Source organism: Pseudacidovorax sp. (genome assembly GCF_017991995.1).
GTDB lineage: Bacteria > Pseudomonadota > Gammaproteobacteria > Burkholderiales > Burkholderiaceae_C > Xenophilus.
Map to the genome: position 1 here is coordinate 54,590 of NZ_JAGOPN010000004.1, position 55,511 is coordinate 110,100.

51 protein-coding genes and 1 pseudogene (2 of these 52 running past the window's edge) are annotated in these 55,511 nt (G+C 71.4%); 26 read left to right on the top strand and 26 right to left on the bottom strand.

Annotation, left to right across the window (positions count from 1 at the left end; genetic code table 11):
- Both KBC94_RS06755 and KBC94_RS06760 read right to left on the bottom strand, forming a co-directional pair.
- A protein-coding gene (locus KBC94_RS06755; RefSeq protein ID WP_294367731.1) for a glycosyltransferase crosses the window boundary here: on the bottom strand, positions 1–602 show its 5' portion. The gene continues 547 nt to the left of window position 1, outside the view; only the first 602 of its 1,149 coding nucleotides appear in the window; the start codon lies at positions 600–602; its stop codon lies beyond the left edge, outside the window.
- Complete coding sequence (locus KBC94_RS06760; protein ID WP_294367733.1) at positions 599–1,378, bottom strand: Crp/Fnr family transcriptional regulator; 780 nt, start codon at positions 1,376–1,378, stop codon at positions 599–601. The genes KBC94_RS06755 and KBC94_RS06760 overlap by 4 nt, the downstream gene beginning before the upstream one ends.
- Before the next feature lie 118 nt (positions 1,379–1,496).
- Here KBC94_RS06760 and KBC94_RS06765 point away from each other — a divergent pair, with 118 nt between their 5' ends.
- The 7 genes from KBC94_RS06765 to KBC94_RS06795 all read left to right on the top strand — a co-directional run bounded on the left by KBC94_RS06765 (position 1,497) and on the right by KBC94_RS06795 (position 9,933).
- Positions 1,497–3,425, top strand: a complete 1,929-nt coding sequence (locus KBC94_RS06765; RefSeq protein WP_294368391.1) for an AMP-binding protein — start codon at positions 1,497–1,499, stop codon at positions 3,423–3,425.
- Between the two features lie 26 nt (positions 3,426–3,451).
- Complete coding sequence (locus KBC94_RS06770) at positions 3,452–4,255, top strand: ABC transporter ATP-binding protein (RefSeq protein ID WP_043118336.1); 804 nt, start codon at positions 3,452–3,454, stop codon at positions 4,253–4,255.
- 1 nt (position 4,256) lies between these two features.
- Positions 4,257–5,186, top strand: a complete 930-nt coding sequence (locus tag KBC94_RS06775; RefSeq protein WP_294367735.1) for a branched-chain amino acid ABC transporter permease — start codon at positions 4,257–4,259, stop codon at positions 5,184–5,186.
- Between the two features lie 9 nt (positions 5,187–5,195).
- On the top strand, positions 5,196–6,260 hold the full coding sequence (locus KBC94_RS06780) for a branched-chain amino acid ABC transporter permease (protein WP_294367736.1): 1,065 nt from the start codon (positions 5,196–5,198) through the stop codon (positions 6,258–6,260).
- 37 nt (positions 6,261–6,297) lie between these two features.
- Positions 6,298–7,620 carry an ABC transporter substrate-binding protein gene (locus KBC94_RS06785; protein ID WP_294367737.1) on the top strand — a complete coding sequence of 441 codons (1,323 nt, stop codon included), beginning with the start codon at positions 6,298–6,300 and terminating at the stop codon, positions 7,618–7,620.
- A 154-nt stretch (positions 7,621–7,774) separates the two neighbouring features.
- Positions 7,775–8,587, top strand: coding sequence for an ABC transporter ATP-binding protein (locus tag KBC94_RS06790; protein ID WP_114801495.1), 813 nt, complete (start codon positions 7,775–7,777; stop codon positions 8,585–8,587).
- Between the two features lie 98 nt (positions 8,588–8,685).
- A complete protein-coding gene (locus tag KBC94_RS06795) occupies positions 8,686–9,933 on the top strand; it encodes an AMP-binding protein (protein WP_294367757.1) in 1,248 nt (415 codons plus the stop codon).
- 89 nt (positions 9,934–10,022) lie between these two features.
- Here KBC94_RS06795 and KBC94_RS06800 read toward each other — a convergent pair whose 3' ends face one another.
- Together KBC94_RS06800 and KBC94_RS06805 are read right to left on the bottom strand one after the other, a co-directional pair.
- Positions 10,023–10,577 (bottom strand): type 1 glutamine amidotransferase domain-containing protein, encoded by a 555-nt coding sequence (locus KBC94_RS06800; protein WP_294367760.1) that lies wholly within the window; start codon positions 10,575–10,577, stop codon positions 10,023–10,025.
- Between the two features lie 125 nt (positions 10,578–10,702).
- Positions 10,703–11,134 carry a MarR family transcriptional regulator gene (locus KBC94_RS06805; RefSeq protein ID WP_294367762.1) on the bottom strand — a complete coding sequence of 144 codons (432 nt, stop codon included), beginning with the start codon at positions 11,132–11,134 and terminating at the stop codon, positions 10,703–10,705.
- Between the two features lie 239 nt (positions 11,135–11,373).
- On the opposite strand from KBC94_RS06805, the gene KBC94_RS06810 reads away from it, so the two are divergent.
- The 3 genes from KBC94_RS06810 to KBC94_RS06820 all read left to right on the top strand — a co-directional run bounded on the left by KBC94_RS06810 (position 11,374) and on the right by KBC94_RS06820 (position 15,382).
- A complete protein-coding gene (locus KBC94_RS06810) occupies positions 11,374–12,795 on the top strand; it encodes an FAD-binding oxidoreductase (RefSeq protein ID WP_294367767.1) in 1,422 nt (473 codons plus the stop codon).
- A 46-nt stretch (positions 12,796–12,841) separates the two neighbouring features.
- Complete coding sequence (locus tag KBC94_RS06815) at positions 12,842–13,861, top strand: ABC transporter substrate-binding protein (protein ID WP_294367768.1); 1,020 nt, start codon at positions 12,842–12,844, stop codon at positions 13,859–13,861.
- A gap of 165 nt (positions 13,862–14,026) precedes the next feature.
- Positions 14,027–15,382, top strand: coding sequence for a cytosine deaminase (locus KBC94_RS06820; protein WP_294367770.1), 1,356 nt, complete (start codon positions 14,027–14,029; stop codon positions 15,380–15,382).
- Here the strand turns inward: KBC94_RS06820 and KBC94_RS06825 are convergent.
- On the bottom strand, positions 15,369–16,310 hold the full coding sequence (locus tag KBC94_RS06825) for a LysR family transcriptional regulator (RefSeq protein WP_294367772.1): 942 nt from the start codon (positions 16,308–16,310) through the stop codon (positions 15,369–15,371). The two genes, KBC94_RS06820 and KBC94_RS06825, sit on opposite strands and share 14 nt — an antisense overlap.
- Before the next feature lie 123 nt (positions 16,311–16,433).
- Between KBC94_RS06825 and KBC94_RS06830 the strand changes: the two genes are divergently transcribed.
- Positions 16,434–17,090, top strand: a complete 657-nt coding sequence (locus KBC94_RS06830; protein ID WP_294367774.1) for an NAD(P)-dependent oxidoreductase — start codon at positions 16,434–16,436, stop codon at positions 17,088–17,090.
- Positions 17,091–17,112: 22 nt separating this feature from the next.
- Here the strand turns inward: KBC94_RS06830 and KBC94_RS06835 are convergent, their stop codons facing one another.
- Positions 17,113–17,742 (bottom strand): heme-binding beta-barrel domain-containing protein, encoded by a 630-nt coding sequence (locus tag KBC94_RS06835; RefSeq protein ID WP_294367783.1) that lies wholly within the window; start codon positions 17,740–17,742, stop codon positions 17,113–17,115.
- A gap of 207 nt (positions 17,743–17,949) precedes the next feature.
- The gene (locus KBC94_RS06840) at positions 17,950–18,387 is read right to left on the bottom strand and encodes a rhodanese-like domain-containing protein (RefSeq protein ID WP_294367785.1); all 438 of its coding nucleotides are present in this window, start codon (positions 18,385–18,387) and stop codon (positions 17,950–17,952) included.
- Between the two features lie 140 nt (positions 18,388–18,527).
- Between KBC94_RS06840 and KBC94_RS06845 the strand changes: the two genes are divergently transcribed.
- The 3 genes from KBC94_RS06845 to KBC94_RS06855 all read left to right on the top strand — a co-directional run bounded on the left by KBC94_RS06845 (position 18,528) and on the right by KBC94_RS06855 (position 21,909).
- Complete coding sequence (locus tag KBC94_RS06845) at positions 18,528–18,875, top strand: hypothetical protein (protein ID WP_294367788.1); 348 nt, start codon at positions 18,528–18,530, stop codon at positions 18,873–18,875.
- A 54-nt stretch (positions 18,876–18,929) separates the two neighbouring features.
- Positions 18,930–20,303 (top strand): glutathione-disulfide reductase, encoded by a 1,374-nt coding sequence (gorA, locus tag KBC94_RS06850; RefSeq protein WP_294367791.1) that lies wholly within the window; start codon positions 18,930–18,932, stop codon positions 20,301–20,303.
- 88 nt (positions 20,304–20,391) lie between these two features.
- Complete coding sequence (locus tag KBC94_RS06855; protein ID WP_294367795.1) at positions 20,392–21,909, top strand: AMP nucleosidase; 1,518 nt, start codon at positions 20,392–20,394, stop codon at positions 21,907–21,909.
- Between the two features lie 12 nt (positions 21,910–21,921).
- Here KBC94_RS06855 and KBC94_RS06860 read toward each other — a convergent pair whose 3' ends face one another.
- On the bottom strand, positions 21,922–22,872 hold the full coding sequence (locus KBC94_RS06860; protein WP_294367798.1) for a pyridoxamine 5'-phosphate oxidase family protein: 951 nt from the start codon (positions 22,870–22,872) through the stop codon (positions 21,922–21,924).
- 18 nt (positions 22,873–22,890) lie between these two features.
- A pseudogene (locus tag KBC94_RS06865) lies at positions 22,891–23,552 on the bottom strand (glutathione S-transferase).
- Between the two features lie 82 nt (positions 23,553–23,634).
- On the opposite strand from KBC94_RS06865, the gene KBC94_RS06870 reads away from it, so the two are divergent.
- On the top strand, positions 23,635–24,531 hold the full coding sequence (locus KBC94_RS06870; RefSeq protein ID WP_294367801.1) for a LysR family transcriptional regulator: 897 nt from the start codon (positions 23,635–23,637) through the stop codon (positions 24,529–24,531).
- A 39-nt stretch (positions 24,532–24,570) separates the two neighbouring features.
- On the opposite strand, the gene KBC94_RS06875 is transcribed toward KBC94_RS06870, so the two are convergent.
- A complete protein-coding gene (locus tag KBC94_RS06875) occupies positions 24,571–24,876 on the bottom strand; it encodes a hypothetical protein (protein WP_294367805.1) in 306 nt (101 codons plus the stop codon).
- Positions 24,873–26,201, bottom strand: coding sequence for a DEAD/DEAH box helicase (locus KBC94_RS06880; RefSeq protein ID WP_294367808.1), 1,329 nt, complete (start codon positions 26,199–26,201; stop codon positions 24,873–24,875). Before KBC94_RS06880 ends, KBC94_RS06875 begins: the two co-directional genes overlap by 4 nt.
- A gap of 129 nt (positions 26,202–26,330) precedes the next feature.
- Between KBC94_RS06880 and KBC94_RS06885 the strand changes: the two genes are divergently transcribed.
- Entirely contained in the window at positions 26,331–27,305 is a 975-nt protein-coding gene (locus tag KBC94_RS06885; protein ID WP_294367812.1) for an ATP-binding cassette domain-containing protein, read from the top strand.
- Positions 27,306–27,309: 4 nt separating this feature from the next.
- Entirely contained in the window at positions 27,310–28,122 is an 813-nt protein-coding gene (locus KBC94_RS06890) for an ABC transporter permease (protein ID WP_294367815.1), read from the top strand.
- Between the two features lie 22 nt (positions 28,123–28,144).
- On the opposite strand, the gene KBC94_RS06895 is transcribed toward KBC94_RS06890, so the two are convergent.
- The 3 genes from KBC94_RS06895 to KBC94_RS06905 all read right to left on the bottom strand — a co-directional run bounded on the left by KBC94_RS06895 (position 28,145) and on the right by KBC94_RS06905 (position 31,901).
- Complete coding sequence (locus KBC94_RS06895; RefSeq protein ID WP_294367817.1) at positions 28,145–28,657, bottom strand: hypothetical protein; 513 nt, start codon at positions 28,655–28,657, stop codon at positions 28,145–28,147.
- A 225-nt stretch (positions 28,658–28,882) separates the two neighbouring features.
- Entirely contained in the window at positions 28,883–31,084 is a 2,202-nt protein-coding gene (locus KBC94_RS06900) for a malate synthase G (RefSeq protein ID WP_294367820.1), read from the bottom strand.
- A gap of 232 nt (positions 31,085–31,316) precedes the next feature.
- Positions 31,317–31,901, bottom strand: a complete 585-nt coding sequence (locus KBC94_RS06905; RefSeq protein ID WP_294367821.1) for a TetR/AcrR family transcriptional regulator — start codon at positions 31,899–31,901, stop codon at positions 31,317–31,319.
- 91 nt (positions 31,902–31,992) lie between these two features.
- On the opposite strand from KBC94_RS06905, the gene KBC94_RS06910 reads away from it, so the two are divergent.
- The 3 genes from KBC94_RS06910 (at position 31,993) to KBC94_RS06920 (ending at position 35,568) form a co-directional block, all read left to right on the top strand.
- A complete protein-coding gene (locus tag KBC94_RS06910) occupies positions 31,993–33,192 on the top strand; it encodes an MFS transporter (RefSeq protein ID WP_294367823.1) in 1,200 nt (399 codons plus the stop codon).
- A gap of 217 nt (positions 33,193–33,409) precedes the next feature.
- Positions 33,410–34,612 (top strand): CaiB/BaiF CoA-transferase family protein, encoded by a 1,203-nt coding sequence (locus KBC94_RS06915; RefSeq protein ID WP_294367826.1) that lies wholly within the window; start codon positions 33,410–33,412, stop codon positions 34,610–34,612.
- 26 nt (positions 34,613–34,638) lie between these two features.
- Entirely contained in the window at positions 34,639–35,568 is a 930-nt protein-coding gene (locus KBC94_RS06920; RefSeq protein WP_234193204.1) for a substrate binding domain-containing protein, read from the top strand.
- 72 nt (positions 35,569–35,640) lie between these two features.
- Here the strand turns inward: KBC94_RS06920 and KBC94_RS06925 are convergent, their stop codons facing one another.
- From KBC94_RS06925 to phnD, 3 genes are all read right to left on the bottom strand, one after another.
- Positions 35,641–35,880, bottom strand: a complete 240-nt coding sequence (locus KBC94_RS06925; RefSeq protein WP_294367829.1) for a hypothetical protein — start codon at positions 35,878–35,880, stop codon at positions 35,641–35,643.
- A 110-nt stretch (positions 35,881–35,990) separates the two neighbouring features.
- The gene (locus KBC94_RS06930; RefSeq protein WP_294367831.1) at positions 35,991–37,037 is read right to left on the bottom strand and encodes a phosphate/phosphite/phosphonate ABC transporter substrate-binding protein; all 1,047 of its coding nucleotides are present in this window, start codon (positions 37,035–37,037) and stop codon (positions 35,991–35,993) included.
- Positions 37,024–38,130 (bottom strand): phosphate/phosphite/phosphonate ABC transporter substrate-binding protein, encoded by a 1,107-nt coding sequence (gene phnD, locus KBC94_RS06935; RefSeq protein ID WP_294367834.1) that lies wholly within the window; start codon positions 38,128–38,130, stop codon positions 37,024–37,026. The genes KBC94_RS06930 and phnD overlap by 14 nt, the downstream gene beginning before the upstream one ends.
- Before the next feature lie 99 nt (positions 38,131–38,229).
- Between phnD and KBC94_RS06940 the strand changes: the two genes are divergently transcribed.
- The 4 genes from KBC94_RS06940 to KBC94_RS06955 all read left to right on the top strand — a co-directional run bounded on the left by KBC94_RS06940 (position 38,230) and on the right by KBC94_RS06955 (position 44,369).
- The gene (locus KBC94_RS06940) at positions 38,230–40,287 is read left to right on the top strand and encodes a hybrid sensor histidine kinase/response regulator (RefSeq protein WP_294367837.1); all 2,058 of its coding nucleotides are present in this window, start codon (positions 38,230–38,232) and stop codon (positions 40,285–40,287) included.
- A 121-nt stretch (positions 40,288–40,408) separates the two neighbouring features.
- Entirely contained in the window at positions 40,409–41,407 is a 999-nt protein-coding gene (locus KBC94_RS06945) for an ABC transporter substrate binding protein (RefSeq protein WP_294367839.1), read from the top strand.
- Positions 41,408–41,581: 174 nt separating this feature from the next.
- Entirely contained in the window at positions 41,582–43,534 is a 1,953-nt protein-coding gene (locus KBC94_RS06950; RefSeq protein ID WP_294367842.1) for a hybrid sensor histidine kinase/response regulator, read from the top strand.
- Positions 43,535–43,562: 28 nt separating this feature from the next.
- Positions 43,563–44,369, top strand: a complete 807-nt coding sequence (locus KBC94_RS06955) for a hypothetical protein (RefSeq protein WP_294367844.1) — start codon at positions 43,563–43,565, stop codon at positions 44,367–44,369.
- Between the two features lie 16 nt (positions 44,370–44,385).
- Here KBC94_RS06955 and KBC94_RS06960 read toward each other — a convergent pair whose 3' ends face one another.
- From KBC94_RS06960 to iaaH, 5 genes are read right to left on the bottom strand one after another with little or no spacing between them, the layout of a single operon-like run.
- Positions 44,386–45,084 carry an ATP-binding cassette domain-containing protein gene (locus KBC94_RS06960; RefSeq protein ID WP_294367846.1) on the bottom strand — a complete coding sequence of 233 codons (699 nt, stop codon included), beginning with the start codon at positions 45,082–45,084 and terminating at the stop codon, positions 44,386–44,388.
- Positions 45,081–46,883, bottom strand: a complete 1,803-nt coding sequence (locus KBC94_RS06965) for an ATP-binding cassette domain-containing protein (protein WP_294367847.1) — start codon at positions 46,881–46,883, stop codon at positions 45,081–45,083. Before KBC94_RS06965 ends, KBC94_RS06960 begins: the two co-directional genes overlap by 4 nt.
- A complete protein-coding gene (locus tag KBC94_RS06970) occupies positions 46,861–47,715 on the bottom strand; it encodes a branched-chain amino acid ABC transporter permease (RefSeq protein ID WP_294367849.1) in 855 nt (284 codons plus the stop codon). Before KBC94_RS06970 ends, KBC94_RS06965 begins: the two co-directional genes overlap by 23 nt.
- 2 nt (positions 47,716–47,717) lie before the next feature.
- Entirely contained in the window at positions 47,718–48,869 is a 1,152-nt protein-coding gene (locus KBC94_RS06975; protein WP_294367851.1) for a substrate-binding domain-containing protein, read from the bottom strand.
- 49 nt (positions 48,870–48,918) lie between these two features.
- Complete coding sequence (iaaH, locus tag KBC94_RS06980) at positions 48,919–50,334, bottom strand: indoleacetamide hydrolase (RefSeq protein ID WP_294367854.1); 1,416 nt, start codon at positions 50,332–50,334, stop codon at positions 48,919–48,921.
- 226 nt (positions 50,335–50,560) lie between these two features.
- On the opposite strand from iaaH, the gene KBC94_RS06985 reads away from it, so the two are divergent.
- Together KBC94_RS06985 and KBC94_RS06990 are read left to right on the top strand one after the other, a co-directional pair.
- Complete coding sequence (locus KBC94_RS06985; protein ID WP_294367862.1) at positions 50,561–51,355, top strand: helix-turn-helix transcriptional regulator; 795 nt, start codon at positions 50,561–50,563, stop codon at positions 51,353–51,355.
- 103 nt (positions 51,356–51,458) lie between these two features.
- The gene (locus KBC94_RS06990) at positions 51,459–52,430 is read left to right on the top strand and encodes a succinylglutamate desuccinylase/aspartoacylase family protein (RefSeq protein ID WP_294367864.1); all 972 of its coding nucleotides are present in this window, start codon (positions 51,459–51,461) and stop codon (positions 52,428–52,430) included.
- Between the two features lie 76 nt (positions 52,431–52,506).
- On the opposite strand, the gene KBC94_RS06995 is transcribed toward KBC94_RS06990, so the two are convergent.
- The 4 genes from KBC94_RS06995 to KBC94_RS07010 all read right to left on the bottom strand — a co-directional run.
- Entirely contained in the window at positions 52,507–53,031 is a 525-nt protein-coding gene (locus KBC94_RS06995; RefSeq protein ID WP_294367867.1) for a CinA family protein, read from the bottom strand.
- A 40-nt stretch (positions 53,032–53,071) separates the two neighbouring features.
- Positions 53,072–53,662 carry a phosphatidylglycerophosphatase A gene (locus tag KBC94_RS07000; protein ID WP_294367869.1) on the bottom strand — a complete coding sequence of 197 codons (591 nt, stop codon included), beginning with the start codon at positions 53,660–53,662 and terminating at the stop codon, positions 53,072–53,074.
- A 136-nt stretch (positions 53,663–53,798) separates the two neighbouring features.
- Entirely contained in the window at positions 53,799–55,487 is a 1,689-nt protein-coding gene (locus KBC94_RS07005) for an FAD-dependent oxidoreductase (RefSeq protein WP_294367872.1), read from the bottom strand.
- Between the two features lie 13 nt (positions 55,488–55,500).
- Positions 55,501–55,511, bottom strand: partial view of a tripartite tricarboxylate transporter substrate binding protein gene (locus tag KBC94_RS07010; protein ID WP_294367875.1) — the 3' portion only. The gene runs 985 nt beyond the window's last position; 11 of the gene's 996 nt are visible here — the last part of the coding sequence; the start codon falls outside the window, past its right edge; its stop codon occupies positions 55,501–55,503.

A 55,511-nucleotide genomic window follows, 5' to 3' on the forward strand; every position in this document is an offset into this window, starting at 1 on the left:
GCCTCGCGCTCGGCGGTGGCCACGTCGAAGGCCGGCATCACCGGGATGCCCGTGACATGGATGCGTGCCGCCGGAAGGCCGCGGGCGCGCATGCGGAAAGCCACCTCTTCATTGGCCGCGAAGTAGCCGGCCAAGCCCGGCACGATCCACATGTTGTGCAAGTCGTAGTCGGTCACCTGCAGCCACAGCGAGGCGGAAAGTCGCGCACGCTGCTGCTCGCGCGCCAGCAGCTCCGCCGGCAGGAAGTGGGTGCAGACGATGGCATCGGGCCGCTCTCGGGCGATCTGGCGCAGCAGGTCGCGGGCGCTCAGCCGCTCGATGCCGCGGCGCAGGCGCTGCGAGGCGGCGCTGTGCGGCGTGGCGTCGGCCTTGCCGTGCAGGTACGACCACACGTCGGGCGCGCGGTTGACGAGCCTGATGTACCAGTCGGTGTAGACCTTGCGGAAGCCCGCGGCCACATGCGCCATCGCGTCGATGTGCACGCATTGCCAGCCGGGCCAGTGCAGCTGCGCCGTGGCCGCGAGGGCCTGCGCGGCACGGACATGGCCGTTGCCTGCGCTGACGCTGAGCATGAGAAGCTTGCCGGGTTGCTGAGGTGTCATGGTTCGGTGTTCTGGCGGCGCGCCGCGCGCCGTCCCTGTGGGGCGCGTCCTCCCTGCCGCAGCGCGGGCAGGTCGAGCACCCGCAGTCCACCGTACTCTACGTGTATGACACCTTGTGAGGAGAGCGCCATCAGCGACTCGTTGACCCGCTGGCGTGACAAACCCACGAGATAGGCGAGTTCCTGCTGGGTGATGCGCAGCATCTCGCCCACGCGCGGGAACAGCACCGGGTTGAACAGGGCCGCCAGGTTGCGCGCCACGCGGGCGTCGGTGTTGTTGAGGCGGTCGATCTCCACTGCCGCGATGAACTGGCCCAGCCGCTCGTTGAGCTGGTTCATGACGAAGCGGTTGAAGCCGATGGAATGGTCGAGCAGCCAGTGGAAGCTGTCCAGCGGCAGGCCGGCCACCACGCTGCGCCGCAGCGCGCTCACGTTGTAGCGGTAGGGTTCGCGCTTGATGGCCGTGCCCTCGCCGAACCAGCCGCCCGGCGACAGGCCGCTGTAGGTGACCTGGCTGCCATCGGCGCGGTCGTTGCTCATCTTGAGCAGGCCCTCGATCACCCCGAACCAGTAGGTGGGCGCGCGACCCACGCGGCAGACCTGCTCGCCCACCTCGGCCTCGCCCACCACCAGTGCGGACTCGGCCCGGCGGCGTTCCGCGGGCGCCAGCGCATCGAGCCAGGGAATCGCCTGCAGTTCGGCCTCGGTGGCAGGGCGCACCCGGTCGCGGATCCCACGGACAGTGGCCTTGACGCTGCGTTGGCTTCGTTCGCCCATGGGGAAAGTCCCGAGAGTGGAGTCCCTAGGATTGTCGTCACAACGACACCACGACGTCAAAGTGGCGCCTAAATTGCGCGGCGTGGAACCTCAAGCCAACACCTTCCCTCGCCTCTTGATGGCGCATGCGCGCCAGCGTCCGGATGCGCCCGCCGTGCGCGAGAAGGACCTGGGCATCTGGCAGACCTGGAACTGGTCGCAGGCCGCGACCGAAGTGCGCGAGCTGGCCTGCGGCCTGGCCAGCCTGGGCTTTGCGGCCGGCGCCAACCTGGCCATCGTGGGCGCCAACCGGCCGCACCTGTACTTCGCGGTGGTGGCGGCCCAGAGCGTGGGCGGCGTGCCGGTGCCGCTCTACCAGGACGCGGCCGCCGCAGAGATGGTGTTCATGCTCGACGACGCCGGCATCGAGTTCGTCTTCGCCGAGGACCAGGAGCAGGTGGACAAGCTGCTCGAATGCCGCGAGCTGCAGCAGGCCGCCAAGCCGGGCAGCGCCGGCCTGCGCACCATCGTCTACGACGATCCGCGCGGCCTGCGCCACTACGACCAGCCCGGCCTGATGAGCTACGAGCAGCTGCGTGCGCTGGGCCGGGCCTTCGATGCCGCCACGCCCGGTTTCTTCGACCGCGCGGTGGCGGCCGGCCAGCCCGACGACGTGGCCGTGATCCTCTACACCTCGGGCACCACCGGCCGGCCCAAGGGCGTGTGCCAGACGCATGCCAGCTTCATGTCCGCGGGCCGCGGCGGCGTCGAGACCGACCGCCTGGGCCCCGGCGACGACATCATGAGCTACCTGCCCATGGCCTGGGTGGGCGACCACCTGTTCTCGGTGGCGCAATGGCTGGTGGGCGGCTTCACGCTCAACTGCCCCGAGTCCGCCGCCACCGTGATGAACGACATGCGCGAGATCGGGCCCAGCTACTACTTCGGCCCGCCACGCACCTTCGAGGGCCTGCTCACGGCCGTGTCGATCCGCATGGAAGATGCCGCCGCGCCCAAGCGCTGGATGTATGCGAAGTTCATGGCCCTGGCCCGCCGCGTGGGCGCCGACATCCTGGCCGGCCGGCCGGTGGGCTTGGCCGACCGGCTGATGTATGGGCTGGGCAACCTGATGGTCTACGGCCCGTTGCGCAACGTGCTGGGCATGAGCCGCATCCGCGTGGCCTACACCGCCGGCGCGGCCATCGGGCCCGACCTGTTTCGCTTCTACCGCTCCATCGGCGTCAACCTCAAGCAGTTCTACGGCCAGACCGAGACCTGTGCCTATGTGTGCCTGCAGCGCGACGGCGACGTCAAGCTCACCAGCGTGGGCACGGCCGCGCCGGGCATGGAGCTCAAGATCGCCGACAGCGGCGAGGTGCTGGTGCGTGGCGTCTCCGTGCTCAAGGAGTACTACAAGCGCCCCGATGCCACGGCCGAGGTGCTCGATGCCGAGGGTTACTTCCACACCGGCGATGCCGGCGTGATCGACCACGAGGGCCACCTGCGCATCATCGACCGCGCCAAGGACGTGGGCCGCCTGGCGGGCGGCGCGATGTTTGCGCCGAACTACATCGAGAACAAGCTCAAGTTCTTCCCGCAGATCAAGGAGGCCGTGTGCTTCGGCCATGCGCGCGAGGAGGTCTGCGCCTTCATCAACATCGACTACGAGGCCGTGGGCAACTGGGCCGAGCGTCGCGCGCTGCCCTACGGGGGCTATGTGGACCTGGCGGGCAAGGCCGAGGTGCTGCAGCTGGTGCGCGAATGTATCGAGCAGGTCAATGCCGATCTGGCCGCGGAGGAGGGCATGGAAGCCACGCAGATCGCGCGCTTCCTGGTGCTGCACAAGGAGCTGGACCCGGACGACGACGAGCTCACCCGCACCCGCAAAGTCCGCCGCGGCTTCATCGCCGACAAGTACGCCGTGCTGGTCGAGGCGCTCTATGCCGGCAAGACCGAGCAGTTCATCGAGACCCAGGTCAAGTTCGAGGACGGTCGCACCGGCAGCGTGAGCGCCACGCTCAAGATCGTGGAAGCGCGCTGCTTCCCCTCCATGAAGGCTGCTGCATGAACGCGACGACCGCCCAGGAGCTGGCCATGGCCGCCAGCGCACCCGCCCAGGGACGCCGCATCGGGGACGTGATCCTCGACGTGCAGAACATCACCCTGCGCTTCGGCGGCGTCAAGGCGCTCACGGACATCAGCTTCGATGTGCGCGAGCACGAGGTGCGCTCCATCATCGGGCCCAACGGTGCCGGCAAGAGCTCGATGCTCAACTGCATCAACGGCGTCTACCAGCCGCAGGAGGGGCAGATCACCTTCCGCGGCCAGACCTTCCGCCACATGAACTCGCGCCAGGTGGCCGAGATGGGCGTGGCCCGGACCTTCCAGAACCTGGCCCTGTTCAAGGGCATGAGCGTGCTGGACAACATCATGACCGGCCGCAACCTCAAGATGAAGTGCGGCCTGCTCGCCCAGGCCTTCCGCCTGGGCCCGGCCGAGCGCGAGGAGATCCGCCACCGCGAGTTCGTCGAACGCATCATCGACTTCCTGGAGATCCAGGCCTGGCGCAAGACGCCGGTGGGCCGCCTGCCCTACGGTCTGCAGAAGCGCGTGGATCTGGGGCGCGCCCTGGCCATGGAGCCGCAGGTGCTGCTGCTGGACGAGCCCATGGCCGGCATGAACGTCGAGGAGAAGCAGGACATGAGCCGCTTCATCCTGGACGTGAACGACGAGTTCGGCACCACCATCGTGCTGATCGAGCACGACATGGGCGTGGTGATGGACATCAGCGACCGCGTCGTGGTGCTGGACTACGGCAAGAAGATCGGGGACGGCACGCCCGACGAGGTGCGCAACAACCCCGAAGTGATTCGGGCCTACCTCGGAGCGGAGCATTGAGATGGGGTTCTTCCTAGAGACTCTTTTCGGCGGCCTGATGGTGGGCATGCTGTATTCGCTGATCGCCCTGGGCTTCGTGCTCATCTACAAGGCCAGCGGCGTCTTCAACTTCGCGCAGGGCGCCATGGTGCTGTTCGCGGCGCTGGCCATGGCGCGCTTCGCGGAGTGGTTTCCCAAGCTGCTGGGCTTCGACAGCCTGCTGCTGGCCAACCTGCTGGCCTTCGTCGCGGCCATGGGCGTGATGGTGATCGTGGCCTGGCTGATCGAGCGGCTGGCGCTGTCGAAGCTGGTCAACCAGGAGCACATCACGCTGCTCATGGCCACGCTGGGCATCACTTACTTCCTCGACGGCCTGGGCCAGACGCTGTTCGGCAACGACATCTACAAGATCGACGTCGGCATGCCCAAGGACCCGATGATGCTGTTCGAAGGCACCTTCGAAGGTGGCCTGCTGGTCAGCAAGGAAGACCTCATCGCCGCGGGGGTGGCCGCCGCGCTGGTGCTCGCGCTGAGCCTGTTCTTCCAGAAGACCTCCACCGGCCGCGCGTTGCGCGCCGTGGCCGACGACCACCAAGCCGCGCAGTCCATCGGTATTCCGCTCAACCGCATCTGGGTGATCGTGTGGTCGGTGGCCGGCTTCGCGGCGCTGGTGGCCGGGATCATCTGGGGCTCCAAGCTGGGCGTGCAGTTCTCGCTGTCGCTGGTGGCGCTCAAGGCGCTGCCGGTGGTGATCCTGGGTGGCCTCACCTCGGTGCCTGGCGCCATCATCGGCGGGCTGCTGATCGGCGTGGGCGAGAAGCTGTCCGAGATCTACCTCGGCCCGATGCTGGGCGGCGGCATCGAGATCTGGTTCGCGTATGTGCTCGCGCTTGTCTTCCTGCTCGTGCGGCCCCAGGGCCTGTTCGGCGAAAAGATCATTGATCGCGTCTGAAGGACCGTCATGCTGTACAGAGAGAACGGACAGTTCAAGTCAAGCTATAGGGCCGACCAGCAGATCTTTCCGATCCTGCAGGACCGCGTCGCCATCCTCGCGCTGCTGGTGGTGGCCTTCGCCGCGGTGCCGGCGCTGGCGTCAGAATACTGGCTGCGCGCCATCCTCACGCCCTTCCTCATCCTCTCGCTGGCCGCGCTGGGGCTGAACATCCTGGTGGGCTACTGCGGGCAGATCTCGCTGGGCACCGGGGCCTTCATGGCGGTCGGCGCCTATGCGGCCTACAACTTTCATGTGCGCATCGAAGGCATGCCGCTGATCGCCTCGCTGCTGCTGGGCGGGCTGTGCGCCACCGGCGTGGGCGTGCTCTTCGGCATACCCAGCTTGCGCATCAAGGGCCTGTACCTCGCGGTGGCTACGCTGGCCGCGCAGTTCTTCACCGACTGGGCCTTCCTGCGCATCCAGTGGTTCACCAACAACTCGGCCTCGGGCTCGGTGAGCGTGGCAGGACTCAACGTGTTCGGCCTGCCGGTGGAGACGCCGGCCCAGAAGTACCTGCTGTGCCTGGCCTTCGTCAGCGTGTTCGCGCTGCTGGCCAAGAACCTCACGCGCAGCAGCATCGGCCGCGAGTGGATGGCCATGCGCGACATGGACGTGGCCGCCGCCGTCATCGGCATCCGGCCGGTCTACGCCAAGCTCACCGCCTTCGCGGTCAGCAGCTTCATCGTGGGTGTGGCGGGCGCGCTGTGGGGCTTCGTGCACCTGGGCGCGTGGGAGCCGGCGGCCTTCAGCATCGACCGCTCTTTCCAGCTGCTGTTCATGGTGATCATCGGCGGCCTGGGCTCGATCATGGGCAGCTTCTTCGGCGCGGCCTTCATCGTGCTGCTGCCCATCTTCCTGAACCAGTTGCCGGGGTGGTTCGGCCTGTCGATGTCGACGGCGCTCGCCTCGCACCTCGAATTCATGATCTTCGGCGCGCTGATCGTGTTCTTCCTGATCGTGGAGCCGCATGGCCTGGCTCGGCTGTGGTCCACGTTCAAAGAGAAATTGCGCCTGTGGCCCTTCCCGCATTGAGTTCCCGTCGTTCATGCCCAACCAGAAGGAGACAACCATGAAGCTGAAATCCCTCGTCCTGGCCGCAGCGGCCTTCGCTGCCCTGGCGGGCACGGCCGGCCAGGCCCTGGCGCAGGCCAAGGAGCAGTTCTTTCCGCTGCTGGTCTATCGCACGGGGCCCTACGCGCCCAACGGCACGCCGTGGGCCAATGGCAAGCAGGACTACATCAAGCTGGTCAATGCCCAGGGCGGCATCAACGGCGTGAAGATCGCGTACGAAGAGTGCGAGACGGGTTACGCCACCGACAAGGGCGTGGAATGCTATGAGCGCCTCAAGGGCCGTCCGGGTGTGGCGGTGTTCGATCCGCAGGCCACCGGCATCACCTTCGCGCTGACCGACAAGGTGCCGCAGGACAAGATCCCGCTCATCACGCTGGGCTACGGCCTGGGCGCGTCGCAGGACGGCAATGTCTTCAAGTGGAACTTCCCGCTCATGGGCAGCTACTGGACCGCGGCCGACATCCTGATCCAGCACCTGGGCAAGAAGGAAGGCGGGCTCGACAAGCTCAAGGGCAAGAAGATCGCGCTGGTCTACCACGACTCGCCTTTCGGCAAGGAGCCGATCCCGTTGCTGCAGGAGCGCGCCAGGCTGCATGGCTTCGACCTGTCGCTGATCCCGGTGACGGCACCGGGCGTGGAGCAGAAGTCGGCCTGGCTGCAGGTGCGCCAGCAGCGGCCCGACTTCGTGCTGCTGTGGGGCTGGGGCGTGATGAACTCCACCGCCCTGAAGGAGGCCGTGGCCACCGGCTACCCGCGCGAGAAGATGTACGGCGTGTGGTGGGCCGGCGCCGAGCCCGATGTGCGCGACGTGGGTGCCAACGCCAAGGGCTACAACGCGCTGGCGCTCAACACCTCGGGCACCGAGCCCAAGGTGATCCAGGACATCCTCAAGACCGTGCACGACAAGGGCCAGGGCACCGGCCCGCGCGACGAGGTGGGCTCGGTGCTCTACACCCGCGGCGTGATCATCCAGATGCTGACCGTCGAGGCCGTCAAGCGCGCGCAGGAGCGCTTCGGCAAGGGCAAGGTCATGACCGGCGAGCAGGTGCGCTGGGGCCTGGAGAACCTGGCGCTCGACCAGAAGAAGCTGGACGCGCTGGGCTTTGCGGGCGTGATGCGACCCATCAGCACCAGCTGCCAGGACCACATGGGCTCCAGCTGGGCCCGCGTGCACACCTGGGACGGCGCCAAGTGGGGCGGCATGTCCGACTGGTACCAGGCGGACGAGGCCATCCTGAAGCCTCTGGTCAAGACGACGGCGGACAAGTACGCGGCGGAGAAGAAGCTGACGCGGCGGGACGCCGCTGATTGTGGCGCCTGAACGGCGCCACAAACTGCGGTGCTCGGCGCACGCGCCGGCACTGAGGCACCCTCCCCTGCCCCTCCCGCCGGGCGGGAGGGGTGGCCTGCCAACCGGCTAGACGACGCGGGCGCTTTTGGTCGCCGTCCGCATCCCTGATGCCCGAAGGAACTTCATGAGCCAAGGCAATCCTCTCCTCGACGTCAACGGCATCGAGGTCATCTACAACCACGTGATCCTGGTGCTCAAGGGCGTCTCGCTGCAGGTGCCCGAGGGCGGGATCGTGGCGCTGCTGGGCGGCAACGGCGCCGGCAAGACGACCACGCTGCGCGCCGTCTCCAACCTGCTGGCCGGCGAGCGCGGGGCGGTGACCAAGGGCAGCATCACGCTGCGCGGCGAGCGCATCGAGGCGCTGTCGCCGGCGGCGCTGGTCAAGCGCGGGCTGGTGCAGGTGATGGAAGGGCGCCACTGCTTCGCGCACCTGAGCATCGAGGACAACCTGATGACCGGCGCCTACACCCGCACCGACGGCAAGGCCGCGGTGGCCGAGACGCTGGAGAAGGTCTATGCCTACTTCCCGCGGCTCAAGACGCGCCGCACCAGCCAGGCGGCCTACACCTCGGGCGGCGAGCAGCAGATGTGCGCCATCGGTCGCGCGCTGATGGCCAACCCCAGCATGGTGCTGCTGGACGAACCCTCGATGGGCCTGGCGCCGCAGATCGTCGAAGAGGTCTTCGCCATCGTGAAGGACCTCAACGAGAAGGAGCGCGTCACCTTCCTGCTGGCGGAGCAGAACACGCGCATGGCGCTGCGCTTCGCCAACTACGGCTACATCATGGAAAGCGGCCGCATCGTGATGGATGGCCCCGCCGACAGCTTGCGCGAGAACGAGGACGTGAAGGAGTTTTACCTCGGCATGGGCGGCGCCGACCGCAAGAGCTTCCGCGACGTCAAGAGCTACAAGCGCCGCAAGCGCTGGCTGGCCTGAGAAGGTGTGAACGGACCCGTCATGCCCGCTCGGCCATGCCGGATCCATTCACACCTTCTGAGACCCGACGCCACCCCCGACCTTGCCGCCAGCCTGTCATGACCGACTTCTACGACGACCTCGAAACCCGTGCGCCTGAAGTGCGCGAAGCCGCCCTGCTGGCCGCGTTGCCGGCACAGATCCGCCACGCGCAGCAGAAGGCGCCCGCCTTCGGCCGCATCCTGCAAGCGGTGGATGCGGCCGCGGTCGACAGCCGCGCCGCCCTGGCCCGCTTGCCCGTGACGCGCAAGAGTGAGCTGCTCGCGCTGCAGCAGGCAGGGCGGGCGGAAGACGCCTTCGGCGGCTTTTCCGCCGTGGCGCGTGGCCCGGCCATGCCGCGCGTCTTTGCCAGCCCCGGGCCCATCTACGAACCGCAGGGGGCCCATGGCGACCATTGGCGCGTGGGGCGGGCACTCTTCGCGGCCGGCTTCCGTTCGGGCGAGCTGGTGCACAACAGCTTCAGCTACCACATGACCCCGGCAGGCGCCATGATGGAGAGCGGCGCCCAAGCGCTGGGTTGCAGCGTCTTCCCCGGTGGCACCGGCCAGACCGAGCAGCAGCTGGAGGCGATGGCCGACCTGCGCCCCGATGGCTATGCGGGCACGCCCAGCTTCCTCAAGATCCTGCTGGAGAAGGCGGCCGAAAAGGGCCTGCGGCTGCCATCGCTGACCAAGGCACTCGTGTCGGGCGAGGCCTTTCCACCGAGTCTGCGCGCACATCTCGCAGGCCTGGGGGTGCAGGGCCTGCAGTGCTACGCCACGGCCGACCTGGGCCTGATCGCCTACGAGACGCAGGCCCGCGAAGGGCTCGTGGTGGACGAGGGCGTTCTGGTCGAGATCGTGCGGCCGGGTACCGGCGACCCGGTGCCCGACGGCGAGGTGGGTGAGGTGGTCGTGACCACCTTCAATGCCGACTATCCGTTGGTGCGCTTTGGCACTGGCGATCTGTCGGCGGTCATGGCCGGACCCTGCCCGACGGGTCGTACCAACCAACGCATCAAGGGCTGGATGGGCCGCGCCGACCAGACCACCAAGATCCGTGGCATGTTCGTGCACCCGGGGCAGGTGGCCGACATCGCGCGGCGCTTTCCTGAGATCGGACGCGCACGGCTGGTGGTCGAGGGCGCCACGGGCGACGACCGCATGACGCTCAAGGTCGAATGCAGCCATGCACCCGAAGGGTTGCAGGAGCGGGTGGCCGCTGCCATCCGCGACGTGACCAAGCTGCGTGGCGATGTGCTCCTCCAACCGCCCGGCAGCCTGCCCAACGACGGCAAGGTCATCGAGGACGCGCGCAACTACGAATGAACGCACAAAGGCCGCCTGGTGTTTGCCAGGCGGCCTTGCTGAGGGTGGATGTGCCGTCGAGCAGGAACCCGTCTTTCTACGCGCGGGCGTCAGGCGTCTGCCAAGGCGGCGGCGAACAGCTTCACCATCTCCCGGTTGAAGGCTGGAATGTCCTTGGGATTGCGGCTCGTGAGCAGCTGGCCGTCGACGACGGCCTCCTGGTCGACCCAGCGCGCGCCGGCGTTGGACAGATCGTTCTTCAGCGACGGCCAGGACGTCATCTGCTTGCCCTTGACGGCGCCGGCATCGATCAGCGTCCAGGGGCCGTGGCAGATGGCGGCGATGGGCTTGCCGGCGTCGGCGAAGGCCTTGATCAGCGCGATGGCCTTCGGCTCCAGCCGCAGGGCGTCGGGATTCACCACGCCGCCGGGCAGCAGCAGCGCGTCGAAGTCATCGGCCTTGGCGCCATCGAGCGCCACATCGACCGGGAACTTGTCGGCCTTGTCGTGGTGATTCCATCCCTGCACTTGGCCCTTCATCGGCGAGACGATCTGCGTCTTCGCGCCCGCCTGGTCCAGCGCCTTGCGAGGCTCGGTCATCTCGACCTGTTCGAAGCCATCAGCGACGAGGATGGCGACCTTGAGGTCCTTGAGGGAATCGGTCATGGGGTGTTCCTTTCGTGTGTGGGTGGGAGTACGAAGGGTTCACCCTAGGTGCCTGCGCGCCGAGCCCCATCGGCCGGAGGCCGCAACCCATGTCGGACAGGTCGACGGGCGTGGGGGCCCGCAGATCAGTAACGCATCTCGATCAGCCGCTCGCGCATGGCCTGCAGCGCCGCGCGCATCCGATCCACCTCGGCTGGCGCGCAGACCGAGAGGATCTCGTCGGTGAGGGCGCTCACCGCCTTTTCCGCCCGTGCGTAGAGGCGCCTTCCCTTGGCTGAGATGGCCACCATCACCGCCCGGCCGTCGTGCTCGGCACCTCCCCGCGTCACCAGGCTGCGCTCCTCCAGCCCGTGCAGCATGCGCGTCAGCCGGGTGCGCTCGTAGGCTGTCCACTGGGCCAGTTCCTGCATGGCCATGGGCCCGCGGCTGTGCAGCGTGCCCAGCGTGCGCCATTCGGTGGTCAGCAGGCCGTAGGGGCGCAGCACATCCTGCAGGGCGCGGTCTCGCCGGTACACCACCTGGGTGCAGAGAAAGAAGATGTGGTCTTCGAGTTCCATGGGGCCGTGCCTCCGGTCGCGGCCCCGCCAATGTAGCCGCGACGGTGGCGCCCGCCATCCTCTTTGTGTGCATATGCACGCAGTGGCACGCTCTTTGCTCGATTTGACCTGACGACGTGTCCAGCCCAGGGTCCGTGCGCCAGATCCGTGCATCCGCACGCAGATGGCGCCCGGCGACTTGAACCGCCCCGCAGCGACGGCGCCACAACCTCAACCGACTGTTTGTGGAGAAGCCACGCATGCATGACACCGCCGCCTTCCTGGCCGCGCTGGGCGATGTGCCCGCCATTTCCGATCCCGACGTCGTCCGGCGCAAGAGCCGCGACATGACGGCCAACTTCAGCCCCGTGATGAAGGACGACGCCCTGCGCCACGTCGCCGACGTGCTGGTGCAGCCGCGCGACCGCGCGGACGTGCTGCGCGTGGCCTCGGCCGCGGCGCGCACCCGCATGCCGCTGGTGATGCGCGGGGCCGGCACCTGCAACTTCGGCCAGGGCATTCCGCTCGCCGGTGGCGCCATGGTCGACATGACGGCGCTCGACCGCGTGCTGGGCACCGACGGTCCGCGCGTGCGGGCCGAGCCCGGCGCGCGCATGGCGGCCATCGACGAGGCCACGCGGCCCGGCGGCTGGGAGCTGCGCATCCATCCTTCCACCAAGCGCGTGGCCACGCTGGGCGGCTTCGTCGGCGGCGGTCATGCCGGCGTGGGCAGCTGCGCCTGGGGCATCCTGCGCGACTGCGGCAACATCCTCGGTCTCGAAGTGGTGAGCGTGGAGGACGAGCCGCGCACCGTGCAGCTGCGCGGCGATGCGGTCAACCGCGTGCACCATGCCTACGGCAGCAACGGCATCATCACCGCCATCGAGATGCCGCTGGCGCCCGCCTGGGCCTGGCGCGAGGCGGTGGTGGTGTTCCCCGAATTCATGACGGCGGTGGAGTTCGCGCATGCGCTCTCCACCTCCGACGGCATCGTCAAGAAGCTGGTCAGCGTTCTGGGCGGCCCCATCTGGCGCATGATGCGCATGCTCAAGGACCTGGGCGGCGCGGACAACGACGGCATGGTGCTGGCCATGGTGGCCGAGCCCTTCATGGAAGCCTTCGAGGCGTTGGTGGCCGAATTCGGCGGCCAGCTCGCCAGCGTGGCGGCCGAGGGCCAGGGGCCGTACCGCGTGCCCATCTACGAGCTGGCCTGGGGCCACACCCGCCTGCATGTGAATCGCGACCATCCCGAGGTGGTGAGCAACGTGGGCCTGTACCTCGACCCGGACCTGGTGGGCGCCATCCGCCGCAGCCACCGCCGCTTCGGCCATCTGCTGGGCATGCATTTCGAAGCCAAGCGCTTCGACGGCAAGCTGAGCTTCCAGGGCTCGCCTTTCTTCCGCTACGAGGGCGACGAACACCTGGCCGAGGTCATGCGCGGCATGGCCGAGGACGGCGCCATGGTGGCCAACAACCACACCTTCCTGGTCAAGGAAGGCGGCATGAAGTCGGTCGACGCCGAGGACCGCGCCTTCAAGCAGGCCATGGACCCGCACGGGCTGATGAACCCCGGCAAGCTGCGCTTCGACGAGGCCGCCGCGCGCGAGAGCACCGGAGGCGATCTGCCCAGCGCCGGCTGGCGTTTCCGTGGCGCCCAGGCCGCCGAGCCCGCCGACGCCTGATGCGCGCGCCCCTCCCATCCATCATCCCCGTCCGAGGACTTCTGCCATGAACGCCCCCCACACCCTCACCCGCCGCAAGACTCTGGCCGCCCTCGGCGGCGCGGCGCTCGTCTCCGGCATGCCCGCCTTCCTGCCGCGCGCCAATGCGCAGGGCCTGACCAAGGTGAGCTTCCAGACCGGCTGGCTGGCCCAGGCCGAGCACGGCGGCATGTACCAGGCCGCCGCCACCGGCATCTACAAGGAGCATGGCCTGGAGGTGGAGATCCGCCCCGGCGGTCCGCAGGTCAACACGGTGCAGCTGTTCATGGCCGGCAGCTCCGACTTCGCCGAGGCCGACGGTTTCCGCGCCTTCGCCTATGCCAAGGACAAGCTGCCGGCCGTGGCCATCGCCGCCTTCTTCCAGAAGGACCCGCGGGTGCTGATGTCGCACCCGGGCACCGGCAGCGACACGCTGGCCAGCCTGAAGGGCAAGCCGCTGTTCGTCGCCACCACCGGCCGCCAGACCTACTGGCTGTGGCTCAAGGCCAAATACGGCCTGACCGACGACCAGCTCAAGCCCTATGCCTTCAGCCTCGCGCCCTGGCTGGTCGACAAGCAATCGACCGTGCAGGGCTACCTGACCAGCGAGCCCTTCAACGCCCGCAAGTCCGGCGTGGAGCCCGTGGTGCACCTGCTGGCCGACCAGGGCTTCGACAACTACGCCAGCGTGGCGATGGCCACGCCCAAGATGGTCAAGGAGCAGCCGGAGTTGGTGCAGCGCTTCGTCGATGCCACGGCCAAGGGCTGGAAGAGTTACCTCAATGGCGACCCGGCGCCGGGCAACGCCCTGATCAAGAAGCACAACCCGCAGATGGGCGACGACGTCATCGCCTATGCCATCGGCGCCATGCGCCAGTACGGCATCGTCGAGACGGCCGAGGCGCAGGCCGGCGGGGGCATCGGCGCCATGAATGCGGCGCGCTGGCAACGCTTCTACGATGCGATGGTCGCCGCCGGCGCGCTGGCGCCGGGGCTGGACGTCAAGACCGCCTACACGATGCAGTTCGTGAGCGGCAAGCGGGCGTGAAACACCCCCATGCCGCTTCGCGGCTCCCCCTCTCTTGCGCCTTCGGCTTGGAGGGGGCGCACCCCGCGGCCTGGCATAGCCAGTTCCGCGGGTGCACGGGCATGGCCTGCTCCGCGGCCCTTCGATCCTTGCGGCCATGCTGACAGCAACGGAGACTCGATCGACATGACCCACGCCTTCTTCACGCCGCCCGAGGGCGGCACCTACGCCCTGCGCCACGTGCGCGCCCCGCGTTGCCTGATCGACGACCCGTCAGCCGACCGCCTTGCGCCGGCCGGCGATGGCGATCTCGTCGCGCTGGACCTGGCCATCGAGGCCGGCCGCATCGCCGCCATCGCGCCCGCCGGCAGCCTGGCGCCCGAACGCGGGCCGCACCTGGACGACTCGCTGGCGCTGCCCTGCTTCGTCGACCTGCACACCCACCTGGACAAGGGCCACATCTGGCCGCGCAAGGCCAACCCGACCGGCGACGGCGCGGGCGCCTCACGCGCGACGATGGAGGACCGCACGAAGAACTGGCATGCCGAGGATGTGCGCCGGCGCATGGACTTCGCGCTGCGCACGGCCTATGCCAAGGGCGTGTCGGCCATCCGCACGCACCTCGATTCGCTGGCGCCGCAGGCAGACATCTCCTTCCCGGTGTTCCGCGAGATGCGCGAGCGCTGGGCGGGCCGCATCGCGCTGCAGGTGTCGTCCATCGCGCCGGTGGACATCTTCCTGGGCGACGAAGGCGTCCACCTGGCCAACATCGTTGCCGAAAGCGGCGGCAACCTCGGTTGCGTGACCAAGTCGCAGCGCCACCCGGCCGAGGCCACGCCGCCCGAGATCGACGAGGGCATCGCGCGCCTTCTGACGCTGGCCACCGAGCGCGGCCTGGACGTGGACCTGCACGTGGACGAATCCACTGACCCGCGCGCCCGCTCGCTGATCCGCATCGCCAGGGTGGCCATCGCGCAGGGCTTCAAGGGCCGCATCCTGTGCGGGCACTGCACCGCGCTGGCGCTGCAGACGGACGCGTTCATCGCCGAGACCATCGCCGCGTGCCGCGAGGCCGGCATCGCCATCGTGAGCCTGCCGACGGTCAACATGTACCTGCAGGACCGCAGCGTGGAGGCCACGCGCACGCCGCGCTGGCGGGGTGTGACGGTCATGCACGAGCTCAAGGCGGCCGGCGTGCCGGTAGCCGTGGCCGGCGACAACTGCCGCGACCCGTTCTACGCCTACGGCGACCACGACATGCTGGACACCTACACCCAGGCGGTGAAGATCCTGCACCTGGACCATCCCTTCGCGGACTGGATCCGCGCCGCCAGCGCCACGCCGGCGCAGATCATGGGCCTCGACGGCTTCGGAATGCTGCGCGTGGGCAACCCGGCCGACCTGACGGTGCTGCGTGCGCGCAGCTATTCGGAGCTGCTGGCCCGCGCGCCCTTCGACCGCGCCGTCATCCGCGCGGGCCGTGCCATCGACACCACGCTGCCCGACTACCGCGAACTGGACGACCTCGTCATGCCGCGCTGAGCGGCGCGACCGCTGTCGCCGCACCGGCGTCGCGCACGCCTGGCAGGGCGCGCAGGTGGGTGGCGATGGCCTCGATGGCATGGCGCACCTTGGCCGGCTGGCCGTCGCGCTGCGGCGTCACGGCCCACACGGGCAGGGCGGGCGGCTGCCACTGCGGCAGCACGGGCACCAGGCGGCCGGCCTGCAGGTCGTCTTCCACGTCCGCCCGAACCGCCAGCACCAGACCCAGACCGCTGGTGGCCATCTGGTGCAGGCTGAGCTGGTTGTTGCTGGTCACGCGCACGGGCAGGGTGTGCTCGGCCAGAGCCCCGGCCGGGCCGGTGAGCGAAAGCGCCAGCGTGCGGCCGTCGCGCGGGGCGCCCACCCATTGATGAGCGGGCAGGTCCGCCGGCGTGTGCGGCACGCCGGCCGCGGCCAGGTAGCCCGGCGCGGCGCAGATCAGGCTCTGGAAGTCGCACAGCCGCCGTGCCGCCCAGCCCGAATCGGGCAGCCGGCCGGCGCGCAGGGCCAGGTCGATGCGCGCGTCCACCAGGTCGATCATGGCGTCGTCGACCTGCAGCCGCAGCTGCAGCGCGGCATGGGCCGCCAGGAGGGGCGCCAGCGCGGGCGCCAGATGCCGGGCAAAGCCCACGGGCGCCGAGACGCGCAGTTCGCCTTCCGGCGCCTCGCGCGCCAGCGCGAGCTGGGCGCGGGCCAGTTCGGCCGCCTCGACCATGCGCTGGCAGTGGGTGGCAAAGCGCGCGCCGGCATCGGTGAGTGTCAGCTTGCGCGTGGTGCGGTGGAGCAGGGTGACGCCGTGGGCCTGCTCCAGCGCGCGCAGCTGCTGGCTCACGGCCGAGGTGCTCACGCCCAGGCGGCGGGCGGCGGCGCTGAAGGAGCCGCTGCGCACCACCTCGGCGAAGAGCGCGAGCCGCTTGAGGTCGTCCATTGTGAAGCTGGGCTGAATGAAGTTGTCTGGATTCTCAGACTTCTGGCTGGATCGTGAAGTCCATAAGCTTCAGGACATCGTCATCCACACGGTGCCTCTCGCGCGCCATGAAAGGAAAGAACCATGAACGTCGCCCTGATCGGCGCCACCGGCTTCGTCGGTGCCGCCCTGCTCGAAGAACTGCTCGCCCGCGGACATCAGGTCCGCGCGCTGGCGCGCACGCCGTCCAAGCTGGCCGCGCGTGCTGGCCTGACGGTCGTCCAGGCCGATGTGCTGGATGCCGCCCAGGTCGCCAAGGCCGTGGCTGGCAGCGACGCCGTCGTCAGCGCCTTCAACCCGGGCTGGGAGCACCCCGACCTGTACAACCAGTTCCTCGCCGGCAGCAAGGCCATCGCCGAGGGTGCGAAGCAGGCCGGCGTGAAGCGCCTGATCGCCGTCGGCGGCGCGGGCAGCCTGTTCGTGGCGCCCGGCGTGCAACTGGTTGACACACCCGAGTTCAAGAACCATGTGCCGGCCAACGTGGTGCCGGGCGCCCAGGCCGCGCGCGACGAACTCACGCGGCTGCAGAAGGAAGAGGGCGCGCTCGACTGGACCTTCGTCTCGCCCGCGCCGATGCTGGCGCCCGGCGAGCGCACGGGCCGCTACCAGTTCGGCGGCGACGCCGTGCCGATGAAGGACGGCCAACTGGCCGGTATCACTTCGGCCGACCTGGCTGCGGCCATCGTTGACGTGCTGGAGCAGGGCCGCTACGTGCGCGAACGCTTCGTCGCGTACTCCTGACCCGGCTGCGGCCGCGGCGCCCTCAGCGCACCAGCGGATTGGGCGTGGGCGCCTCCACCCGGCGCAGCAGGTTGCGGTCGGTGTGGTGGAACGGCTCGGCCTGGCCCGCGATCTGCAGCACCGTGTCCTCTTCGTAACCCCAGGTGCCGTCGTCGTTGATCGTCACCTTGATGCGGAATTCGGTGGTGCGGAAGGCCTCCTGCAGGAAGGGCGCGGAGCAGATGCCCCAGGTCTCCAGCCCCTGCGTCGCGACCAGCTCGAAGCTGCGCGCATCGGCGGCCACGGTGCCGGCCGCCATCGCCACCTGGCCGCGCGGGATGGTCAGGGTGTGCATCACGCAGCCGGTGGCGGGCTCCCACAGCCAGTAGCCCACCTGCTCGTGGTAGGTCTTGACCTGGTCGGGCTTGGTGATGTGCGTGTGGTAGCGCAGGCCATAGAGCAGCTGGGGCCCGTTGGTCACCGGGTCGATGGGCTGCAGGCTGATGCGCTCGACGAAGGCCTGCTTCTTCGGCCCTTCGGCCTTGGGCTTGACGTCGAGCCCGCGGGTGCCCTCCCACACGCCGGCCATGGGCCCGAGCGGGCCCAGGTTGGCCAGGGTGTGCAGGTCGACGTCGCGGGGTTCGGTGTAGATGTCGCGGGCGGGAGCGTTCATGGCGTTTGTCGTGTTGCGGACGGAAAAGCGGCCGGGACTGTAGCGCGAGCACGCCCCGTGCCCGCCGCGACCTGCCCATGTCCTGTGATCGAACGGCCGCGGAGCAGGCCATGCGCGAACATCCGCGGAACCGGCTCCGCCGGGCCGCAGGTTGTGCCCCCTCGAAGGGAGGAGGCGGAGCGCGAAGCGCGCAGCCTGGGGGTGAGCTCAACCTTGTTTCCAGGGCAGGCCGCGCTTGCGCCAGCCGCCCTTGTTGCCCCTGTGGCCGTCGGCGTCCGGGTCGCCCTCGAAGCCTTCGAGGATGTTGTAGGCTTCGATGCCCAGCTCGGTGGCGCGCCGGGCCGCGGCCACGGAGCGCACGCCGCTGCGGCACAGCAGCACCACCTTGCCGCCCGGCGGCACGGCCGCGCGCAGGGCCTCGTCGAAGCCGGCGTTCATCGCCATGCCGGGCCACTGCTTCCAGGCTACAGCCACGGCGCCGGGGACGAAGCCCACCCATTCGCGCTCGGCGTCGGTGCGCACGTCCACCAGCACGGCCTGGCCGGTGGTCATCCAGCGGGCGGCGAGTTCGGGCGTCACGTCGCCCGCATAGCCCTCGGCGGGGCGGGGCTGGTTGTCATCGTGGGAGGCAGGGGCTTGGGTCATGGTCGGCAGTCCGGAAAAAGGGCGGCTGCTATTGTTCCTCCAAGCCCGCGGACCGCGCCGCCGCGGTCCTTTCCCGCCAACGCCTTGCGCCTGCCGCGCGTTGAAAGCCCACCATGCCGAACCGCCCCTGCCGACCTCTCATGCCTGCGCTGCTGGCCGTCTTCATGGCCGGAGGCGCCACGCTCGCCACGGCGCAGAGCACCGACACCCGCAAGCCCGGACCCTTCGAGCGCGCCCAGCAGCAGCGTTACGCCAACACGCCGTCGATGCGGGCGATCCAGCAGGGGGCGGACTTCAACACCCAGCAGCCGCCACCGCCGGTGGTGCCGTCTCCGCCGCCGCGCTGGCACCCGCACCGGCCGCCCGTGGTGATCTACGAGGACAGCCGCTACGCCCCCTGGGGCAATGCGCCCGAGGCTGCACCGCAGCGCCCCGCCAGCCGGCAGGACACGCCGCAGATCTGGTACGGCGGGCCGCTGCAGCAATAGCCAACGCCCGCCTTGGCTACAGTGGCGCCTCCTGCAACCCTGGAGACGCGCCGCATGGCCTCGTCCACCCCTTCCTTCGACTTCGACCTCTTCGTCATCGGCGGCGGCAGCGCCGGCGTGCGCGCAGCCCGCATGGCCGGCCAGCGGGGCGCCCGTGTGGCCCTGGCCGAATGTGCCGAGCTGGGCGGCACCTGCGTCAACGTCGGCTGCATTCCCAAGAAGCTCTACAGCTACGCGGCCGGCTATGCCGAGGCCTTCGAGGAGGCGCCGGGCTATGGCTGGCACATCGACAGCGCGCCGCGCTTCGACTGGGGCCGGCTCAAGACCGCGCGTGCCAAGGAGATCCACCGGCTCAACGGCGTCTACCAGGGCCTGCTCGACGGCGCCCGGGTCACGCTGCTGCGCGGCTGGGCGCAGCTGGTGGACGGCCACACGGTGCAGATCGAGGGTCAGCGCCACACCGCGCGCCATGTGCTGATCGCCACCGGCGGCGCGCCCTTCCTGCCCGACGTGCCTGGCAAGGAACTGGTGAAGATCTCCGACGCCATGTTCGACCTGCCGGCCTTTCCACGCCGGCTGATGGTGATCGGCGGCGGCTACATCGGCTGCGAGTTCGCCTCCATCTTCCGCGGCCTGGGCGCGGAGGTGACGCTGCTGCACCGCGGCGCCCACATCCTCAACGGCTTCGACCATGACGTGCGCGAGTTCCTGGCCCGCGAGATGGGCCGCGCCGGCATCGACCTGCGCATGAACCAGGAGGCCGCGTCCTTCACGAGGGGCGAGGGCGGCGAGATCGTCGCCACGCTGGCGCGCGGCCAGCGGGTGGCGGCCGATGTGGTACTGGTGGCCACGGGCCGCCGGCCGCTCACGGCTGGCATGGGCCTGGAGGAAGCGGGCGTCAAGCTCGACGAACGCGGCGCCGTGGTGGTCGATGCCGAATACCGCAGCAGCGTGCCTTCGGTGCTGGCCATCGGCGACGTCTCCACGCGTCTGCAGCTCACGCCGGTGGCGCTGGCCGAGGCCATGGTGGTGGTGGATCGCCTGTTCGGCGAAGGCCGCCGCACGATGGACTACGAGTACATCCCGACCGCCGTCTTCACCCACCCCAGCGTGGGCACCTGCGGCCACACCGAGATGGAGGCGCGCAGCCGGTTCGGCGAGGTGCGCATCTTCAACAGCGAGTTCAAGCCGCTGCGCCACACGCTCTCCGGCCGCGGCGAGCGCTGCTTCATGAAGCTGGTGGTGGATGCGAAGAGCGACCGTGTGGTCGGGCTGCACATGGTGGGCGCGGACGCGGGCGAGATCGTGCAGGGCTTCGCGGTGGCCATGCGCGCCGGTGCCACCAAGGCCGACTTCGACCGCACCATCGGCATCCATCCGACGGCGGCAGAAGAGTTCGTGACGATGCGCGAGCCCACGGTCGGCTGAGGGTGCGCCGGGCCGCGCGCCGGACGTCGGCGACCGCAGGCCACGGAAGCGTCATGAGGCGCTGGCATGTGCATTGCAAAATGCCCGCATGCCCTACATGCCGCCATTCATCGCCCCCACCCGCTTCACCGACCCCGACGCGGCGCTGGCCCAGGTGCAGCGCATCTACCAGGAGGGCCTGGCGCACCTGCGCGAGTCGATGCAGCGCTTCGTGGCCGGCGAGACCCTGCCCGGCCGGGTGCGGGCCTGCTACCCCTTCGTGCGGGTGCACACCCACACCAACACGCGCTATGCCACGCCTGCCACCTCGGGCCTGAGCTACGGCTTCGTGGCCGGTCCGGGGCGCTACGAGACCACGCTGAGCCGCCCCGACCTGTTCGCCCGCTACTACCGCGAGCAGTTCCGGCTGATCCTCGCCAACCACCAGATCGAACTCGAGATCGGCACCGGCAGCGAACCGATCCCGATCCACTTCTCCTTCGCCGAGAACGAGCACATCGAGGGCAACCTGAGCGCCGAGCGCCGCGCCCTGATGCGCGATGTCTTCGACCTGCCGGACCTGGGCGCCATGGACGACGGCATCGCCAACGGCACGCACATGACGCGTCCCGGCGAGGCAGAGCCGCTGTCGCTCTTCACCGCCGCGCGGGTCGACTATTCGCTGCAGCGCCTGCGCCACTACACGGGCACGGCGCCGGAGTGGTTCCAGAACTTCGTGCTCTTCACCAACTACCAGTTCTACATCGACGAGTTCGTGCGCCTGGGCCATGAGGCGATGGACGACGAGGCGAGCGAATACATCGCCTTCGTCGAGCCGGGCAACGTGGTCACCCGCCGCCGCGGCCTCACGGCCGAGCAGTCGGGCGACCTCGCCGAGCGCATCGGCGCCATGCAGGGCACGCCGCCCGGGCGGCTGCCGCAGATGCCGGCCTACCACCTGGTGCGCGCCGACCGCAGCGGCATCACCATGGTCAACATCGGCGTGGGTCCGGCCAATGCCAAGAACATCACCGACCACATTGCCGTGCTGCGTCCGCACGCCTGGATGATGCTGGGCCACTGCGCCGGCCTGCGCAACACGCAGCAGCTCGGCGACTACGTGCTGGCACATGCTTACGTGCGCGAGGACCATGTGCTGGACGAGGAACTGCCGCTGTGGGTGCCCATTCCCGCGCTGTCGGAGATCCAGCTCGCGCTGGAGCAGGCCGTGGCCGAGGTCACCGGCTGCAGCGGTGCCGAGCTCAAGGCCATCATGCGCACCGGCACCGTGGCCACCACCGACAACCGCAACTGGGAGCTGCTGCCGGGCAACGAGCCCCAGCGCCGCTTCAGCCAGAGCCGCGCCGTGGCGCTGGACATGGAAAGCGCCACCATCGCCGCCAACGGCTTCCGCTTCCGCGTGCCCTACGGCACCCTCCTGTGCGTCAGCGACAAGCCGCTGCACGGCGAGATCAAGCTGCCCGGCATGGCCAACCACTTCTACCGCGAGCGGGTGGAGCAGCATCTGCGCATCGGCATGAAGGCCATCGACATCCTGCGAGTGGAAGGCACCACGCGCCTGCACAGCCGCAAGCTGCGCAGCTTTGCGGAGGTGGCGTTCCAGTAGCAGCCCGCCGGTTCAGGCCGCTGGCGTGAGCCAGTGGCCCGTGCCTTCCAGGTACGGCGAAGGCCGGGCGCTGCTCCAGCGCAGCGGCAGCGCCCCGCGTCGGCGCCAGCCGCTGACGATCAGCAGGCGCAGCACGCGGTCGACGCCCTCGAAGCCCAGTGCCTCGGGCGTGCCCGTCAGTACCTCTGCGCGCGCGGACAGCTGCAGCAGGTCGCCCCGCTCGAAGTCCACGAAGAGCAGTCCTGCCCACGGGTGCAGCAGCAGGTTGCCCAGGGTGTTGAAGAAGCGGTTGCCGTCGAAGTCCGGCACCGCCAGGTTGCCGTCCGCCGCCACTTGCACGAAGCCCGGCCGGCCGCCGCGGTGGGATACGTCCACGCCCTCGGCTGGCCGGGTCGGGTCGGTGGCATGCGGATGCGCGCTGGCGATGAACAGGGTGTCGGCCTGGGCGATCAGCGCGCGGGCGGACGCATCGAGGCCGGTCAGCGCCTCAGCCGCGGGCGGCGTGTGCGCAACGGTGTGCGGCGATGCTTCACGGGCCTGGATGTAGCGCGGGCAGTTGCCGAAGCTCTGGCCCACGGCCAGCTCGAAGCCCGCGGCGTCGACGGCAGTCACCTGGCCGTTGAGCCGGTTGCGCCGCCGCGTGTGCGGCTCGATGCCGAGCAGGCCCAGTGGCGCGTCCGGCCGCAGTGCCGTCGCCATCGGGTCGGCGCCATCGGGCAGGGCGTCGATGCGCAGTCGGCGCGGATCGGGTGACTGCATGAAGCCCGGCGCGCCGGTCAGCAGGCTGGCCCAAGGGCGCTGACGTTCGTCCAGGCTACCCACCACCACGAACGGCAATTGCGCGAAGAAGTCGCGGTGCTGCTGCGGCATGTGGTCGCGGATCACGCGCGGCCCCAGGGCGGCGAGCTGGGCATCCACGCCCTCCTGGCGTTGCAGGGCGATCTCGCCATCGTGGAAGGTCATGGTGCGTCCCTCCGGCGCTCAGGCCAGCAGGCCGATCCGCGAGCGCGGCATGGGCAGGAAGCCCGGCAGGGCCTCGATGCGGGCCAGCCAGGCCCGCACCTGCGGATAGGCGTCCAGCGCCACATGGCCTTCCGGCGCGAGGGCCCATAGGCGTAGTGGGCAATGTCCGCCAGGGTGGGGCGGGCGGCGGCCAGGAAGTCCTGCGTGGCCAGGTGGGCGTCCATCACCTGCAGCAGGGCATGCGCCCGGGCCACCGCGGCCTCGTCCGTGGGACGGCCCATCAGCAGGGCGATGCGCGCGGCGGCCGGGCCGAACGCCAGGGGCCCCGCTGCCAGCGACAGCCAGCGTTGCACCCGGGCGGTGCCAACCGGGTCGGCCGGCAGCCACAGGGTCGGATCGGGCGCATACCGGGCGTTGAGGTACACGAGGATGGCGTTGGAGTCCGCCAGCACCACGTCGCCGTCCTGCAGCACGGGCACCTGGCCGAAGCGGTTCATCGCCAGGAAGGCCGGACGCTTGTGCTCGCCGGCCTTCAGGTCCACGACCTGGCTGCGCCAGGGCAGGCCCAGCAGCGACAGGAACAGGCGCACGCGATGCGCATGGCCCGAGAGCGGGGCATCGTGGAGCACGAGGGCAGGGGCGGCCGAGGCCGGCTCGGAGGCGGGGGTGTGTTCAGGCATGCGCCCATTGTTTTTTGATACGGCCGACGGATCAATGCGAATCCATGGAGGACATTGCTCCGCATTCCGGTGTAATCGCCGCATGGATCGACTCAAGGCCATGCAGGTGTTCGTGCGCATCGCGGAGCAGGGCAGCCTGACGCGGGCGGCGGATGTGCTGGGCAGCTCCCTGCCCGCGGTGGTGCGCACGCTGGCCGCGCTGGAGGCGCACCTGGGCGTGCGGCTCTTCCAGCGCAGCACGCGGCGTGTCGCGCTGACCGAGGACGGCCGCCGTTACCTCGACAGCGCGCGCGAGGTACTGGCCGTCGCCGACGCCGCCGACCGCGCACTGACGCAGGAGGCGGGCGAAGCAGCCGGCCAGCTCATGGTCACGGCGCCGGTGCTGTTCGGCCACATGTACGTCGCGCCCGCGATCGTGGGCTTCATGCGCGCGCATCCGCAGGTGCGCTGTCGGGTGCTGCTGCACGACCGGCCGGTGAACCTGGTGGAAGAGGGCATCGACGTCGGCATCCGCATCAGCCGGCTGGAGGATTCGTCACTGGTCGCACAGCAGCTTGGCAGCATCCGGCGCGTGGTGGCCGCCAGCCCGGCGTTGCTGCGCGAGCGCGGCCTGCCGCTGCACCCGCGCGATCTGGCGAACGCGCCGGCGGTGCTCGGCCAGCTCGACGGTGCGCCCCACTGGTCCTTCGACGTGCCGGACCGGCGCGTGCCGATGCAGGTCCCGCTCGACGTGCGGCTGGCCTTCAACCACATCGCACCGGCCGTGGAGGCCTGCGCCGCGGGCATGGGCTTCGGCCGCTTCTTCTCCTACCAGGTCCTGGGCCATGTGCGGGAGGGGCGCCTGCAACTGGTGCTCGAAGACTTCGAGCCTGCGCCGCGGCCCGTGAACGTGATCTACCCGCATGCGCGCCACCTTCCGGCGCGTACCCGTGCGTTCGTCGCATGGATGAAGAAGGCGTTCGAAGGGCTCCGGCTGTGAGCGCCGCGCAGGCGCCATCGCCGCCAGGCGGCCGCCTTCTCAGTTCACGGCGTCGCCGAATTCGGCGATGAAGGCTTCTGCAAAGGCCGCGCTGCCCGTGATCGACAGATGGAAGCTGCGCAGCGCCGGCCCTTCCTGGCGCTCGGCCAGGTCGGCGTCCCAGTCGCCGCCTTCCTCCACGGGGCCGCGCCGGCCGCGGAAGCGGCGTGCGGCCCAGCCCATCACCGTCTCGATCTCGGCGCGCACGGCGGCCTCGCGCTCGGGGCCGACGGTGGCCAGGGCTTCGAACAGGCTGCTGTCGTCGCCGCCGTCGCTGTGGTCGAAGAGCAGGTAGTCCAGCGTCATGGCTGCGGGTCCTCGGACGCAGAGGGCGCCGAGGGCGCAGCGGTGGCTGCCGCTGCAGCCGCGGGAGAGCCGCCGGCCGACTTGGCTGCCGCGGCGCGCAGCTTGTCCTTCTTGTTCGGCCGCCTGCCCTTGATGCCGCCGCCGGCCGCCGGCGCATCGGCCGGCGCCGTCTCCTGCGGCTCGAAGCCCGCGATCTGCTCGCGCGGCACGCGCAGGCCCTGGCGCTTCTCGATCAGGCGGAAGTGCGCCTCGGCCGCGGCCGGCACGAAGCTCACGGCCACGCCGCTGGCACCCGCGCGGCCGGTGCGGCCGATGCGGTGCACATGGTCGGTGGGCGAGCGGGCCAGGTCGTGGTTGACCACCGCCGGCAGCTGCGCGATGTCGATGCCGCGCGCCGCCAGGTCGGTGGCCACCAGCACCTGCAGCCGGCCGGCCTTGAAATCGGCCAGCACCTGCGTGCGCTTGCCCTGGCCCAGCATGCCGTGCAGCGGCTCGGCCGCGAGGCCGCCCTTGCGCAGCTTGTCGGCCACGGTTTCGCAGGCATGCTTGGTGGCCACGAACACCAGCACCTGCGGCCAGTCTTCGGTGGCGATCAGGTGACGCAGCAGCGCGGTGCGGCAGCCTTCATCCACCGCGATGGCGCGCTGGGCGATCTGCGGCAGCTCGGCCACCGGCGCGGGCGCCGTCACGGCCACGGGGTCGTGCAGCAGCGCATCGGCCAACTGCACGGTGCGCGGCGCGAAGGTGGCCGAGAACAGCAGGTTCTGTCGCTGCGCCGGCAGCGCGTCGAGGATGGCCTGCAGCTCGTCGGCGAAGCCCAGGTCCAGCAGGCGGTCGGCCTCGTCCAGCACCAGCACGGCGCAGTCCGAAAGGCGCAGCGCGTTGTGGCGCGCCAGGTCGAGCACGCGGCCGGGGGTGCCGATCACCAGGTCCGCGCCGCCGCGCAGGGCCATCAGCTGCGGGTTGATCGAGACGCCGCCGATGGCGCGGACCACCTTCGGCCGCTCGGGCAGCGTCGCCGCCAGTGCGGCCACGGTGTCGGCCACCTGCGCCGCCAGCTCGCGCGTGGGCACCAGCACCAGGGTGTGCAGCGCGCGGCGCGAGCGGTGGCGCGGCGCCTCGTGCCAGCGCTGCAGCAGGGGCAGCACGAAGGCGGCCGTCTTGCCCGAGCCGGTGTGGGCCATGGCGCGCAGGTCGCGGCCCTGCAGCACCACGGGGATGGCCAGGGCCTGGATGGGCGTGGGGGCGGCATAGCCCTGTTCGGCCACGGCCTGCAGGAGTTCGGGGCGCAGGCCCAGGTCGGCGTAGGTGGGGGAGGAAGACACGATGCGAGGAAGGGCCGGAAGAGCGCCGAGGAAGGGCTGCGGATTGTCCGCCTTCAGGCCCGGCCTGCGGGCGTGTCGGTCAAGGCGCCGTATGCGCGATGACGGCACGGGCCTTTGCCACAATGCCGCGTGCCTGCCGATCCGACCCCCTCCACCGCCGCCTCGACCGCGCCGCTGCTGCAGGCCCGCCACCTGCGCAAGCGCTATGGCGAGGCCACCGTCGTCGACGACCTGAGCTTCGAGATCGCGCCCGGCGAATGCCTGGGCGTCATCGGGCCCAACGGCGCCGGCAAGACCACCACCATCCGCATGTGCCTGGGCCTCACCGCGCCCGATGCCGGCGAGATCGAGGCGCTGGGCGGCCTGCACATGCCGCGCGATGCGCGCGCCATCAAGGCGCAGTTGGGCGTGGTGGCGCAGTACGACTCGCTGGACCCGGACTTCAGCTGTGCCGAGAACCTGGTGGTCTATGCGCGCTACTTCGGCTTCTCGCGCCGCGACTTCGCCGCCAAGGTGCCTGCGCTGCTTGACTTCGCGGCCCTGTCGCACAAGGCCGACGCCAAGCCGGGCGAGCTTTCGGGCGGCATGCGCCGGCGGCTGTCGCTGGCGCGCGCACTGGTCAACGACCCGAAGCTGCTGATCCTGGACGAGCCCACGACCGGCCTCGACCCGCAGGCCCGTCACCTGATGTGGGAGCGGCTGCAGACCTTGCTTCAGCAGGGCAAGTCCATCCTGCTGACCACCCACTTCATGGACGAGGCCGAGCGCCTGTGCCACCGCCTGCTGGTGGTGGACCATGGGCGCAAGATCGCCGAGGGCCGCCCGCGCGAGCTGATCGCCGAGCACCTGGAGCCGCATGTGGTCGAGGTCTACGGCCAGGGCAGCGCCGGGTCGGCCCAGGCGCTCGCCGAATCGCCCGCCTTGCGTGCACTGGCGCAGCGCACCGAGCTGAGCGGCGAGACCGTCTTCTTCTACACGCGCGAGGCGCGTCCGCTGCTGGAGGCCCTGGGTACGCACGAGGGCCTGCGCACCTTCCACCGGCCGGCCAACCTGGAGGACCTGTTCCTCAAGCTCACGGGCCGGCAGATCCGGGAAGGCGGCTGAATCCATGAACGAGAACACAAACATGCCCTCTGTCTGGTCGCTGCCGGCCGTCACGCGCCGCTGGTGGCCCGTCTTCCTGCGCAATCTGCTGGTGTGGCGCAAGCTGGCCGTGCCCAGCCTGATCGGCAACATCGCCGAGCCGCTGATCTGGCTCGTGGCCTTCGGCTACGGCATGGGCGCGCTGGTGGGGCAGGTGAAGGTAGGGAGCGAGTCGGTGCCCTACATCCTGTTCCTGGCCAGCGGCTCGATCTGCATGAGCGCGATGAATGCGGCCAGCTTCGAGGCGCTGTATTCGTCCTTCTCGCGCATGCATGTGCAGAAGACCTGGGACGGCATCATGAATGCGCCGGTGGGTCTGGACGACGTGGTCTTCGCCGAGCTGCTGTGGGCCGGCTTCAAGTCGCTGTTCACCGTCACGGCCATCCTGCTGGTGATGCTGGGCCTGGGCATCAGCCACAGCCCCAAGCTGCTGGTGGCCTGGGCGATCCTCGCCGGGGCGGGCATCGTGTTCTCGTCCATCGCACTGATCTTCAACGCGCTCGCGAAGGGCTACGACTTCTTCACCTACTACTTCACGCTGTTCATGACGCCCATGATGTTCCTCTCGGGCGTGTTTTTTCCGCTGGAGCAGTTGCCCGAGGTGGTGCGGGCGGTGGCGGCCTGGCTGCCGCTGGCCAATGTGGTGGCGCTGGTGCGGCCGCTCTTCATGGACCAGTGGCCCGCGCAGCCGCTATTGCACCTGGGCGTGTTGGCCGCCTATGGCATCGCGGCCTTCTGGCTGGCGCTGGGGCTCACGCGTCGCCGCTTCCGCAGCTGAGCCTCGCGCCCCGCCCACCCCATCAGCGGCTGCTGCCGCCCGAGGTTCCGCCGCTTCCCGAGGCGCCGCCCGAACCCGAGCCGGCGCCCATGCTGCCCGAGCCAGAGGTGCCGGAGCTTCCGGAGCCCATGCCACTCGTGCCCGCGCCGGTACCTGCGCTGCCCGACCCCGAGCCGCTGCCCAGACCGCCGGGGCCGCCTGTGCCCGTGCCGGTCGGCCCCTTGCCCCCGCGGTTCCCCATGTCGCCGCTGCTGTTGCCCGATCCGCCGGTGGTGCCGGCATGGGCGCCCGAAGCACCGCTGCCACTGCTGCTGCCCTTGCGCCGGTCATCGTCGCGGTTGCCCATGCGCCCGGTGCTGGAACTGCCGCTCGCGCCGCTGCCGGACTGCTGCATCGTGCTACCGCCGGACGAACCGCCGCTGCTGCCCATGCCCCCTGACGAGGACGTCTGCGCAAAGGCCAGACCCGCACTGCACAGGGCGGCGGCGATCAGCATCGGACGAAGGGGGCGGAATGAAATGCGTGTGTCTTGCATGAGAGTCTCCTTGGGGGGGATGGCGCCGCAGCGATGCGGTACCGGCTCCGGACCCTCCAGCGACATGCCGGTCCTGGCCCAGGAACAACTCCACCGTGAGCCGGCTTGTTCCTGCGCCGGGTGGGGCCAGGCCGACCTGGGCGTAGGCCAAGGCGCCCCTCTGGCGCACGAAAAAAAACAGCGCCCCGTGGGCGCTGTCAGCACAAGACGTGATGGCGGTCCGGCTTATCCGGCGGCCTTCACCTTCAAGCGCCACGCATGCAGCAGCGGCTCGGTGTAGCCGCTGGGCTGCTCGACGCCCTTGAACACCAGGTCCTGCGCCGCCTTGTAGGCTAAGGAGGTGTCGAAGTGGCCCGCCATGGGCTTGTAGAGCGGGTCGCCGGCGTTCTGCTGGTCCACCACGGCGGCCATGCGCTCGAAGGTGGCGTTGACCTGGTCCTTCGTGACCACGCCGTGCAGCAGCCAGTTGGCGATGTGCTGGCTGCTGATGCGCAGCGTGGCGCGGTCTTCCATCAGGCCGACGTCGTGGATGTCGGGCACCTTGGAGCAGCCCACGCCCTGGTCGATCCAGCGCACCACGTAGCCCAGGATGCCCTGCACGTTGTTGTCCAGCTCCTGCTGCTTCTCGGCGTCGCTCCAGTTGGGCGTGGCGGTGATCGGCACCTGCAGCAGGTCGTTCAGGATCGCGTCGCGCTCGGCCTCGGCGTCGATCTTCTCCAGCTCCTTCTGCACGTCGGCCACGCTGACCTGGTGGTAGTGCAGCGCATGCAGCGTGGCGGCGGTGGGCGAGGGCACCCAGGCGGTGTTGGCGCCGGCCTTCGGGTGGCCGATCTTCTGCTTGAGCATGTCCGCCATCAGGTCGGGCATGGCCCACATGCCCTTGCCGATCTGCGCCTTGCCGCGCAGGCCGCAGTTCAGGCCGGTGAGCACGTTGTTGCGCTCGTAGGCGGCGATCCACTTCGTGCCCTTGATGTCGCCCTTGCGCAGCATCGGGCCGCCCTGCATGGCGGTGTGCATCTCGTCGCCGGTGCGGTCCAGGAAGCCGGTGTTGATGAAGGCCACGCGCGCCGGTGCGGCGGCGATGCAGGCCTGCAGGTTGACGCTGGTGCGGCGCTCCTCGTCCATGATGCCCAGCTTGACGGTGTTGGCCGGCAGGCCCAGCAGCTGCTCGACGCGGCCGAAGAGCTCGTTGGCGAAGGCCACTTCGGCCGGGCCGTGCATCTTGGGCTTGACGATGTAGATGCTGCCGGTGCGCGAGTTGCGGATGCCGTTCTGGCCCTTGCCCTGCAGGTCGACCATGGCGATGGCGGTGGTGACGACCGCGTCCATGATGCCTTCGGGGATCTCCTTGAGACCGTCGGAAGAGCCCCACAGGATCGCCGGGTTGGTCATCAGGTGGCCCACGTTGCGCACGAACATGAGCGAGCGGCCGTGCAGCGTGACCTGGCCCTGGCCGTCGGGCGCGGTGTAGACGCGGTCGGGGTTCAGGCGGCGCACGAAGGTCTTGCCACCCTTGGCCACTTCCTCGGTCAGCGTGCCCTGCTGGATGCCGAGCCAGTTGCTGTACGCCAGCACCTTGTCCTCGGCATCGACCACGGCCACCGAGTCCTCCAGGTCGAGGATGGTGGACAGTGCCGATTCCAGCACCACGTCGGCCACGCCGGCCGGGTCGGTTTGGCCAATGGGCGTGCTGCGGTCGATCTGGATGTCGAGGTGGATGCCGTTGTGCCTGAGCAGCACCGACGAGGGGTTCGCCGCGTCGCCCTGGTAGCCGACGAAGGCCGACGGGTCCTTCAGGTGCGTGCTGCTGCTGTGCAGGGCGATGACCAGCTGGCCGTCCTTCACGCTGTAGCCGGTGGCGTCCTTGTGCGAACCGTTCACCAGCGGTGCGGCCTGATCGAGCACCTCGCGGGCGAAGGCGATGACCTTGGCACCGCGCACGGGGTTGTAACCCTTGCCCTTCTCCGCGCCATCGGTCTCGGGGATCGCATCGGTGCCGTACAGCGCGTCGTACAGCGAGCCCCAGCGCGCGTTGGCGGCATTGAGCGCGTAGCGGGCGTTGAGGATGGGCACCACCAGCTGCGGGCCGGCCTGCAGGGCCAGCTCGGCATCGACGTTGGCGGTGGTGGCCTTGACGCCCTTGGGCTGGGGCAGCAGATAGCCGATCTTCTCCAGATGGGCGCGGTAGGCCGGCATGTCGGCGATGGGGCCGGGGTGGGCCTTGTGCCAGGCGTCCATCTCGCTCTGGAGGCGGTCGCGCTCGGCCAGCAGGGCGGCGTTCTTGGGCGCCAGGTCGGCCACGATGGCGTCGAAGCCCTGCCAGAAGGCGGCGGGCTGCAGGCCGGCGGCGGGCAGCACCTGCGACTCGATGAAGCGGTGCAGTTCGGTGGCGACTTGCAGTCGGTGGACGGTGGTGCGTTCGGTCATGCGTGTTCTCGGGGTGCGGCGGGGCCGCGAAAGGGTTGCACGGGGGGCGGGCGGTCGGCGTCAACGCACGAGCATGCGGCCGACGCTGGAGCTCCACTGTATTAGAGACGGGGCCGCAGATTAATCGCCGGATGAGGCGTTGATTCGTGACAAGAATGAGGGTAATTGCCGCGCGGGCGCGCGGCATTGGACCGGTGCAGGCTCACACCGCCGGACCCGCGCGCCGCGACTTTCAGGCTGAAGGAGGGGCCAGACTGGCGTCGATCCAGCCTTCGATGTCTTGGGCGCCGGCAGGCTCGGCCGTGAAGAGGAGCCGAAAGAGAAGCGGCGCCACCAGCCTGTCCATCACACGCTCGACGGGTGGCGCGGCCACGCCGCGCGCCTGGGCACGGGCCAGGAGCACCCCGATCTGCATCGCCAGGAAGCTCGCGCACCGGCAGGACGGGGGCTCCTCCGGCGACTGCGCGGACAGCACATCGCGCAGCATGCCGCGGCCGGGCTGCGAGGACATCTCCTCGTTGTACTGCTCGGCCCAGGCCAGCAGGTCGCCCCGCAGCGAGCCGGTGTCGGCCGGTTCGCCCTCGGGCCGCATGCGCTCGACCGACACATCGGCCAGCAGTTGGGCGAGGTCGCCCCAGCGGCGATAGATGGTCGATGGCGTGACCCCCGCGCGTGCGGCCACCATCGGAACGGTGAGCGCCTCGCGACCATGTTCCGCGGTCAGCTCGCGTGTGGCCCGGTGCACCGCCTCCTGCACGCGCGCGCTGCGGCCGCCGGGGCGGGGCGCGGTGCGGTTTCCAGGGATCGATGAAGCCATGCTTCCAATATTAACGCAAAGAATTTGCGTTAATGATCCGTGGCGCGCACAATCCGCAAACGCAAAGATTTTGCGTTAAAGGAGCTTTTCGATGCCTGCCCCCGCTCTTGCCCCGTCGGCGCCGGCCGCTGTTCGCCGCCTTCCGTCGCGCGCTGCCTTCGCACTGGTCGTGGCACTGGTGATCACCTTCCTGGCCGCGTCGAGCGCGCCCTCGCCGCTGTATGCGCTGTATCGGGAGGCCTGGGGCTTCTCGGCGCTGGTGCTCACCGTGGTGTTCTCCAGCTACGCATTCGCGCTGCTCGCGGCCCTGCTCGTCTTCGGCGCGCTGTCCGACCACCTGGGTCGGCGTACCGTGATCCTGGCCGCGCTGGTGCTGGAGATCGGGGCCGTCGTGCTCTTCTGGCAGGCCGGGTCGGTGGGCTGGCTGATCGCCGCCCGCGTGTTGCAGGGCATCGCCACCGGCATGGCCACGAGCGTGATGAGTGCGATGTTGCTCGACCTGAACCCGGTCCGTGGCGCGCTGTTCAACAGTCTCTCGCCCATGATCGGCATGGCGGTGGGCGCGCTGGGCGCCAGTGCGCTGGTCCAGTTCGCGCCCGAGCCCATGCACCTGGTCTACGAGGTGCTTCTGGTCGCGCTGGTGCTCCAGGCGCTGCTGGCGCTGCGCCTGCCGGAAACCGTCACGCCGCGGCCGGGTGCCTGGGCCTCGATGGTGCCGCGCGCGCACGTGCCGCCGCCTGCCCGCGCGCTGGTCCTGCGGCTCATGCCGCTCAATACCGCCGGGTGGGCGCTGGGCGGCTTCTACCTGTCGCTGGGGCCGACCCTGGCACGGCTCGTGACAGGCCGGGCCACGCCGCTGGCCGGCGGCGTGCTCATTGCCACGTTGGTGCTGACGGGAGCCGCCGCGATGTACGTGGTCCGCCAGCGGCCCGCGCGCCGCGTGCTGCGTGCCAGCGCCGCACTGCTGGCCGTGGGCCTCGTCGTCACCCTGTTCGGCGTGCATGCGCAGCAGGCCCTGCCCTTCTTCGGTGGCACGGTGGTGGCGGGCATGGGCTTCGGCGCCAGCTTCAATGCGGCCGTGCGCAGCCTGGTGCCGGTGGCCACGCCTCACGAGCGGGCCGGTCTCATGTCCAGCTTCTTCGTGCTGAGCTACCTGGCCTTCAGCGTGCCGGCCATCCTGGCGGGCCTGGCCGTGGGCACCTTCGGCCTGCATGCCACCACGCTGGGCTACGGCCTCGTGCTGGTGACGCTGGCGTTGCTGGCATGGAAGACGACGCACGAGCGGGCCTGACCCCGGGCCGCAGCAGGAGGCGCACGCCCGGCGCAGCCCTGCCAGCGCCGCTCCCGGCCACTGAGCGCCGATAACATCGGCGGTTTTTCGGAGCGCGCATGAACCCCGGCCAGGTGCCCATCGACCCCATCGACACAGGCGATGGCGTGCCACGGGCCAAGGCCGCCCGCTCCGCTGCCGCCGACGCGCTGCGCCGTGTTGGACCAGGAACGACCGCATGACCGACACCGCCCCACAGCCCTTGCCCTACACCGGGATCCGGGTCGTCGAGTTCACCCACATGGTCATGGGCCCCACCTGCGGCCTGCTGCTGGGCGACCTGGGCGCCGAGGTCATCAAGGTGGAGCCGGTGGCCGGCGACGACACCCGCCGGCTGCTGGGCGCCGGCGCCGGCTTCTACCCGGCCTTCAACCGCAACAAGAAGAGCGTGGCGCTCGACCTGAAGACGCCCGAGGGCCTGGAGGCCGCACGGCGGCTGGTGGCCACGGCCGACATCGTGAGCGAGAACTTCCGCCCCGGCACCATGAAGAAGCTGGGCCTGGACTACGAGACGCTGCGCCGCGACAACCCGCGCCTCATCTACGTGAGCCACAAGGGCTTCCTGCCCGGCCCCTACGAGAACCGCACCGCGCTCGACGAGACGGTGCAGATGATGGGCGGCCTGGCCTACATGACCGGCCGTCCCGGCGATCCGCTGCGCGCGGGCAGCAGCGTCAACGACATCATGGGTGGCCTCTTCGGCGCCATCGGCGCGATGGCTGCACTGCGCCGGCGCGAGCAGACGGGCGAGGGCGGCGAGGTGCAGTCGGCCCTGTTCGAGAACAACATCTTCCTGGTCGCCCAGCACATGCTGCAGTTCGCCGCCACGGGCGTCGCGGCCGATCCGATGCCGGCGCGCATCTCCTCCTGGGGCATCTACGACGTCTTCACGGTGAAGGACGGCCAGCAGATCTTCCTGGCCGTGGTGAGCGACAAGCAGTGGCCCATCTTCTGCCGCGCCTGCGGCCTGGAGGACCTGCTGGCCGACACGCGCCTGGCCACCAACAACGACCGCGTCCGCGCCCGCTCCTGGATGATGCCGATCCTGCGCGAGCGGCTGGCTGCCCGCAGTGCGGCCGAACTGACCGCGCTGTTCGAGCAGCATGCACTGCCCTTCGCGCCCATCGCCCGGCCGCACGAACTCTTCGAGGATCCGCATCTGGTGGCCAGCGGCGGCCTGGCGCCGGTGCGCATGAACGACGGCCACATGGCCCAGGTGCCGCTGCTGCCCTTGACGATCGACGGCGTGCGCCCGCCCCTGCGCCTGCAGCCGCCGGCCATCGGCGAGCACACGCGCGAGCTGCTGCGCGCCGCCGGCTATGCCGAGGCGCAGATCGAGGCCATGGTGGCAGCCGGCGCGGCCGCCGCCACGGCCGGCTGACCGACCGGTTGGCAAGGGGGCGCGACATGGACCGCCTCAAGCAGATGGAGACCTTCGTGGCCGTCGCCACGCGCGGCAGCCTCACGGCCGCAGCCAAGGCCGAGGGCGTGGCCGCCGCCATCATCGGCCGGCGGCTCGATGCGCTGGAGGAGCGCCTGGGCGTCAAGCTGCTGCTGCGCACCACGCGGCGCCTCACGCTCACGCACGAGGGCAGCGCCTTCCTGGAGGACTGCCAGCGCCTGCTGGCCGAAGTGGCCAATGCCGAGGCCAGCGTGAGCGCGGGCGGCGTCAAGGCCAGCGGCCATCTGCGGGTGACGGCGCCGGCCGGCTTCGGCCGCCGCCATGTGGCGCCGCTGGTGCCGCGCTTCCGCGAACTGCATCCGGAGGTGACCGTGTCGCTCAACCTCAGCGACCGGGTCATCGACCTGGCTGGCGAGCATTTCGACTGCGCGGTGCGCGTGGGCGACCTGCCCGATTCCTCGCTGGTGAGCATGCGCCTGGGCGACAACCGCCGCCGCTGCGTGGCCACGCCGGCCTATCTGCGTCGGAACGGCGTGCCGCGACATCCCTCGGACCTGGCGCGCTTCGATTGCCTCACGCTCAGCAGTGACGCCTCGCAGACGCGCGGCTGGGCCTTCCAGGTGCCGCGGCAGGATGGCGAGGGCGTGGAGGTGGTGCACCTGAAGCCCTCGGGCCCGCTGGACTGCACCGACGGGCAGGTGCTGCACGACTGGTGCCTGGCGGGCCTGGGCATCGCATGGCGCAGCACCTGGGAGGTGGAGGCGGAGATCGACGCTGGCCTGCTGGCGCCGGTGCTCGACGAATTCGCGGCGCCACCGAACGGCATCTACGCCGTGTTCCCCGAGCGCCGGCATCTGCCGCTGCGGGTGCGGCTGTGGCTGGACTTCCTCAAGGCCCAGTACGGCCGGGCCGACTACTGGGGGCGCGTGGGCTGAGGTGATCTGCGTTGGCTGCATCTCCCCTTGGGGAGAGGGGAGTGGATGCCCGGCGAATGCGCGGGCGACCGCCTATTTCTGCTTCTGATAGGCCTCGTGCGCCGCCTGGCCGCGGTCGGTGTCCTTGCGGCCGCTTTCCAGGTCGTCCAGGGCGCGCTTGCCGCGCTCGGTGGGCTGGCCGTCGCGCGCCTCCTGGCTGTCGGCGGACTGGTCGCGCTCGTGCGGCATGCGCGGCGCGTGGCCGTGGCTCTGCTTGGTGCGGGTCTGGCCTTCGCCAGCGGGATCGGGCTTTTCGGTGGGAGCGTTGCTCATGGGGGCGGTCTCTTGCTTTGGCGGGCGCGGTCGCGCCGCTCTTCGGCCCGATGGTGGCGCAGCGGCCCGCCGCCGCGGTAGGACGCCCCGGCCAGCCGCTGTAGGCCGGCTCAGTCGCGGGCGGCGTTGCCCAGGCGCCGGACCTGCGCCTGGTACTCCCGCTCCACGCGCGCGATGCGGCCTTGCCGCGCGTCCTCGCTCACCCACTGCGCCAGGCGCGCATGGCGCAGCGCCAGGTCGCGCTGCATGCGCGCGGCCTCCAGCAGCGCGCTGTCGTCGGCGGGCTCGTAGCCCAGGTCGGCCTGCAGCGAGCGCAGCACCGCCCGCTCCGCGTCCGCGCCGGGCGCGCGGCCGTAGTCCAGCAGCAGGTTGCGCAGCCCGGCCTGCTGCTCGGCCGGCAGGTCGCGCCGTACGACGATCTGCGCGGGCGGGGTGGGCAGCGAGGTCCACAGCACCTGCAGTCGCCCCGCCTCGGCGGGAAACAGGGCCTGGAAGCGCTCGAAATCCGTGCTGTTGGTGGTGGCCACGTCGGCATCGCCATTGGCCACGGCCAGGGCGTTGTCCTGGTGGTTGCCCACCGTCTCGGCCTTGAAGCTGGTCTCGATGTCGACGCCATGCGGCAGGAAGAGCTCCGACTGCGGCACGATGAAGCCCGACACCGAGCGGCGGTCGCCGCGCGCGATGTGCCAGCGTTGGGGGTTCTGCAGCACGGCGTCCAGCGAGGCCGGGCCGCCGTTCAGGCGCCCCAGCAGCAGCGCCCGGTGCTCCACCTGCCGCGGGTCGCGCCGTCGGCGCACCTGCGCCAGCACCTGCATCGGGCCGCTCGTCACGGCGTCCAGCGCCATCTTGCCGGACAGCAGCGCGAAGTCGACGCGGCCGTGCTGCAGGGCGCGGTCCAGCGTGTCGTACTGGAAGGCGCTGAACACCGTCACCGGCCGCCGCAGCGTCGAGGCGATGGCCAGCAGCAGCGGCTCCCAGCGGCGGCGGCTCTCGACCGCGTCGCCCATCGGCAGCAGGCCGAACACCAGGGCGGCGGGCGCACCGGCGCGCTCGCCGCCGGGCCGCGCACCGGCCGCGAGTGCCGGCGCCAGTACCGCGCCGGCGCCCAGGGCGAGGGCACCGACCAGCAGCCGGCGGCGGCCTTCAGCGCCCGTCATCGCGCAGGGCGGCCATCTGTTCGGCGAAGGCCGCGTCCAGCCGCTGCAGCCGTGCCTGGCGGGCTTCCTCGTTCACCCATTGCGCGGTCATGGCGTTCTGGCGCGCCAGCTGGTAGGCCAGGCGGGCCGCCGGCACCAGCGAGCTGTTGTCCGCCGGCAGGAAGCCCGCCAGGTCGTGCAGGGACTTGAGCACCGCCCGCTGCGCCTCGCCGCGCGCGCCCGGCGCCTTGCCGTAGGCCACCAGGAAGGCCTGCACCTGGCCCCGCAGCGCGGGCGGGTAGCCGTTGCGCATGACGATCTGCGCATGCGGGATCAGGTCGGATTCCCAGATCACCCGCAGCCGCCGCGCCTCGGCCGGGAACTGCAGGCGGAAGCGCTCGAAATCCGCGGTGTTGTTGGTGGCCACGTCGGCATCCCCATTGGCCACGGCCAGGGCGGTGGCCTGGTGGGTGCCCACGGTCTCGCTGCGGAAGCGCTCCATGGCGATGCGGTTGGGCAGGAAGAGCTGCAGCTGCGGCACGATGTAGCCCGACACCGAGCGCGGCTCGCCGCGAGCCAAGCGCCAGCGCTCCGGCTCGGCCAGCAACGCCTCCAGCGAGGGCAGGGGCCCGCCCTCGCGCACCAGCAGCAGCGCGCGGTAGCCGGGCAGGCCGTCGTGGCGCGTCACCTGCGCCAGCACGCGCATCTGGCGCAGCGTCACGGCGTCCAGCGCCATGCGGCCCGAGAGGAAGGCGATGTCCACCTCGCCGCGCTGGATGGCCTGGTCCAGCGCCTCGTACGAGGTGACCGACAGCACCGTCACCGGCCGTCCGATGGCCCGCCCCATGTCCGCCAGCAGCGGCTCCCAGTCGTTGCGCGACTCGAAGGCGCCGCCCAGCGGCAGGATGCCGAAGCGCACCGGCGCGGCCGCCGGCGCCGGCGCAGTCGGCGGCAGCACCTGCTGCGCAGCCGACAGGCTGGCGGCCAGGCCGATCCACAGCGCGGCCAGGGCCTGCGCAGCCCGCCTCAGGGCGACGCCGGCGACAAGGCAAGGGCGCCGGAGGCGCCTCTGAGGCTGGCAGTCGGGACGGGCGGCGGCGAGGGGCGCGGGCATGGCTGACTGAACGGGTTAGAGCGAATGCGCAGTCGTGGTGCGGCTGCGGACAATTCACAATTAGAAAACATTCAACGTTTTTTCTGTGACGTTTCTCACATGAGCGCCCTGCCGGGCCGTTCCCAGCCAATGCGCACGGCCGCCGAAGCCGCCGACGGTCCGCCCCGGGCCGCCGCGGCGCGGCCCGTGCCGGCGGCGCACACCGGCCCCGCCACCAGCGCGCCACCGCCGCCGCGGCAGGGGCGCGGGGCGCGTTTCTCGCTGGCGCGGCTGTCGCTGGGCCAGCAGATGGTGCTGCTGGCCGTGTTGCCGGCCACCCTGGCCATGATGGGTGCCATCGGCGTGCTGATGCGCCAGTACCTGGACGGCATGACCGAGCTGGTGCGGGCGAATGCCCAGACCGTGGGCCTGCAGCTGGCCACCGCCGCGCAGGCGCCGCTGGCGCAACTGGACCGCCGCGCCCTGCTGCGGCTGGCGCAGTCCGGCATCGCCCAGCCGCATGTGCAGCAGGTGCAGGTGTGGTCGGACGACGGCGAGATCCTGGCCAATGCCGAGACGCAGGACCGCGCGCGCGGCGCCGGCCTGCGCGCCGTGGTGCCGGTGCCTGCGCTGGACGGTCGCGATTCTGGCGGGCAGGTCATGGTGGAGATGAGCCTGGATGCCGTCGGCAGCGCCCGTCGGGCCGTCTGGCTCAACGTGCTGCTGGCCCTGGGCGCCAGCCTGGCGGGCGTGGCCCTGGCGGCCGGCTGGGCGGCGCGGCGCATCAGTGCGCCCATCCGCCGCCTGGCGCGCGCCGTCGACCGGCTGGGCGCGGGCGAGGAGGCCCATGTCGCCATCGAGGGCGCGGCCGAGGTGCGCCGGCTGCAGCACGGCTTCAACGCCACCGCCCATGCCCTGGCCGAGGGCCGCCGGCTGCTGCAAAGCCGCATCGAGACGGCCACGGCCGAGCTGGCCCGCAAGAACGCCCAGCTCGAAGTGGCCAGCCAGGCCAAGACCCGGCTGCTGGCCGCCGCCAGCCACGACCTGCGCCAGCCGCTGCATGCGCTCACGCTCTTCGCCGACGGCCTGGCCAATGGCGAGACCGATGCGGGCAAGCTGCAGCGCATCGCCCACATCCGCGAGTGCGTGGACTCGCTGGACCGGCTCTTCCTGGAGCTGCTGAACCTGTCGCAGCTGGACGCCGGCGTGCTGCAGCCCCAGTGGGCCGACTTTCCGCTGGATGCGGTGTTCGACGAGATCAGCCGCAACTTCCGCCCCGTGGCCGAGCAGCAGGAGCTGCGCCTGGTGGTGCGCAAGACCGACCTGTGGGTGCGCTGCGACCAGGTGATGCTCACGCGCGTGCTGTCGAACCTGGTCTCCAACTCGCTGCGTCACACGCCCGGCGGCGGCGTGCTGGTGGCGGCGCGGGGGCGCGGCCGCTCGGTGCGGGTGGAGGTGTGGGACAGCGGCATCGGCATCGCGCCCGAGCATCAGTCGCGGGTGTTCGAGGAGTTCTACCAGGTCGATCCGCAGCAGTCGCGCGGCACCCGCGGCATGGGCCTGGGCCTGGCCACGGTGCAGCGGCTGGCGCGGCTGCTCAACACCCGGGCCGAGCTGCATTCGGTGCCCGGCCGCGGCACGCGCGTGCGGCTGCTGCTGCGGGCGGCGCATCCGCCGGCCCATGCCGTGGTGCGCCCGGCCGCCACGATCACCCAGCCGCTCACCCTCTCGGCGCCGTCCGGCGACGTGCGACTGGACGGCCTGCGCATCCTGGTCATCGACGACGAGGCGGGCATCCTCGAAGGCCTGCAGGTGGTGCTGGGCGCCAGCGGCGCCACCGTGATGGCCGCGCAGGGCCGCGAAGAGGCCCTGGCCCTGGCCGACGCCTGGGAAGTGCCGCCCGACGTGGTGGTCAGCGACCTGCTGCTGCGTGCCGGCGACAACGGCCTGGCGGTGCTGGAGGCGCTGCGCCGGCATCCCAAGGGCATCGGCGACGACACCGCCTGCCTGCTGGTCACCGGCGAGACCAAGCCCGAGCGCCTGCGCGAGGTCGCCTCGGCCGGCGTGGCCGTGCTCTACAAGCCGGTGTCGCCCCGGCTGCTGCGCCAGGCGATCCAGGCCCAGGTGGTGGCGCGCGGCATCGCGCCGGACGGCGGCCCGCCTGCGCGAGCGGTGTAGGCCATCGGATATAGCGCCGGCCGCCTGCGGCGCCGGCAGCCCGCCTCGCTAGTCCCTCCGCCTTATCGCCCTCGGCGCGGGCGCTTCGTACAGTGGGCGGCCGCCCGTTCCTGCCCCCTCCATGCCCGTCTGCTCCCCCTTCCGCCAGCGCCTGCGGGCCGCCCTGCTGGGCCTGGCCCTGCTCGCCAGCCTGGGGCCGGCGCATGCGGCCGGCTGGACGGTGCTGCTGGCCGACGACGCGCCCGGCCATGCCGAATTCGCCCGCGAGCTGCGCGTGGCCCAGCCCTCGGCCGAACTGCTGCGCCTGCCGGCGGGCGCCGTACCCGAGCCGGCCGAGGCCGAAGACGAGCGCACCGCCGCCAATGCCGGCGTGCGCACCCGCAGCCTGCGGCCCGCCGCCATGCCCGAGCGCCTGACCGTCGCCGTGGGCGCGGCGGCGGCCCGTGCGGCGCTGGACCGCGGCGGCAGCGAGCCGCTGCTGCTCGCCATGCTCAGCCGGCTGGACTACGAGGGCCTGCGTCCCTTGCCCGCCCTTCGCATGCCGGGCCGGCGCATCGGCGTGCTGCTGCGCGAGCCCTCCTTCGCCGACCAGCTCGCCCTGATCGACGCCGTGCTGCCCGGGCGCCGCCGCCTGGGGCTGGTGGCCACGGCCGAATCCGAGCCCATGCTGCGCGAACTGCAGCGCGCTGCGGCCGGTGGCGAATGGTCGCTGCAGGTGGAGCAGGCGCCCGATGCGCTGTCTCTGGCCGGCGCCCTGCGCGCCGTGCTGCCGCGCTGCGAGGCCCTGCTGGTGCTGCCCGACGCCATCGGCAGCAGCCAGGCCGCCACGCTGGCGGTGCTGCATGCCGGCGCCAGCGCGGGCGTGCCCGTCTTCGGCAGCAACGAGGGCATCGTGCGATCGGGCGCGCTGGCGGCGGCCGTCTCCACCCCCGCGCTGCTGGCGCGCCAGGCCCAGGCCATGGGCCGGCGGCTCGCCGCGGCGGGCGGTGTGACGCCCATGCCCGTGGTCGAGAGCGCCTCGCCCGCAGTGGCGCGGGTCAACCCCAACGTGGCCCGCAGCCTCGGGCTTGTGCTGCCCACCGAGCAGTCGCTGACCGAGCGCTTGGCCGGACAGAGATGAGAGCACCCCCCCATGCCGCTGCGCGGCTCCCCCCCTCTCTGGCGCCTTCGGCTTGGAGGGAGGGCGCACCCAGAGGCCTGGCGAAGCCAGTTCCTCGGGTGCCCTGGCGTGGCCTGCTCCGCGGCCTTCTGACCATTGAGGGTGCGCGGGTGTCCGGCGCGGTGGATCGTTGAAATGATCGTGGGCTCGCTTGCCGGCGGCGATCCGCGGCCGGCTGACACGGCATCCGGCCGGCTGCTCGTGGTGCGCGGCAGCCTGCAGCGCGACCTGGTGCGGCTGGGGCTGCTGCCCTGCGCGGTGGTGGCGCTGCTGCTCACGGGCTGGCTCACCCACAGCCGGCTCGCGATGCTCGACGACGTGTTCGCGGCCGAGGGGCGGGCCATCGCGCGGCAGGTCGCCGCCATGTCGGACCTCAGCCTCTATGCCGGCGATGTGGCCGCGCTGCAGAGCGTGGCGCAGGCCGCGCTGCGCGGCGGCCAGGCCAGCCGGGTGGAGATCAGCAATGGCGCGGGCATCCATGTGGTGGCCGCCGGCGCCGATGCCACCCACCCGGACCGCCTGCGCAGCTTCACCGCACCCGTGCTGCTGCGCGAGGCCTCGCGCACCATGGCCTTCGCGCCGCCGGGCGTCACCGCGGCCGGCGATCAGGCCATCGGCAGCGTGGTGGCCCTGCGCGACACCACGCAGCTGCGCCGCGCCCGCATCCAGTCGCTGCTGACCGGCATCGGCATCGGCCTGCTGGCGCTGGGCGGCGCCTGGCTGGCGGTGCGGCACATGGCGCGCGACATCGCCCGGCCGCTGCGCCGCGTGACGCAGACGGTCGCGGCGCTGCAGGCCGGCCAGTTCGACGCCCGCTGTGCCATCGCCGGGCGCACCCCGCGGCGCGGCCGGCCCATGCACGAGTTCGCCACCCTGGCCGACGACGTCAACCGCATGGCCGAGCAGTTGCAGCGCCACAAGCAGGCCAGCGACGAGCGTGTGCGCGAGGCCACGGCCGTGGCCCTGGAGCGCATGACCGAGGCCGAGCAGGCCGCGCTGTCGCGCTCGCGCTTCCTGGCTGCGGCCAGCCACGACCTGCGCCAGCCGCTGCATGCCATGGGCCTGTTCATCGACGGCCTGCTCACCGGCGCGGCCGAGACGCAGCGGCCCGCCCTGCTGCGGCTGCAGGAGAGCACGGCCTTCATGAGCCTGCTGCTGGACGACCTGCTGGAGATCTCGCGCCTGGACGCGCGCGTGCTCACGCCCGAGGTGGTCGACCTGCCGCTGGCGCCGCTCTTCGATGCGCTGGCCGCGCAGCATGCGGCCCATGCGGCGGCCGCCCGCGTGCGCGTGGCGTGGCGGGCCCGCGGGCTGGCCGTGCGCAGCGACGGCGGCATGCTCCAGCGCGTGGTCGGCAACCTGGTGGCCAACGCCATCCGCCATTCACCGCCGGGCGGCACCGTGCTGGTCACGGCGCGGCGGCGCGGGGGCGACCGGGTGCGCATCGAGGTGCGCGACCGGGGCGTGGGCATCGCGCCCATCCACCAGCAGCGCATCTTCGAGGAGTTCTACCAGGTGGCCAACGTGGAGCGCGACCGGCGCCAGGGCTTCGGCCTGGGGCTGGCCATCTGCGCCCGGCTGGCCACGCTGCTGGGCAGCCGCATCGGCCTGAACTCGGCGCTGGGCTGCGGCAGCACCTTCTCGCTGGCGCTGCCGCAGGCCCAGGCCGCCCCGCAGGTCGCGCCCGTGCCCGCGGCCTCGGTACCGCCCGGGGAACCGTCGCTTGCCGGCCTGCGCTGCCTGCTGGTGGACGACGACGCGCACATCCGCATCGCCACGGCCGAGCTGCTGGCCCAGTGGGGCTGCGAGGCCGTCTGCCTGGCCAGCGCGCGCGACGCCGTCGCCTGCCTCGGCGCGCCGGGCGAGCGCTTCGACCTGGTGCTGTGCGACCTGCAGCTGGCCGAGGGCGAGGACGGCCTGGACGTGCTGGCCGCCGCGCGCCGGCTGCAACCCGATGCGCTGGCGGTGGTCATCTCGGGCGCCACGGGGCCGCAGGCCCTGCAGCGGTTGCGCGCCGCGGGCGCGACCGTGCTGACCAAGCCCGTCGCGCCCGCCCGGTTGCGCGCCTTGCTTGCCACGTTGAAATGATGCCTCGATCCCCCTTGGAGCCCACTGCATGCGCGATCCCAGCGAACTGAGCGGCATCCGCCCCTTCATCGCCACGCCCTGCCATGGCGCGCAGGTGGGCAGCCTGTATGCGCGCAGCCTGCTGGGCCTGGCCAACCTGGCCTGGCAGCACGGCTTCGCCATGCAGACACGGCTGCTCGACGGCGACAGCCTGATCACCCGCGCCCGCAACCGGCTGGTGGCCGAGTTCATGGCCGACGCACGCTGGACGCATCTGTTCTGGATCGATGCCGACATCGGCTTCGAGCCCGAGGCGGCGCTGCGCCTGCTGCTGGCCGGGCGGCCGGTGGTGGCCGGCATCTATCCCTACCGCACCTCGGCCTGGCCGCAGCAGGGCCTGCCCCAGGCGCTGCCCGCGGGCAGCCGGCAGGCCGACTTCGACGCCCGCTACGCGCGCTATCCGCTCAACGTGGGCGACACGCCGGTCACGGCCGATGCCGACGGCTTCGTGCCGGTGCTGGACGCGCCCACCGGCTTCATGCTGATCGAGCGCGGCGTCTTCGAGCGCATGGCCGAAGCCATGCCCGAGCTGCGCTACACGCCCGACCCTGGCGACCATGCCAACACGCACCTGCCGCACCACCGCTTCTTCGACGTGATGGCCGAGCCCGGCGGCGGCCGCTACCTGAGCGAGGACTACGCCTTCTGCCGCCGCTGGCAGCAGCTGGGCGGCACCGTCTGGGCCGACCTGCAGTCGCGGCTGTCGCACCAGGGCCAGCAGGTGCAGGTGGGTGACCTGGGGCGGGCGCTGGCGGCGCGCATGGGGCCGACCCCGCCGCCCGCGCCGGGCGACTGAAGCCGCCGCGCGTCCGTCACACCACCAGGTGCGCCTCCAGCGCCTCGCGGCCCAGGGCACGCATCTCGCCCTGCAGCACGCAGCGGCCATGGTCCAGCACCAGCACGTCGCTGGCGATGGCCTCCAGGAAGCTCAGGTTCTGCTCGACCACGATGAAGCTGCGGCCCTCGGCCGTGGCCTCGTGGATGCACTGCGCCATGCGGTCGATGTTCTCGGGCTGCACGCCTTCGGTGGGTTCGTCCAGCATCGTGAGCGGCGCTGCCAGTGCCATCGTGCGCGCGAAGGACAGCAGCTTGCGCTCGCCGCCGCTGAGCGCGCCGGCCCGTTGCGCCAGCCGTTCGCGCAGCCGGGGAAAGCGTGCGAAGAGCGTGTCGTAACGGGCATCGCGGCGGCGGCCGATGTGCAGCCACAGGTTCTCCTCGACGCTGAGCTCGCCGAACACCACGTTCTCCTGCGGCGCATAGGCGATGCCGGCCGCCAGCCGCGCATGCGGCGGCAGGGCGCGCAGGTCCTGTCCGGCCCATGCCAGCGTGCCGCCGGCCACCGGCAGGAAGCCGGCCAGCGCCTTGAGCAGCGTGCTCTTGCCGACGCCGTTGCGCCCCAGGATGCCCAGCACGCGACCGGGCGCGGTGCAGCCGGACACGCCGCGCACCACCACCGTGTCGCCGTAGCCGCACTGCAGATCGTCGAACTGGAGGACGGGAGGTTTCTTCATTTGCGGGCTCCGGCATAGACGGCGCGCACCGCCGGGTCGGCCTGGATCGCTGCCATCGGCCCGTGGGACAGCAGCCGTCCCTGGTGCAGCACCAGCACGTCGCCGCCCAGGGCGGCCACGGCGGCCAGGTCGTGCTCGATCAGCAGCGCTGCCGCGCCCAGTTCATGCACGGACTCGCGGATGACATCGATCATGCGGTGGGTCTCCGCCGGCGAGAGGCCGGCGCAGGGCTCGTCCAGCAGCACCAGCCGGGGCTCGGGCAGGAGCGTCATGACCAGCTCCAGTGCCTGGCGCTGCCCTTGCGACAGCTGGCCGGCGGGCAGGGCCTGCTGCGCCTGCAGCTCGGGAAAGCGCGCCAGCAGCCGGTGCAGCAGCGGCGTGTGCCAGCCCAGCGGCGCCGCGCCCAGCGCCGCCAGGGGCGCCAGGCGGCCGGCCCACAGGGCGACCTGCAGGTTCTGCGCCACGCTCAGTGCCGGGAAGACCGACGGGATCTGCAGCTTGCGGCCCACGCCGTGCCGGGCAACACGCCAGGCGTTCAGGCCGGTGATGTCGGCCTCGCCGAGCTGCACCGTGCCGCCGCGCACCGGCAGGCGGCCGGTCATGGCGTTGAAGGCCGAGGTCTTGCCGGCGCCGTTGGGTCCGATCACGGCCCGGATGCCGGGGCCCTCCAGCGCCAGCGAGAGGCCGTCGAGGATGCGCACCCCTGACTGGCTGCAGCGCACCGCGTCGAAGCGCAGCGCCGGCACGCCGGCCGGGCTCGCGGATGGCGGCGCGGCCACCGGGCGCGCGGGCGCGGGGGCGAGCCAACGGTCGGTCCAGCGCGCGGCCAGGCCGGCCAGCCCCTCGGGCAGGAAGCGCACCACGGCGATGAACAGCAGCCCGACCGCCACCTCCCAGTAGGCGAAGGCATCGCGCAGCTCCGACGACAGCCAGCCCACCGCCACCGCGCCGAGCAGGGCGCCCAGCGGGCTGGCCTTGCCGCCCACCGCAGCCCAGATCACGAACTCGGTGGACAGCACGAAGCCCATCGCCTGCGGCGTGACGATGCCCTGATGCGCCGCGAACAGCACGCCGGCCACGCTCGCCAGCAGCGCCGACAGCGCATAGGCCTTGGCCTTGATGCGGTCGGTGGCATAGCCGAAGAGCTGCATCCGGTCCTCGCTCTGCGCGATGCCCGACCACAGCGTGCCGATGGGCCGCCGCAGCCACAGCCCCAGCAGGCCGGTGGAGACCACGGCCGCCGCCGCCACCAGCCAGTAGAGGTGGCCGAAGCGGTCCAGGCCCGGCAGCTCGGGGATGTCGCCCAGGCCGTTGAAGCCGCCGGTGACGCTGCGCCACTGCAGCGCCGCCAGGCTGCCCAGCATGGCCATGGCGAGCGTGATCAGCGAGAAGTAGGGCCCGCTGCGCAGGCTGCGGGCGAACAGCAGCCGCGCCACGACCCAGGCCAGCAGCGCCGGCAGCAGCAGCGCCGCCGCCAGCGCCCCGGCGCCCGTCGGCGTCGCGAGCCCGGCCTTGAGCGCACCGCCGGCCAGGTAGGCACCGAGGCCGAAGTACAGCGCATGGCCCAGCGGCAGGAAGCCCAGCCGGCCCCAGCACAGGGCCACGCCCTGGGTGGCGATGCCGTAGATGAGGAACAGCGCCACCTGGTAGGCCAGGAAGTCGTTGCCGGCCAGCGGCAGGACCACGAGACCGGCAGCCAGCACGGCGGCGGGCGCAAAGGCGCCCAGGCGGCCGAGCGCTGCCGGCCCGCTGCGGGCGACGGCGGGACGGGCCAGGTCAGCGGCGGGCAAGGAGTCCATCGGGTTTGAGCCACAGGAAGAGGATCGAAAGCACCAGCACCACGGCGTAGCCGCTGGTCTGGCCGGCAATGCTGCTGACCACCGCCTGCGTGCCGCCGATGGTGCCGACGCCCCCCAGCAGCCCGCCCAGCGAGCCCAGCCCGCCCACCACCAGCACGAAGAAGGCGTCGAGCAGGTAATCCACGCCGATGCCGGGCTCCACGCGCACCAGCGGCGCCAGCAGCACGCCCGCCGCGCCGGCCAGCACCACGCCCACCACGAAGGTGCGCGAGGCCAGTCGGCGCGTGTCGATGCCCAGCGCCTGCGCCAGCACCGGGTTGCCCGTCATGGCCCGCACGCGCAGGCCGGCGGTGCTGCGGCGCCACCACAGGCCGATGGCGACCAGCAGCAGGGCCACCAGCAGGATCAGGCCCAGCCGGTAGGCCGGGTAGGCGGTGGCGCCCAGCATCAGCGGCTGCGCCAGCGGCGTGTCGAGCGTCTGGTAGCCCTTGCCCCAGATCGCCTCCACCGTCTTGCGCATCAGCATGGCCAGCGCCCAGGTGGCCAGCAGCGTGTCGAAGGGGCGGGCATACAGCGGGCGGATCAGCCAGCGCTCGACCGCCCAGCCCAGCGTGCCGCACACCACCACGGCCAGCGGAAAGGCGGCGGGCAGCGGCCAGCCCCAGCCCTGCACCGTGACCACGCAGTAGGCGCCGAGCATCACGAACTCGCCGTGCGCCATGTTCATCACGCCCAGCAGGCCGAAGACGATGGCCAGCCCCAGCGTGGTGAGCGTCAGCGTGGCCAGCTCGTAGACGATGTTCAGTCCGTGCAGGACCAGGCTGCCGTCCACCGTCACACCTTGCAGCTCTGGCCCGAGGCCACGCGCGGGAAGGTCTTGACCACGCGGAAGCCCTGCGCGTCCACATCGGCCAGGTAGATGTCCTGCTCCACATGGCGGTTGTGCATGGTGACCGCGCCGCGCGGGCCGGTGTAGCTCGCGCCTTCGCTGGCGGCGTCCATCTTTGCAGTATCGAGGCTGCCGGCCTTGCGGACGATGGCGTCCATCATGAGGAAGCCTTCGTAGGTGGATTCCGCCAGCCCGTTGAGCGCGGGCGCCTGCGCGCCGAAGCGTGCCGCATAGGCCTGGGCGAAGGCCTTGGCGCCGGCGGTGTCGATGCGCGCGAAATAGCCGGAGCTGGAGTACAGGTTGCGCGCATTGGCCACGCCGATGCCCGCCAGCGTGTTCTCCTCGATCAGCGTGCCCAGTCGCAGTGCCTTGTCGGCCAGGCCGAAGCTGGCGAAGGCCTTGTTGAAGTTGACCGAGGCGCCGCCCACCAGCGACACCAGCACCGCGTCGGCGCCGCTGTCGCGGATGCGGGCCAGCGTGGCGTCGAAGTTGTCCACGGTGAAGGGCAGGTATTCGTCGCCCACCACCTGCGCGCCGGTCTGGGCGATGTAGGTCTTGGCGGTGGCATTGGTATTGCGGCCCCAGATGTAGTCGTTGCCCACCAGGTACCACTTGGTCGGCTTGCGCTCGGCGGCCAGCCAGGGAATGACGGGCTGCAGCTGCTGCTGCGGCGTCTCGCCGTTGACGTAGGTGGCGCGGGCGCATTCGCCGCCCTCGTAGATCGGCGTGTAGAAGTAGGGCACCTGCCCCTTGAAGAGGCCGACCAGCGCGCCACGCACGGCGCTGTCGTGCATGCCCACCACGGCGGCGGCGCCCGAGCCCTTCCACAGCTTGAGCGCGGTCTGCGCGGCCTCGGCCGGTGGCAGTCCGGCATCGCCGAACAGCAGCTCCAGCTTGCGCCCGAGGATGCCGCCACGGGCATTGAGCGTCTCGGCGGCCAGCTGGGCGCAGGCCTTGGCCGAGGGGCCGAACAGGCCGGCCGGCCCGCTCTGCGGGATGAGCACGGCCACCTTGAGCGGTGTTTCGGCCAGCGCGGGCGGCAGGGCCAGGGCAGCGCCGGTGGCTGCGCCGCTGCGGATGAAGTCTCGACGGTTCATGGAATCCTCCTCGTGAAGCCAGGGAAAGGGATGGCGCGCAACGACCTTCTCAGTCGAGCGGCGGCAGGGCGGGCGGGGGCAGCACGCGCTCGATCGCGGCGCCGATGGCGAGCAAGCGGCGGTCGCTGCCGGCCGGGCCGTCCAGCGCCAGGCCCACGGGCAGCCCGTCGGGCCCCACGCCGGCAGGCAGGCTCAGCCCGGGAATGCCGGCATTGCTGCCCGGATCGGTGTTGCGGATGTAAGTCAGGAAGGCCGGCTGCGGCGTGCCCAGGAATTCCACCCCGCCGCCGGCCAGCAGTGGTCGCGCGGTCAGCGGCGCGGTGGGAAAGGCCAGCGCCTCCACCTGCGCCTGCGCGAAGGCCTCGCGGTAGAGCGCCTGCAACCGCTCGCGGGCGGCCAGGGCCTCGCGGTAGGCAGCCTCGGGCACGCCGTCCTTCAGCAGCGGCTGCAGCAGGCCGGCCACGTCGGGGCTGCCGATGCCGGCGAGCAGCGCGGGCAGGTCGACGTCGTGCCCGGCCTCGCGCAGGTAGCCGGGCATCTGCGCCATGAATTCGTAGAGCGCCACCGGGAAGCCGACGGCGTCGTTGAGCGCGTCCAGCTCGGGCAGGGCCACCTCGACCAGCACCACGCCGGCGCGCTCCAGCGCCTGCCGGGCCTGCGCCATCACGGCGGTGACCGAGGCATCGCAGGCATCCCAGAAGCGCTGCGTCGGCAGGCCCAGGCGCAGGCCGCGCAGCGGGATGTCGGCCAGCGGCGTGGCGTCCTGCGCCATCACGGCGTCCAGCAGGGCCAGGTCGTGCACGCTGCGGGCCATGGGGCCGGCGGTGTCGCGGGTGGCCGAGATGGGCGCGATGCCGCCGCCGGGAATGCGCCCCACCGTGGGCCGCAGGCCGGCGATGCCGCACAACGCGGCCGGCAGCCGCACCGAGGCGCCGGTGTCGGTGCCCAGGGCGGCGGGCACCAGCCCGGCACTCACCACCACGGCGCTGCCGCCACTGCTGCCGCCGGGGATGCGATCCGGCGCCCAGGGGTTGCGGATGCGGCCGGTGACGGCGTTGTCGCTGGAGATGCCGAAGGCCAGCTCGTGCATGCCAGCCTTGCCCGCTACGACGGCGCCCGCTGCGCGCAGGCGCCGCACCACCTCGGCATCGGCGCGCGGGCGGCGGCCGTGCAGCGCGCCCGTGCCGGCACCGGTGGGCAGGTCGGCGGTGCCGATGTTGTCCTTGAGCGCGAGCGGGATGCCCGTGAGCGCCGGCGCGTCGCCGCGCGCCAGGGCTGCGTCGGCTTGCGCGGCCTGGGCGAGGAAGGGCGTCGGGTCGAAGGCCACGTAGCCGTTGAGGTGGGCCAACTGCTGCGTGCGGGCGGCGAGGGCCTGCGCCAGCTCAGCGGCGCTGAAGTGCTTCTGCGCGAGGCCCTGCTGCAGCGCGGCGATGCCGAGCCGGTGGAGCGGTTGCGGGTTTTCCATAGGCGGAGGGTGGGCGCACGGGGGTGCCGCGGGAGGGCCGGCACGCGTACGCTCGAAGGAGTTGATGCAGCGGAAGGCTACCCAGCAGCCGCTTGCCAGGCACCCGTCGAGATTGACGGGACGCGCAGTGGTGAAGATGGCTGCATCTGGCACGACCGTTGCTGCATCCGCTGCCACCGGCAGCGGCCGGCGTCCGACCCGCACCCTTTCACGCCCAGCACCAGCGATGTACCTCTCGAATGACCAAGTGGCGGCACTGTCCGAGTGCTACCGGGTGCTTGCGAGCGCGGACGACCTGCACGAGCTGCGGCACCTGCTGGCCCCCGCGCTGGCGCGGGCGCTCAGGGCGCAGTCGCTGGTGTCGCGCGACTACGACGCCGGCAGCCGCCGCTACGCCATCAGCTTCGCCCACAACCTGGATGAAGCGCACGCCCAGCGCTACGAGGCGCATTTCCAGTTCTGCGATCCGATCACGCCCGTGCTCCAGCCGCTGCGCTGCGGCGGCTTCGCGCATGCGCTGCCGCGGGCGCAGCTGGTGCGCACCGAGTTCTACAACGACTTCCTGCGGCCCTACGAGATGCACCGCGGGCTCAACCTCTACGCCTGCGACGGCGACACCTTCGTCGGCGACATGCTGGCCTTCCGCAGCGAACGCCAGCCCGAGTTCGAGGACGGCGAACTGGCCATCCTGCGGATGCTGGAGCCGTCGTTCACGGCGGCGCTGCTGCGGCTGCGCAAGGTCCGCACGGCGCCGCTGGCGACCGTGATGGACGACGCAGCGCTGCTGGGCGTGCTGGCCCGCCAGTCGCTGACGCCGCGCGAGGCGGAGGTGGCGCTGCTGGTGTTCCGCGGCTGTGCCGACAAGGAGATCGCCCGCAGCCTGCAGCTGCAGCCGACCACGGTGCGCTACTACCTCAACAACGCGGCCGAGAAGCTCGGCGCCCGGGGCCGGACGCGGCTGGCCCACCGTGTCTCGCAGCTCGCTGCGGCACCGGCGGCGGGTGGCGTCCGGACGCACTGACGCCGACGCCGCACGTCCGCACGCGGCGGCACAGCCCACCCGCGGCGCGGTCTTGTGCCCGCATCGGCCCGGTGCGCCACGGGCCCCTTCCATAATCGACCGGATGCCGATCCTGCACGCCGACGACCTGCTCCGCATCCACACCTACGCGGCCATCGAGCCCGGCCCCCGGCTGTTGGTGATGGGCGGCGTACACGGCGACGAGACGGGCGGCACGGCCGGCATCGAGCGCCTGAAGGCCGAGCTCGACGGCGGCACACTCGGCGTGGCGCGGGGCCGGCTCACGCTGGTGCCGGTGGCCAATCCGCTGGCGCGGCGGCTGATGCAGCGCGAGGGCGAGCGCAACCTCAACCGCGCCTTCCGCCCCCGCACCGAGCCGCGCGACTACGAGGACCGGCTCACCAACCTGCTCGCGCCGCTGATCGCGCAGCACGAGGTGCTGCTGGACCTGCATTCCTTCGAAAGCCCCGGCGAGGCCTTCGCCATGATCGGCCCGCGCGACAACCCGGGCCCGCTGGAGCCCTTCGCCCGCGCCGAGGAAGAAGGCCGCCTGGCCCTGCACATCGGCACGCCCACCATCGTGGAAGGCTGGCTGGACGTCTACGCCGCGGCCATCGCGCGCCGCGCGGGCGGCGTCGCGCCGTCCGAGGACGAGATCGACTACGGCCGCGGCACCAACGAGTACATCCGCAACTGCGGCGGCTACGGCGTGACGCTGGAATGCGGGCAGCACCGCGACCCGATGGCGCCCGAGGTGGCGTGGCAGGCCATCCGCCGCACGCTCGCGTTGCTGGGCATGGCGCCGCTGCCCGAGGGCCTGGCCGCGCATCCGCCGGCACGGCCGCGCCTGCTGCGGCTGCGCGATGTGACCGACCGGCTGCACGAGGGCGATGTCTTCGTGCGCGAGTGGGCCACCTTCGACGCCGTGAAGGCGGGCGAGCTCATCGGCCATCGCCACGATGGCAGCGAGGTGCGGGCCGCCGCGGACGGCCACATCGTGTTCCCGAACCCCGTCGCGCGGGTGGGCACCGAGTGGTTCTACTTCGCCACGCCCAGCGAGCGCCTGCTGGGCTGAGGAGCGCGGGCCGGCCCGCTGCCTGCTCGCTCCGCGGAGCGCGTGGACTGCAGGCGCGGGAGGGGCCTGCGAGCGTTCAGGCCGCCGGCCGCAGGCGCGTCACCAGCGTCTGCAGCGCATGCCGCACCGTCGCCGCGCGCACGGCGGCGCGGTCGCCGCTGAACAGGCGCCGCTCCGTCCAGCACTGGCCGTCCAGCGACCAGCCGAACCACACGGTGCCCACCGGCTTCTCGGCCGAGCCGCCGCCCGGCCCGGCCACGCCGGTGACGGCCACCGCCGCCTGCGCGAGCGAGTGCGCGAGGGCGCCTTCGGCCATGGCCCGCGCCACCGGCTCGCTCACGGCGCCGTGGGCGGCGATGACATCGGCCGGCACGCCCAGCATCTGCGTCTTGGCCTCGTTGGAATAGGTGACGAAGCCGCGCTCGAACCAGGTGCTGGAGCCGGCCAGGTCGGTGCAGGCGCCGGCGATCAGGCCGCCGGTGCAGCTCTCGGCGGTGGCCAGCATGCGGCCGCTGATGCCCAGCAACTCGGCCAGTTGGCGCACCAGCGCGGGCAGGTCGGGCGCCTCGTCGGCGGCGGGCGGGACGGGGGTGATGATCATGGTCTTGGGCCTCGAATCGGGTGTGAAGGGAACGGCCCGTTCACCACCACAGCGCACGCGCCAGCGCGATCACCAGCAGCGTGCAGAAGGCGGCCACCAGGTCGTCCAGCAGGATGCCCAGGCCCGACAGGGCCCAGCGCGGTGCCGTCGGGTCGTAGGGGATGAGCCGGTCGGCCCAGCCCACCGGGCCGGGCTTGGCGGCGTCGAACAGGCGGAACAGCGCAAAGGCCACGATCTGGGCCAGCAGCCCGGCCGGCAGCACCAGCCACAGCACGAGCCAGATGGCCGCGATCTCGTCCCAGACCACGGCGCCCGGATCGGGCACGCGCAGATTGCGCGCCGCCACCGTGCACGCCCACCAGCCGACAGGCCAGGCGGCCAGCGTCACCACGCCGAGCGCGAAGGGCGACAGCACATGCGCCAGCACGACGAACACCGCCCATCCCCACAGCGTGCCGGCCGTTCCCGGCGCCACGCGCGAGAGGCCGGCACCGAAGCCGAGGGCGATGGCATGGGCCGGATGCGCGCGCAGGAAGGCCCAGGTGGGCCGCACCGGCGGCAGGGGCAACACGCCGGCAGGGGCAGCGGAGAAGGCGGGCGCGTCGGGGGGAGAAGACGGAGCAGCGGACATGAGCCGCCGATGGTAGACCCGGCCTCGCGGGATGCCCAGCCTGTCGCCTGCGTCGGTCGGACTGGCTCCCTCTCCCGCGAGGGGCGAGGGGCTCTGGATCCGCAGGCCGCGTGTGACGGCCCGCGAGGCGGCCCCTTCAGCCTGCGGCGACCGTCTGCGCGCTGCGCCCGGCCAGTTGGGCCAGCAGCGCGCCGGGGTCGGCCGGCAGCCGGTCGCCGCGCCAGGCCACGTGCTGGTCGGTGCGCACCAGCAGCAGCGCATGGGCATAGGCGGCGGGCAGCGGGCCGGCGGCCACCGGGTCCACCACCGTGAGTGGCATGCCCAGTGCGTTGGCCGCGGCCTGCAGCGGTGCCACGTCCACCGCCGGGTCCAGCCGCAGCAGCGTGTAGCCCGTGCCCAGGAGGTCGTAGAGCGAGCGGCCGTCTGCCAGCCAGAAGTGCGGCGCGCGGCAGCCGGGCACCGTCGAGGGCGTGAAGTCGCCCATCGAGTAGGCGGGCGGCTGGGCGCCGTCGTCCACGATCAGCGGCGAGCCGGCGTAGAAGTAGCCGAAGTTCAGGCCCGCGCAGCAGAACTGCTGCACGTTCAGGTCGTAGGCCTCGCGGCCCACGCGCGCGCGCTCGGCGTCGGCCTCGGGGCCCTGGGCTTCGATGTTGGGCGGCACGGCGCCGCGGGCGCGGATCATCTTCTGCGCATGGTCCATGGCGAAGTGCGACACCTGCTCGGTGATCGGCTGGCGCTCGGCCTGGTAGGCGTCGAGGATGGCCTCGCCGCCCCAGCCGTGCAGCCGGGCCGACAGCAGCCAGGCCAGGTTCACGGCATCGGCGATGCCCGCGTTCATGCCGTAGCCGGCATAGGGCACCCACAGGTGCGCCGCGTCGCCGGCGATGAAGACGCGACCCGCGCGCAGCCGGTCGGCCACCAGGCGGCGGCCCACCCAGTCCTCGCGGCTGATGACCTCGTACTCGAAGTCGGGGCCCACGCCCAGGATGGCGCGGATCGACCAGTCCCGGTCCACGGCGTCGAAGTCGGCCTCGTGCGGATGAAGGTGGTTGTGCACCAGCCAGTCCTGCTGCCCGTCGATGGCGAAGACGGTGCCGCAGCGCTCGGGGTTGACGGCATAACAGCACCAGGCGTCCTTGTCCGTCAGCAGGGCCTTGAGCCCTGGCGCGCGGATGAAGGTGGACTGCACGCGCTGGATCACCGGCGTGCCTTCGAGCTTGGCGCCCATGGCCTTGCGCACGCCGGAGCTGCCGCCGTCGCAGCCCACCAGGTAGCGGGCCCGGAGCTGGCGCGTGCCGCCGCTGTCCAGGTCGAGCAGCGTGGCGGTCACGCCGTCCTCGTCCTGCACGAACTCGGCCACCTGCGTGCGGTTGAAGAGCTGCACGCCGGGCTGCGCTGCCGCGTGGTCGAGCAGGATCGGCTCCAGGTAGATCTGGTTGATGCGGTGCGGTGGTTCCGGCGTGGGCCACCAGCCGTCGGGGCCGGCGGTGTCGGTGTAGCGGGTGCTGCGGCCCGGGATGGGGATGCGCGTGAGTTCGGTGCCGGTCACGCGGGTGCGGAACACCACGTCGTTCGGATAGTCGGGCGGCAGGCCCGCATCGCGCAGGCGCGCGGCCACGCCCAGGCGGCGCAGCTGCTCCATGGTGCGGGCCGACACATGGTTGCACTTGACGCTGGGCGGCTCGCCATAGCGGCGCAGTTCGGCCACGGCCACGCGGTGGCCGCGCTGCGCCAGGTCGGTCGCCAGCGTCAGGCCGACAGGGCCGCCGCCGACGATCAGCACGTCGGCGTCGAAGAGGGAGGATGGAGAGGCGGAAGAAGTCATCGTTGCAGTCTTGTCAGTCCAGCT

Bases quoted from the DNA above. Each gene is read 5' to 3' on its own strand.
- KBC94_RS06760 (WP_294367733.1), bottom strand. From the start codon at position 1,378: ATGGGCGAACGAAGCCAACGCAGCGTCAAGGCCACTGTCCGTGGGATC.
- KBC94_RS06765 (WP_294368391.1), top strand. From the start codon at position 1,497: ATGGCGCATGCGCGCCAGCGTCCGGATGCGCCCGCCGTGCGCGAGAAG.
- KBC94_RS06770 (WP_043118336.1), top strand. From the start codon at position 3,452: ATGGCCGCCAGCGCACCCGCCCAGGGACGCCGCATCGGGGACGTGATC.
- KBC94_RS06775 (WP_294367735.1), top strand. From the start codon at position 4,257: ATGGGGTTCTTCCTAGAGACTCTTTTCGGCGGCCTGATGGTGGGCATG.
- KBC94_RS06780 (WP_294367736.1), top strand. From the start codon at position 5,196: ATGCTGTACAGAGAGAACGGACAGTTCAAGTCAAGCTATAGGGCCGAC.
- KBC94_RS06785 (WP_294367737.1), top strand. From the start codon at position 6,298: ATGAAGCTGAAATCCCTCGTCCTGGCCGCAGCGGCCTTCGCTGCCCTG.
- KBC94_RS06790 (WP_114801495.1), top strand. From the start codon at position 7,775: ATGAGCCAAGGCAATCCTCTCCTCGACGTCAACGGCATCGAGGTCATC.
- KBC94_RS06795 (WP_294367757.1), top strand. From the start codon at position 8,686: ATGACCGACTTCTACGACGACCTCGAAACCCGTGCGCCTGAAGTGCGC.
- KBC94_RS06800 (WP_294367760.1), bottom strand. From the start codon at position 10,577: ATGACCGATTCCCTCAAGGACCTCAAGGTCGCCATCCTCGTCGCTGAT.
- KBC94_RS06805 (WP_294367762.1), bottom strand. From the start codon at position 11,134: ATGGAACTCGAAGACCACATCTTCTTTCTCTGCACCCAGGTGGTGTAC.
- KBC94_RS06810 (WP_294367767.1), top strand. From the start codon at position 11,374: ATGCATGACACCGCCGCCTTCCTGGCCGCGCTGGGCGATGTGCCCGCC.
- KBC94_RS06815 (WP_294367768.1), top strand. From the start codon at position 12,842: ATGAACGCCCCCCACACCCTCACCCGCCGCAAGACTCTGGCCGCCCTC.
- KBC94_RS06820 (WP_294367770.1), top strand. From the start codon at position 14,027: ATGACCCACGCCTTCTTCACGCCGCCCGAGGGCGGCACCTACGCCCTG.
- KBC94_RS06825 (WP_294367772.1), bottom strand. From the start codon at position 16,310: ATGGACGACCTCAAGCGGCTCGCGCTCTTCGCCGAGGTGGTGCGCAGC.
- KBC94_RS06830 (WP_294367774.1), top strand. From the start codon at position 16,434: ATGAACGTCGCCCTGATCGGCGCCACCGGCTTCGTCGGTGCCGCCCTG.
- KBC94_RS06835 (WP_294367783.1), bottom strand. From the start codon at position 17,742: ATGAACGCTCCCGCCCGCGACATCTACACCGAACCCCGCGACGTCGAC.
- KBC94_RS06840 (WP_294367785.1), bottom strand. From the start codon at position 18,387: ATGACCCAAGCCCCTGCCTCCCACGATGACAACCAGCCCCGCCCCGCC.
- KBC94_RS06845 (WP_294367788.1), top strand. From the start codon at position 18,528: ATGCCTGCGCTGCTGGCCGTCTTCATGGCCGGAGGCGCCACGCTCGCC.
- gorA (WP_294367791.1), top strand. From the start codon at position 18,930: ATGGCCTCGTCCACCCCTTCCTTCGACTTCGACCTCTTCGTCATCGGC.
- KBC94_RS06855 (WP_294367795.1), top strand. From the start codon at position 20,392: ATGCCCTACATGCCGCCATTCATCGCCCCCACCCGCTTCACCGACCCC.
- KBC94_RS06860 (WP_294367798.1), bottom strand. From the start codon at position 22,872: ATGACCTTCCACGATGGCGAGATCGCCCTGCAACGCCAGGAGGGCGTG.
- KBC94_RS06870 (WP_294367801.1), top strand. From the start codon at position 23,635: ATGGATCGACTCAAGGCCATGCAGGTGTTCGTGCGCATCGCGGAGCAG.
- KBC94_RS06875 (WP_294367805.1), bottom strand. From the start codon at position 24,876: ATGACGCTGGACTACCTGCTCTTCGACCACAGCGACGGCGGCGACGAC.
- KBC94_RS06890 (WP_294367815.1), top strand. From the start codon at position 27,310: ATGAACGAGAACACAAACATGCCCTCTGTCTGGTCGCTGCCGGCCGTC.
- KBC94_RS06895 (WP_294367817.1), bottom strand. From the start codon at position 28,657: ATGCAAGACACACGCATTTCATTCCGCCCCCTTCGTCCGATGCTGATC.
- KBC94_RS06900 (WP_294367820.1), bottom strand. From the start codon at position 31,084: ATGACCGAACGCACCACCGTCCACCGACTGCAAGTCGCCACCGAACTG.
- KBC94_RS06905 (WP_294367821.1), bottom strand. From the start codon at position 31,901: ATGGCTTCATCGATCCCTGGAAACCGCACCGCGCCCCGCCCCGGCGGC.
- KBC94_RS06910 (WP_294367823.1), top strand. From the start codon at position 31,993: ATGCCTGCCCCCGCTCTTGCCCCGTCGGCGCCGGCCGCTGTTCGCCGC.
- KBC94_RS06915 (WP_294367826.1), top strand. From the start codon at position 33,410: ATGACCGACACCGCCCCACAGCCCTTGCCCTACACCGGGATCCGGGTC.
- KBC94_RS06920 (WP_234193204.1), top strand. From the start codon at position 34,639: ATGGACCGCCTCAAGCAGATGGAGACCTTCGTGGCCGTCGCCACGCGC.
- KBC94_RS06925 (WP_294367829.1), bottom strand. From the start codon at position 35,880: ATGAGCAACGCTCCCACCGAAAAGCCCGATCCCGCTGGCGAAGGCCAG.
- KBC94_RS06930 (WP_294367831.1), bottom strand. From the start codon at position 37,037: ATGACGGGCGCTGAAGGCCGCCGCCGGCTGCTGGTCGGTGCCCTCGCC.
- phnD (WP_294367834.1), bottom strand. From the start codon at position 38,130: ATGCCCGCGCCCCTCGCCGCCGCCCGTCCCGACTGCCAGCCTCAGAGG.
- KBC94_RS06940 (WP_294367837.1), top strand. From the start codon at position 38,230: ATGAGCGCCCTGCCGGGCCGTTCCCAGCCAATGCGCACGGCCGCCGAA.
- KBC94_RS06945 (WP_294367839.1), top strand. From the start codon at position 40,409: ATGCCCGTCTGCTCCCCCTTCCGCCAGCGCCTGCGGGCCGCCCTGCTG.
- KBC94_RS06950 (WP_294367842.1), top strand. From the start codon at position 41,582: ATGATCGTGGGCTCGCTTGCCGGCGGCGATCCGCGGCCGGCTGACACG.
- KBC94_RS06955 (WP_294367844.1), top strand. From the start codon at position 43,563: ATGCGCGATCCCAGCGAACTGAGCGGCATCCGCCCCTTCATCGCCACG.
- KBC94_RS06960 (WP_294367846.1), bottom strand. From the start codon at position 45,084: ATGAAGAAACCTCCCGTCCTCCAGTTCGACGATCTGCAGTGCGGCTAC.
- KBC94_RS06965 (WP_294367847.1), bottom strand. From the start codon at position 46,883: ATGGACTCCTTGCCCGCCGCTGACCTGGCCCGTCCCGCCGTCGCCCGC.
- KBC94_RS06975 (WP_294367851.1), bottom strand. From the start codon at position 48,869: ATGAACCGTCGAGACTTCATCCGCAGCGGCGCAGCCACCGGCGCTGCC.
- iaaH (WP_294367854.1), bottom strand. From the start codon at position 50,334: ATGGAAAACCCGCAACCGCTCCACCGGCTCGGCATCGCCGCGCTGCAG.
- KBC94_RS06985 (WP_294367862.1), top strand. From the start codon at position 50,561: ATGTACCTCTCGAATGACCAAGTGGCGGCACTGTCCGAGTGCTACCGG.
- KBC94_RS06990 (WP_294367864.1), top strand. From the start codon at position 51,459: ATGCCGATCCTGCACGCCGACGACCTGCTCCGCATCCACACCTACGCG.
- KBC94_RS06995 (WP_294367867.1), bottom strand. From the start codon at position 53,031: ATGATCATCACCCCCGTCCCGCCCGCCGCCGACGAGGCGCCCGACCTG.
- KBC94_RS07000 (WP_294367869.1), bottom strand. From the start codon at position 53,662: ATGTCCGCTGCTCCGTCTTCTCCCCCCGACGCGCCCGCCTTCTCCGCT.
- KBC94_RS07005 (WP_294367872.1), bottom strand. From the start codon at position 55,487: ATGACTTCTTCCGCCTCTCCATCCTCCCTCTTCGACGCCGACGTGCTG.